Annotated in this window: 56 protein-coding genes and 1 pseudogene (1 of these 57 running past the window's edge); 14 read left to right on the top strand and 43 right to left on the bottom strand. The window is 36.6% G+C overall.

The genetic code is table 11. The annotated features are described in order from the left end of the window. Both katE and HX005_RS05800 read right to left on the bottom strand, forming a co-directional pair. A protein-coding gene (gene katE, locus HX005_RS05805) for a catalase HPII (RefSeq protein WP_502872722.1) crosses the window boundary here: on the bottom strand, positions 1–1,707 show its 5' portion. 423 nt of this gene lie to the left of the window's left edge; only the first 1,707 of its 2,130 coding nucleotides appear in the window; its start codon is at positions 1,705–1,707; its stop codon lies off the left edge, out of view. Positions 1,708–1,759: 52 nt separating this feature from the next. Continuing rightward, positions 1,760–3,166, bottom strand: a complete 1,407-nt coding sequence (locus HX005_RS05800; protein WP_286376630.1) for an iron-containing redox enzyme family protein — start codon at positions 3,164–3,166, stop codon at positions 1,760–1,762. 232 nt (positions 3,167–3,398) lie between these two features. Here HX005_RS05800 and HX005_RS05795 point away from each other — a divergent pair, with 232 nt between their 5' ends. Then, a complete protein-coding gene (locus tag HX005_RS05795) occupies positions 3,399–3,863 on the top strand; it encodes a CinA family protein (RefSeq protein ID WP_286376629.1) in 465 nt (154 codons plus the stop codon). 527 nt (positions 3,864–4,390) lie between these two features. Here the strand turns inward: HX005_RS05795 and HX005_RS05790 are convergent. Both HX005_RS05790 and HX005_RS05785 read right to left on the bottom strand, forming a co-directional pair. After that, a complete protein-coding gene (locus tag HX005_RS05790) occupies positions 4,391–5,251 on the bottom strand; it encodes a KGG domain-containing protein (RefSeq protein WP_286376628.1) in 861 nt (286 codons plus the stop codon). A gap of 281 nt (positions 5,252–5,532) precedes the next feature. Next, the gene (locus tag HX005_RS05785) at positions 5,533–5,937 is read right to left on the bottom strand and encodes a hypothetical protein (protein ID WP_286376627.1); all 405 of its coding nucleotides are present in this window, start codon (positions 5,935–5,937) and stop codon (positions 5,533–5,535) included. A gap of 423 nt (positions 5,938–6,360) precedes the next feature. Between HX005_RS05785 and HX005_RS05780 the strand changes: the two genes are divergently transcribed. Next, positions 6,361–6,657, top strand: coding sequence for a hypothetical protein (locus tag HX005_RS05780; RefSeq protein WP_373431829.1), 297 nt, complete (start codon positions 6,361–6,363; stop codon positions 6,655–6,657). A gap of 500 nt (positions 6,658–7,157) precedes the next feature. Here the strand turns inward: HX005_RS05780 and HX005_RS05775 are convergent, their stop codons facing one another. The 5 genes and pseudogenes from HX005_RS05775 to HX005_RS05755 all read right to left on the bottom strand — a co-directional run bounded on the left by HX005_RS05775 (position 7,158) and on the right by HX005_RS05755 (position 11,799). Beyond that, positions 7,158–7,478, bottom strand: a complete 321-nt coding sequence (locus HX005_RS05775) for a hypothetical protein (protein ID WP_286376626.1) — start codon at positions 7,476–7,478, stop codon at positions 7,158–7,160. A gap of 464 nt (positions 7,479–7,942) precedes the next feature. Beyond that, positions 7,943–8,113: pseudogene (locus tag HX005_RS05770) on the bottom strand (IS5/IS1182 family transposase); the annotation flags it as partial. Between the two features lie 147 nt (positions 8,114–8,260). Next, positions 8,261–9,787 carry a DHA2 family efflux MFS transporter permease subunit gene (locus tag HX005_RS05765; RefSeq protein ID WP_286376625.1) on the bottom strand — a complete coding sequence of 509 codons (1,527 nt, stop codon included), beginning with the start codon at positions 9,785–9,787 and terminating at the stop codon, positions 8,261–8,263. Positions 9,788–9,793: 6 nt separating this feature from the next. Then, positions 9,794–10,948 carry an HlyD family secretion protein gene (locus tag HX005_RS05760; RefSeq protein WP_286376624.1) on the bottom strand — a complete coding sequence of 385 codons (1,155 nt, stop codon included), beginning with the start codon at positions 10,946–10,948 and terminating at the stop codon, positions 9,794–9,796. Between the two features lie 323 nt (positions 10,949–11,271). After that, positions 11,272–11,799: a thioesterase family protein gene (locus HX005_RS05755; protein WP_286376623.1), complete on the bottom strand. Its 528-nt coding sequence runs from the start codon at positions 11,797–11,799 to the stop codon at positions 11,272–11,274. Between the two features lie 104 nt (positions 11,800–11,903). Between HX005_RS05755 and hemB the strand changes: the two genes are divergently transcribed. Together hemB and thiO are read left to right on the top strand one after the other, a co-directional pair. Continuing rightward, complete coding sequence (gene hemB / locus HX005_RS05750; protein ID WP_171405154.1) at positions 11,904–12,917, top strand: porphobilinogen synthase; 1,014 nt, start codon at positions 11,904–11,906, stop codon at positions 12,915–12,917. A gap of 270 nt (positions 12,918–13,187) precedes the next feature. Beyond that, entirely contained in the window at positions 13,188–14,303 is a 1,116-nt protein-coding gene (gene thiO / locus HX005_RS05745; protein WP_286376622.1) for a glycine oxidase ThiO, read from the top strand. 13 nt (positions 14,304–14,316) lie between these two features. Here thiO and HX005_RS05740 read toward each other — a convergent pair whose 3' ends face one another. From HX005_RS05740 to HX005_RS05730, 3 genes are all read right to left on the bottom strand, one after another. Continuing rightward, entirely contained in the window at positions 14,317–15,210 is an 894-nt protein-coding gene (locus tag HX005_RS05740) for a TIGR01777 family oxidoreductase (RefSeq protein WP_286376621.1), read from the bottom strand. 77 nt (positions 15,211–15,287) lie between these two features. Further along, the gene (locus tag HX005_RS05735; protein WP_286376620.1) at positions 15,288–15,734 is read right to left on the bottom strand and encodes an ABZJ_00895 family protein; all 447 of its coding nucleotides are present in this window, start codon (positions 15,732–15,734) and stop codon (positions 15,288–15,290) included. A 370-nt stretch (positions 15,735–16,104) separates the two neighbouring features. Next, the gene (locus HX005_RS05730) at positions 16,105–17,220 is read right to left on the bottom strand and encodes an acyltransferase family protein (RefSeq protein ID WP_286376619.1); all 1,116 of its coding nucleotides are present in this window, start codon (positions 17,218–17,220) and stop codon (positions 16,105–16,107) included. Between the two features lie 168 nt (positions 17,221–17,388). Between HX005_RS05730 and HX005_RS05725 the strand changes: the two genes are divergently transcribed. After that, positions 17,389–18,132, top strand: coding sequence for a sporulation protein (locus tag HX005_RS05725; RefSeq protein WP_286376618.1), 744 nt, complete (start codon positions 17,389–17,391; stop codon positions 18,130–18,132). Positions 18,133–18,162: 30 nt separating this feature from the next. Here HX005_RS05725 and HX005_RS05720 read toward each other — a convergent pair whose 3' ends face one another. Then, entirely contained in the window at positions 18,163–18,810 is a 648-nt protein-coding gene (locus tag HX005_RS05720; RefSeq protein ID WP_286376617.1) for an HAD-IA family hydrolase, read from the bottom strand. Between the two features lie 101 nt (positions 18,811–18,911). Between HX005_RS05720 and HX005_RS05715 the strand changes: the two genes are divergently transcribed. Then, positions 18,912–19,679, top strand: coding sequence for a hydroxymethylpyrimidine/phosphomethylpyrimidine kinase (locus HX005_RS05715; RefSeq protein ID WP_286376616.1), 768 nt, complete (start codon positions 18,912–18,914; stop codon positions 19,677–19,679). Between the two features lie 227 nt (positions 19,680–19,906). Further along, positions 19,907–20,665 (top strand): ankyrin repeat domain-containing protein, encoded by a 759-nt coding sequence (locus HX005_RS05710; RefSeq protein ID WP_286376615.1) that lies wholly within the window; start codon positions 19,907–19,909, stop codon positions 20,663–20,665. Between the two features lie 24 nt (positions 20,666–20,689). Here the strand turns inward: HX005_RS05710 and HX005_RS05705 are convergent, their stop codons facing one another. The 7 genes from HX005_RS05705 to rpe form a co-directional block, all read right to left on the bottom strand. Then, positions 20,690–21,169: a methylated-DNA--[protein]-cysteine S-methyltransferase gene (locus tag HX005_RS05705; protein WP_286376614.1), complete on the bottom strand. Its 480-nt coding sequence runs from the start codon at positions 21,167–21,169 to the stop codon at positions 20,690–20,692. A gap of 25 nt (positions 21,170–21,194) precedes the next feature. Further along, the gene (gene sugE / locus HX005_RS05700) at positions 21,195–21,512 is read right to left on the bottom strand and encodes a quaternary ammonium compound efflux SMR transporter SugE (RefSeq protein ID WP_174492145.1); all 318 of its coding nucleotides are present in this window, start codon (positions 21,510–21,512) and stop codon (positions 21,195–21,197) included. A gap of 85 nt (positions 21,513–21,597) precedes the next feature. Further along, positions 21,598–21,915, bottom strand: coding sequence for a quaternary ammonium compound efflux SMR transporter SugE (gene sugE / locus HX005_RS05695; RefSeq protein ID WP_286376613.1), 318 nt, complete (start codon positions 21,913–21,915; stop codon positions 21,598–21,600). Positions 21,916–22,153: 238 nt separating this feature from the next. Further along, complete coding sequence (locus HX005_RS05690) at positions 22,154–23,086, bottom strand: copper resistance protein B (RefSeq protein WP_286376612.1); 933 nt, start codon at positions 23,084–23,086, stop codon at positions 22,154–22,156. Continuing rightward, positions 23,073–24,863, bottom strand: coding sequence for a copper resistance system multicopper oxidase (locus HX005_RS05685; RefSeq protein WP_286376611.1), 1,791 nt, complete (start codon positions 24,861–24,863; stop codon positions 23,073–23,075). Before HX005_RS05685 ends, HX005_RS05690 begins: the two co-directional genes overlap by 14 nt. A gap of 54 nt (positions 24,864–24,917) precedes the next feature. Continuing rightward, a complete protein-coding gene (locus HX005_RS05680) occupies positions 24,918–25,457 on the bottom strand; it encodes a hypothetical protein (protein ID WP_286376610.1) in 540 nt (179 codons plus the stop codon). 233 nt (positions 25,458–25,690) lie between these two features. Beyond that, entirely contained in the window at positions 25,691–26,377 is a 687-nt protein-coding gene (gene rpe / locus HX005_RS05675; RefSeq protein ID WP_286376609.1) for a ribulose-phosphate 3-epimerase, read from the bottom strand. Between the two features lie 189 nt (positions 26,378–26,566). Here rpe and HX005_RS05670 point away from each other — a divergent pair, with 189 nt between their 5' ends. Continuing rightward, positions 26,567–26,845 carry a DUF2218 domain-containing protein gene (locus HX005_RS05670; RefSeq protein WP_107009407.1) on the top strand — a complete coding sequence of 93 codons (279 nt, stop codon included), beginning with the start codon at positions 26,567–26,569 and terminating at the stop codon, positions 26,843–26,845. Positions 26,846–26,893: 48 nt separating this feature from the next. Here HX005_RS05670 and HX005_RS05665 read toward each other — a convergent pair whose 3' ends face one another. The 9 genes from HX005_RS05665 to HX005_RS05625 all read right to left on the bottom strand — a co-directional run bounded on the left by HX005_RS05665 (position 26,894) and on the right by HX005_RS05625 (position 35,376). After that, the gene (locus tag HX005_RS05665) at positions 26,894–27,982 is read right to left on the bottom strand and encodes a M48 family metallopeptidase (RefSeq protein ID WP_286376608.1); all 1,089 of its coding nucleotides are present in this window, start codon (positions 27,980–27,982) and stop codon (positions 26,894–26,896) included. Between the two features lie 20 nt (positions 27,983–28,002). After that, a complete protein-coding gene (locus tag HX005_RS05660; protein WP_286376607.1) occupies positions 28,003–29,118 on the bottom strand; it encodes a YjgN family protein in 1,116 nt (371 codons plus the stop codon). A gap of 184 nt (positions 29,119–29,302) precedes the next feature. Continuing rightward, positions 29,303–30,139 carry an S-formylglutathione hydrolase gene (fghA, locus tag HX005_RS05655; RefSeq protein WP_286376606.1) on the bottom strand — a complete coding sequence of 279 codons (837 nt, stop codon included), beginning with the start codon at positions 30,137–30,139 and terminating at the stop codon, positions 29,303–29,305. A 13-nt stretch (positions 30,140–30,152) separates the two neighbouring features. Further along, on the bottom strand, positions 30,153–31,595 hold the full coding sequence (locus HX005_RS05650) for a C13 family peptidase (RefSeq protein WP_286376605.1): 1,443 nt from the start codon (positions 31,593–31,595) through the stop codon (positions 30,153–30,155). A gap of 150 nt (positions 31,596–31,745) precedes the next feature. Next, a complete protein-coding gene (locus tag HX005_RS05645; protein WP_107009402.1) occupies positions 31,746–32,552 on the bottom strand; it encodes a class I SAM-dependent methyltransferase in 807 nt (268 codons plus the stop codon). Then, entirely contained in the window at positions 32,546–33,370 is an 825-nt protein-coding gene (locus tag HX005_RS05640) for an undecaprenyl-diphosphate phosphatase (protein ID WP_107009401.1), read from the bottom strand. Before HX005_RS05640 ends, HX005_RS05645 begins: the two co-directional genes overlap by 7 nt. Positions 33,371–33,385: 15 nt before the next feature. Next, on the bottom strand, positions 33,386–34,051 hold the full coding sequence (tsaB, locus tag HX005_RS05635) for a tRNA (adenosine(37)-N6)-threonylcarbamoyltransferase complex dimerization subunit type 1 TsaB (protein WP_107009400.1): 666 nt from the start codon (positions 34,049–34,051) through the stop codon (positions 33,386–33,388). A 150-nt stretch (positions 34,052–34,201) separates the two neighbouring features. Beyond that, on the bottom strand, positions 34,202–34,732 hold the full coding sequence (locus HX005_RS05630; protein ID WP_107009399.1) for a gamma carbonic anhydrase family protein: 531 nt from the start codon (positions 34,730–34,732) through the stop codon (positions 34,202–34,204). A gap of 29 nt (positions 34,733–34,761) precedes the next feature. Next, on the bottom strand, positions 34,762–35,376 hold the full coding sequence (locus tag HX005_RS05625) for a CoA pyrophosphatase (protein WP_107009398.1): 615 nt from the start codon (positions 35,374–35,376) through the stop codon (positions 34,762–34,764). A gap of 125 nt (positions 35,377–35,501) precedes the next feature. On the opposite strand from HX005_RS05625, the gene HX005_RS05620 reads away from it, so the two are divergent. Continuing rightward, positions 35,502–36,050, top strand: a complete 549-nt coding sequence (locus HX005_RS05620) for an NUDIX hydrolase (protein ID WP_107009397.1) — start codon at positions 35,502–35,504, stop codon at positions 36,048–36,050. 70 nt (positions 36,051–36,120) lie between these two features. Here HX005_RS05620 and filF read toward each other — a convergent pair whose 3' ends face one another. The 6 genes from filF to filA all read right to left on the bottom strand — a co-directional run bounded on the left by filF (position 36,121) and on the right by filA (position 44,209). Beyond that, positions 36,121–38,064, bottom strand: a complete 1,944-nt coding sequence (gene filF / locus HX005_RS05615; RefSeq protein WP_286376604.1) for a putative pilus system protein FilF — start codon at positions 38,062–38,064, stop codon at positions 36,121–36,123. A gap of 10 nt (positions 38,065–38,074) precedes the next feature. Next, a complete protein-coding gene (filE, locus tag HX005_RS05610) occupies positions 38,075–39,304 on the bottom strand; it encodes a putative pilus assembly protein FilE (RefSeq protein WP_286376603.1) in 1,230 nt (409 codons plus the stop codon). Next, on the bottom strand, positions 39,304–40,968 hold the full coding sequence (gene filD, locus HX005_RS05605) for a putative pilus system OmpP1/FadL family transporter FilD (RefSeq protein WP_107009394.1): 1,665 nt from the start codon (positions 40,966–40,968) through the stop codon (positions 39,304–39,306). The genes filE and filD overlap by 1 nt, the downstream gene beginning before the upstream one ends. 12 nt (positions 40,969–40,980) lie before the next feature. After that, positions 40,981–42,201, bottom strand: a complete 1,221-nt coding sequence (gene filC / locus HX005_RS05600; RefSeq protein ID WP_286376602.1) for a putative pilus system protein FilC — start codon at positions 42,199–42,201, stop codon at positions 40,981–40,983. A gap of 49 nt (positions 42,202–42,250) precedes the next feature. Next, positions 42,251–43,084: a putative pilus system C39 family peptidase FilB gene (gene filB, locus HX005_RS05595; RefSeq protein WP_286376601.1), complete on the bottom strand. Its 834-nt coding sequence runs from the start codon at positions 43,082–43,084 to the stop codon at positions 42,251–42,253. 198 nt (positions 43,085–43,282) lie between these two features. Next, positions 43,283–44,209, bottom strand: coding sequence for a putative pilus system protein FilA (gene filA / locus HX005_RS05590; protein WP_286376600.1), 927 nt, complete (start codon positions 44,207–44,209; stop codon positions 43,283–43,285). 248 nt (positions 44,210–44,457) lie between these two features. Between filA and HX005_RS05585 the strand changes: the two genes are divergently transcribed. Then, the gene (locus tag HX005_RS05585) at positions 44,458–45,837 is read left to right on the top strand and encodes an anthranilate synthase component I family protein (RefSeq protein ID WP_286376599.1); all 1,380 of its coding nucleotides are present in this window, start codon (positions 44,458–44,460) and stop codon (positions 45,835–45,837) included. Positions 45,838–45,888: 51 nt separating this feature from the next. Here HX005_RS05585 and hisC read toward each other — a convergent pair whose 3' ends face one another. From hisC to HX005_RS05545, 8 genes are all read right to left on the bottom strand, one after another. Next, positions 45,889–46,980: a histidinol-phosphate transaminase gene (hisC, locus tag HX005_RS05580; RefSeq protein WP_286376598.1), complete on the bottom strand. Its 1,092-nt coding sequence runs from the start codon at positions 46,978–46,980 to the stop codon at positions 45,889–45,891. Positions 46,981–47,203: 223 nt separating this feature from the next. Continuing rightward, positions 47,204–48,505, bottom strand: a complete 1,302-nt coding sequence (hisD, locus tag HX005_RS05575) for a histidinol dehydrogenase (protein WP_286376597.1) — start codon at positions 48,503–48,505, stop codon at positions 47,204–47,206. A 127-nt stretch (positions 48,506–48,632) separates the two neighbouring features. After that, positions 48,633–49,295 carry a DUF4272 domain-containing protein gene (locus HX005_RS05570; protein ID WP_286376596.1) on the bottom strand — a complete coding sequence of 221 codons (663 nt, stop codon included), beginning with the start codon at positions 49,293–49,295 and terminating at the stop codon, positions 48,633–48,635. Between the two features lie 167 nt (positions 49,296–49,462). Beyond that, positions 49,463–50,164 carry an ATP phosphoribosyltransferase gene (gene hisG, locus HX005_RS05565; protein ID WP_107009386.1) on the bottom strand — a complete coding sequence of 234 codons (702 nt, stop codon included), beginning with the start codon at positions 50,162–50,164 and terminating at the stop codon, positions 49,463–49,465. Positions 50,165–50,168: 4 nt separating this feature from the next. Beyond that, a complete protein-coding gene (gene murA / locus HX005_RS05560) occupies positions 50,169–51,428 on the bottom strand; it encodes a UDP-N-acetylglucosamine 1-carboxyvinyltransferase (RefSeq protein ID WP_107009385.1) in 1,260 nt (419 codons plus the stop codon). A 6-nt stretch (positions 51,429–51,434) separates the two neighbouring features. After that, positions 51,435–51,686, bottom strand: coding sequence for a BolA family iron metabolism protein IbaG (gene ibaG / locus HX005_RS05555; RefSeq protein WP_107009384.1), 252 nt, complete (start codon positions 51,684–51,686; stop codon positions 51,435–51,437). 141 nt (positions 51,687–51,827) lie between these two features. Next, on the bottom strand, positions 51,828–52,166 hold the full coding sequence (gene hpf, locus HX005_RS05550; RefSeq protein WP_107009383.1) for a ribosome hibernation-promoting factor, HPF/YfiA family: 339 nt from the start codon (positions 52,164–52,166) through the stop codon (positions 51,828–51,830). Between the two features lie 172 nt (positions 52,167–52,338). Then, entirely contained in the window at positions 52,339–53,796 is a 1,458-nt protein-coding gene (locus HX005_RS05545; RefSeq protein ID WP_286376595.1) for an RNA polymerase factor sigma-54, read from the bottom strand. Positions 53,797–54,268: 472 nt separating this feature from the next. Here HX005_RS05545 and HX005_RS05540 point away from each other — a divergent pair, with 472 nt between their 5' ends. From HX005_RS05540 to HX005_RS05525, 4 genes are all read left to right on the top strand, one after another. Next, on the top strand, positions 54,269–55,174 hold the full coding sequence (locus tag HX005_RS05540; protein WP_286376594.1) for an amino acid ABC transporter substrate-binding protein: 906 nt from the start codon (positions 54,269–54,271) through the stop codon (positions 55,172–55,174). Positions 55,175–55,267: 93 nt separating this feature from the next. After that, the gene (locus tag HX005_RS05535) at positions 55,268–56,110 is read left to right on the top strand and encodes an amino acid ABC transporter permease (RefSeq protein ID WP_286376593.1); all 843 of its coding nucleotides are present in this window, start codon (positions 55,268–55,270) and stop codon (positions 56,108–56,110) included. A 2-nt stretch (positions 56,111–56,112) separates the two neighbouring features. Next, entirely contained in the window at positions 56,113–56,790 is a 678-nt protein-coding gene (locus tag HX005_RS05530; protein WP_286376592.1) for an amino acid ABC transporter permease, read from the top strand. A gap of 13 nt (positions 56,791–56,803) precedes the next feature. After that, positions 56,804–57,547: an amino acid ABC transporter ATP-binding protein gene (locus HX005_RS05525; RefSeq protein WP_286376591.1), complete on the top strand. Its 744-nt coding sequence runs from the start codon at positions 56,804–56,806 to the stop codon at positions 57,545–57,547. Positions 57,548–57,671 lie beyond the last annotated feature (124 nt).

Below are 57,671 nucleotides of genomic sequence, written 5' to 3'. Positions count from 1 at the left end.
TACTTGATCATGAACTAATACTGCGATTTTACGACCTTGAATATCTTGAGGTATGAATGCCAACATAGATAAACGTTGAGATTTTTCAATAGATACGTTTTCAACTTTTACATCAGATTTAGAAACCTCTATTCCTAAGTTTTTACCCACTTGCTGTGCTAGATCCAAATCAATATTGACTAATATTTCTTGTACTTCTCGCTCTCGTATATGCATTCTTTTCACTTTACTGAGTTCGAAAGTATAAGCATCTACAACATGTTTTTGCTCGTGTGCAGCTAAACTTAAGTAATATAAACGTGCTTGGCTAAAATGATCTGAAAAGGACAAACTACGTTCGCGAATTTTTTTACCATCTATCCGCTCTTGATAGCTTTCAAAACCACCTTGAGTTGGTGCAGAGGGGACTTCCACAGGCCAATTATTATCAATTGAATTGGGTTGATAAGAAGCTTGTCCTTGATGAATAGTCATCTGGTGCATGGCATCACGCTGCTGATTATGAAATGGGCAAACTGGTTTATTAATAGGAATTTGGTGAAAATTAGGTCCGCCTAAACGACTTAACTGCGTGTCGGTATAAGAGAAAAGTCGCGCTTGCAACAACGGATCATTAGTAAAGTCTATTCCAGATACAATATGCCCAGGGCAAAATGCGATTTGCTCTGTTTCAGCAAAAAAATTATCGACATTTCTATTTAATATAAACTTACCTAAAGGTGTCACAGGAACTAATTCTTCAGGGATCAATTTTGTAGGATCAAGTAGATCAAAGTCAAAACGATGCTCATCTTCTTCCTCAATAATCTGAACTCCCAATTCCCACTCAGGATAAAAACCTTGTTCAATCGCTTCGTATAAATCTCGACGATGGAAGTCTGGATCTTTGCCTGCTAATTTTTGTGCTTCATCCCATAAAAGTGCGTTTAAACCCTGTTTAGGTGTCCAATGAAATTTAATGAACCTCCCTTTTCCATGTGGATCAATAAATCGGAAAGTATGTACCCCAAAGCCTTGAATCGAACGTAAATTCCTAGGAATAGCCCGATCAGACATTGCCCACATCACTGTATGTGCAGACTCAGGAACAAGTGAAACAAAATCCCAAAAAGTATCATGAGCTGTTGCACCCGTTGGTATCTCTGTATGAGGCTCAGGTTTTACAGCATGTACAAAATCAGGAAATTTAATTCCATCTTGGACAAAAAATACGGGAGCATTATTTCCTACTAAATCAAAATTACCCTCTTGGGTATAAAATTTAATTGCAAAGCCTCGAATATCACGAACAGTATCCGCTGAACCACGAGATCCTTGAACAGTAGAAAAACGTACAAAAATAGGAGTCTGAATAGTGGAATCTGTTAGAAATGCTGCCTTTGTAAATTTTTCATTGCCTGCATAAGCTTGAAAATAACCATGAGCCCCCACTCCTCGTGCATGAACAATTCTTTCAGGAATACGCTCATGATCAAAATGAGTAATTTTCTCTCTCAGAATAAAGTCTTCTAAAAGCGTTGAACCACGATGACCCACTTTTAAACTATTTTGATTATCTGCAATTTTAACACCTTGATTAGTTGTTAATGCTTGATTGGTTGCATTACTTCTATATCGATCTAACTGTTTAGTTTTTTCTGAGCTCTGGTTATCTTTTGATGTAATAACATCAATATTACTGTGAGTTTTCTTATTTGATTTAGTCATTTGAACAATCCTATTCAACTATATTGCTAATAAAAATCTTAGTTCACTTATTTCATTTGAAGGTATTATCTAAATAGGGAAATAAAATAGCTGCATATTTCTGTGTACTCCATAACCCTATATTACTGTGATGCACATGAGGAGCTAAAAAAGGAATTAGGGTATTGAGAGTTAATCCTGAATGAGAAGTTTCTGCTATCTGCTGTTTCAAAATATCAAATTCAGCAACATTTAAGTAACTTAAGTCAGCATTATGAAAATTCAAATCAGCACTTTTGAATAAATTGGTTGGCAATGCTTCTGTTGAAACTTCGCCTGCTATCCAATCATGAATAATTCGCCTTTCAGCTGGTGTAAATACACCATACATTTTGCCATCAGGATAATGGATCATTTTCCAAAATGGACTTTCTTCAGGTTCAGCATTTAATTTAATCCATTTTTTATTAATTAATGTTTGAATAAAATCAGCTATTTGTTCAGGTTTTCCCAACCATTGATTAACCGTTTTACATGCAATAACTTTTTGATCATTATGTATAAACTGTCCCATCTGTGCCTTTTTCTTAAATATTTGCAGTACAAAATGTTCGGTGTTTAAATTTTTAATAATTTGTGTGGATGATATACCTAAATTATTTAAAGCATATCCTTGTTTAACACGATTTAAAAAATCATCTTTATTTTTAAAACCTTTGTATACTTGTTCTAAAACTTTTAGAGACTTATGTGCATGTCCATTGGCTAAATTATCGATGGTAATATGTAAATTAAAATATTTGGCGTCTATCCCTAATTCTTTTAACTCATAATTAGAAATTAACAAATGTAATGGAAGTTGTTCATAACCTAGATTAAATCCAATAATTTCAGGAATAAATTCTGGAGGTGCATAAGCAAGTGCGAGTTGAACTACAGCATTGTGATAATAGGCATCATCCAAATAGTATTCAAAATCTTCTAAACCTAAGCTATGCAATAGATTATTATAAATGCATACATGGTTTGATTTCTCGTACCCCCCACCTAATTCTTCTAAATAAATTAAAATTAATTCATGAAATTCAATGTCATGCCAATATTTTATAACACTATACAACCAAGCACCATCCACTTTTTTAGTAGGTGCAACCTTAATTAAAAATTCAAATGCCTGTGCTATATTTACAAAATATTGCCGTTGGGCTCCTTCCTGTCTTTTTTTTAAATAATCCTGATATTCCAAACATACTTTAGTATTTTCATTCAGATACCATCTTTTAAATTCTTCAATTTCATTAGGTAAAGAAGACTCAGACTGCCCAATATGCTCTAATTCATACCTTAATAGTTCAGTTGCTTTATTCTGTTTTAAATGACAAGAAATATTACCATCTAAAAAGAAATTGAATAATTCATAAAAATTTTTATTTTGTTCTTGAAGTAACTCTAATAACCTTTGTTTCACAACAACTGACATTTTCATTCTCCAAAAGGAATATATAAAATACATTACGTTAGGTAATACTTTTTAAAGCTTATTTTTTGTTAAGAAACATTAACAAAATTAATAATAAAAATAGCAATATCATTTAAAATCAAAAATATACAAAAAATAGATTTTACATAATTACATTTTGAATTATTTTAAATTAGTAATTTTATAAAAATTTTATCAATAATAAAGTAACGAGAAATTATTGGAGTAGTTTATGTTTAAGAAATTATGTCATCATCTATCCGATAAAAAATTAAGCTTATTTTTTATAGAAAGTGCTTCAGCAGGATATCTGTCCTATAAATTTTCTCTTAGTCCTTTTTCTGGAGATATATTAAAGGGAGGTTTGGTTTGTTATGATCTTAAAATAAAAGAAAAATTTCTAAAAATACCACCTAATATTATTAAAAAACATACAGCTGAGTCTAAAAAAGTTACACAGAAATTAATAAGTTATAGTAAGAAAAAATTTAATGCTGATATTTACATTTCATGTACTGGACTACTAAAACCAGGAGGTTCAGAAAATAATAAAAAACCAGTTGGTACTTTTTTTTACTGTATTTACTATAATAATAAAATATACAGTTATAAAAAAATTTATAAAGGAAAACCAGAAAAAAAACTAAGAAAACTATTAAACGATATTTGTAATCATTTAATTAAAATCACTCAATAAATATTCGATCTATCTCATCAATAAATTGATTAATTATTCTTAATCAGTAAAAAATATATAATCTCTTATCTATATCTATTAATTATAATATTTTAATGTGATCTTATTTACAACAATCAAAAAAAACAAACGGGCTAAAAGAATTATTATGGAAATACCTAATATAATCATAAGTAAAAAATTTCCATTGTAACAATCTTATTTTCACAACATCTAAATTTTTAAAAACTTTATTTTCTTATATTAATATTCTATTCATGTAATATTTAAATTGTTTTAAGATCTAAAATTAAATAGGTAGAAGATTTGATTAAACCTTCTACCTTCAGGCTTATTACATCATTATTATTTATTAGGTGATGAAGAAGACTTATTTTTCTTCTCTTCAAGTTGACGCTTTTTCATAAATTTGTAACAGCAACATGAAGCTAAACCTAATCCTACTAAAGTAAAAATTTTCATCTCTAATATCCTTTATAAAACTCGATTTGATTCAATTAACAATTAAAAATCAAATTTTTAATATTTTATTCAGCAACGAATCGACCATATTCATCTCGTTTTCGATTTTGAATATTTCTTGATGAGTTCTGTCCAGAATATGAATGATGGTTATCATCGTCATCATAGCGACTACGACGTCCACGGTTATCATCGTCATCATGGCTGCGGCGTCCGTAGTTATTATCATCGTCATCATAGCGACTACGACGCCCGCGGTTATCATCGTCATCACGGCTACGGCGTCCACGGTTATCATCGTCATCATAGCGACTACGACGCCCGCGGTTATCATCGTCATCATAGCGACTACGACGTCCATAGTTATCATCGTCATCACGGCTACGGCGTCCACGGTTATCATCGTCATCATAGCGACTACGACGCCCACGGTTATCATCGTCATCATAGCGACTACGACGTCCATAGTTATCATCGTCATCACGGCTACGGCGTCCACGGTTATCATCGTCATCACGGCTACGACGTCCGTAGTTATCATCGTCATCACGGCTACGGCGTCCACGGTTATTATCGTCATCACGGCTACGACGTCCGTAGTTATCATCGTCATCACGGCTACGGCGTCCACGGTTATTATCGTCATCATAGCGACTACGACGCCCGCGGTTATCATCGTCATCATAGCGACTACGACGTCCGTAGTTATCATCGTCATCACGGCTACGGCGTCCACGATTATCATCATTTATATGACTTTTAGCCCCAGCACGTCGTGCTTCTTCAGAGGTAAACTCATGAGCATTACCACTAGCATGAGCTGCTCTCCCTCCTTTAGCAGCAATTTCCCTTTGTAATTCTGGATCCATACTTGCAAAACCGCGCTTAGAAGTGTTGTCTTCATAATCATCATGTATATTAGCCATGGTGTCTAAACTCCTTTTTAAATAAATTAATCGATTTCGTTTTTAAATAAAATCGACAAACCAACTTTAAACTTTCTATTAAAAATAAAAACCTTCTAAATGTTTCATATATTAAATATGTAAATTCCAAAACAATAAAAGACATTGATATCCAACAAATTAAATTAATAAAAAATGAAAATAAAAAATAATGAGATACAAACAGGAAAATAAAAAAAATAAAAAATTACAACAAACCCACATGAAAATAAAAAATTACAAATTATAAAAATAAAAAAAAATTAATTATTTTTAAAATAATTAATTATATCCTCACTTGTATCATCTACTTTTGGAGGTATATCTTTATCAAAAATATAAAGTTTATGATCTAATGGTGGATATTTCTCTCTCCCACCTATCGTTATTCTTTCAACAAAACCTGCTAACCAGAGTATAAATTCTTGTTTATTTTTAAAATCAGGTAAAATACTAAGATCAATTTTTAATTTATAATATTTAATAGAATTAGTGAATAATTCATTAAAATCAATATAATTCACCACTAGCTTAATATCTGATTCTTTAATTTCTTTACGTAATTCAATCATTATATTATTTAAATCTTCCAATATATTATTAGAAAACCCATTTTTACATTCCACTTTATTATAAATACTCTCCGCAATTTTTAAAAATTTTGGCATATCCTTATTCCTAAGTAAAATTTATGGATAAAACGTATATTTTGACAACAAAATAGTTAAATTATGTATCTTTTCTTTATAGTTTATTTAATATATTATCTATGGAATTACACATTAAAAAATAACAAGTATCATTTTTCAAATTTAACGTGATATCAATATCATTATTTAAAATAAAAACTTAAAAATAACACCTAATAAAAAATTAAACTTAACAATGAAAATAAAAATGTTTCAAATTATATTTTTAATAAAATATTTTATAAATATGTAAAAGCAATTAAAATAAAAACCTTATATTTCAGAACAATAATAAAATTCAAGATTACAAAAAAATAAAATGTAACAGCTCTGTTTTTTATAAAAATTTTAATATGTTAATTCTAATATTTCTAATTTTATAAGTTACATGGAGTATAGAAAATGACTATGAATGATCATCAAAATGAGCATCGCATACCACATGATTGGCGTACTGACTATGCAAATCGCCCCTACTATGGCGATATTCAAAGAGAATTACCTGATGTAGACTATGACAAGGATCTTCGTTCAGCTTATGAGTTAGGACAAAATGCACGTAGCCAATATGGTGAAAATGCAAAATTTGAGGATTCAGAAAGTGATTTACGAACTAAATGGGAAGAACTAAAAGCAGAGTCACGCCTAAAATGGGAACATGCTAAACATGCAGTGAAGGATGCTTGGGATAAACTGTAATTTCTAATAAGATTCAAGCCATACTTATTGTAAGTATGGCTTGATTTAGAAAATTTGAATTAATTCATGTTTTGCCTTATTACAATTATTTTAAGAAATAATGTGCATTGAAAATAGTTCCATATTTAAGCCTAGTCTAGCTCTTACAAATTTACTGTACGTATTCTTTCTATAAAAACACTTTCTTTGTTAATATAATTACTTCCATGTTCAAATCCTAAAATAGGATTTGAACTCGAATTAATTTCAGGCATAAAATGTGTTTAAATCTTTTGGGTAACGATTGGGTAATAAATTAATTTTTAATGTTTAATTGCTTTTAAAATTAATTGGTTAGAGAATGTGTTCATCTGACGCCATCGCAAAATATGCCAAGTTTTAAAGATAAAAGGCTTGATTCTAAAGGGATTAAGCCTTTTTTCTTGCCTGAACATAACCAAACATAAATAGTTATAGTGTACATACACCGTGCACACTGTCTTGTACATTGCACATTTTATTTATTCAACTTCACCTGTCACAGGGTTATAGCTCCCCATCATTCGTCCTGAAGGATCATAAAGTACAATTTCTTCAACACCTTCAAACTCAGCATAACGTTGATTTACCAAACGAAATAATCTGTTTGGATCATAAGCCTCAATCTCATCTTCAATTTGTTCGACCTCATAATCAGAACATGTTTTTGTAAACTCCAGTAAAGCTTGCTCCAAACGTTCTGCATTCACTTCATAATCTGGGTTAATACCACCACGTAAATCCGCACGATAAGGTAACCAGTCTGTCGCATAGGTCTTCAAAATAAATACAACTTTATTCATTTCAAAATAAATATAAACAAAAAAACCATCCTCTGTAAAAATTTTATTGCCATTTTCTAATAAAAGAGTTGAGCCATTAATATCAATTGTATAAGGAAGTTTTTTTTCTGCATGATTAAACTTATAAAATAATTGATACCAATAGTTACTCTGCTTATAATCATCCTGATCTGAAACTGAATATTTTTCAAAATTATAATCAATTGAAGAACTTTCTTTAGTTTCTGCATTATCATATAGTTCTATAAGTTTTGGAAAAAAACCCCATACTTTTCTAATATTATTAGTAAGCTACATAAGTTATTAATTAATTGATCTTTAATAGAATCATCTTCTATCGAGTTTATTTCTTTCGTAAACACCCATGTTCCAAAAGGTTTTCCAAATATTACCATTGTGTTTTCTCAACTAAAATCAAAACCATAAATCTCTTTCACCTGACTAGAAAACCCCCTTGCTGTTCATTTATCTTCTAAAAGTTTGATACAATGTATCTTGATTTCAACCAAACTACGTTGATGATAACTAGACCATTTTTTTCCAAGGTGATCTTCCAAACCTTTGACTATTTTCAATAATTCATTTCGCTTTATAGATCTCGCTTGCTCATCTTTTCAAGGCTTTGCATTTTTTTTGGTGAGCTATTTTGACCAATATTGTTTGCTGATTTCTTTGGATGGTTCGATTGTTCAAGTCACATGAGAATGTATTCAAAATACCTCTATTTTTATTTAGAGACAAAAAAAGCCCGATAAATATCGGGCTTTCTAGACAGCTATTTATTAATGTGAATGCCCTGCCCCCACATTACCTTTTGGTCTTGGGCATAACCAAATGATTAAACCTGCGAAAATAAAAACCATCGCAAAGATTAAAAACACATGATTCACTGAAATGGTTAAAGCTTCTTTATCCACCAAGTTTGAAATTGTACCAAGTGCCATTTCTGGGCTAAAGCCGCTATTGACCAAATTCCGCTGAGTCTCTTCAACATGCATTGTAGAAACAATTTCGCTGCGTGCTATTTTGGTATGATCATCCCAAATCGTTACCGCAATGGATGCCCCTATCGCTCCTGCCATCGTTCGCATAAAGTTCATTAAACCTGCTGCTGAAGCAACTTCATCAGGGTGTACCACACCCAATGCAATATTTGAAAGGGGAATAAAGAAAAATGGTACCGCAAAACCTTGAATAATTTGCGGTAATGCCAATGCCATAAAGTCAGCATCACTGGTCCAGAATGACCGCATCAAGGTCACGCCACCCAAAATCATGAGACCAAAACTCGACAAAGCTCGTGGGTCATATTTGGTGGCTAACTTCGCCACAATAGGTGACATCATCAAACTACCAAAACCCATAGTTGCAGTCAGATAACCTGCCCAAGACGCGGTATATCCTAAGTTAATCTGTAACCATTGTGGAATGAGCACAATACTGCCAAAGAATGCCGCGAAGGCAAAAGCAAGAGATAAGGTCGCAATGGTAAAACCACGATATCTAAAGATTTGAATATTCACAATTGGATGTTTTTCGTAATATTCCCAAATAAAGAAAGCAATAAAACCAACCACTAAAATAACGGCTAAAGCACAAATTAGACCACTACTAAACCAATCTCGTTCATGCCCCAAATCGAGCATTAACTGTAAAGCGCCGATCCAAACTATCAGCAAAGCCAAGCCAATCCCATCAATCGGCAATTTTGCAGTTGGTGTTTCCGCAACTTTGAGCAGACGCATAACACCTACAGCACACAACAATCCTACAGGAATATTGATAAAGAAAATCCAATGCCATGACCAGTTATCACTGATCGTACCGCCTAAAATCGGTCCTAAAATTGGACCTACGACAGTCGTCATTGCCCACATTCCCATGGCTTGCGAATGCTTTTCAGGAGGGAAAATATGCATCAGTAAAGTTTGGCTGAGTGGCATAATCGGTCCACCAAACAAACCTTGACCAATACGACAAATTACCAACATTGCTAAACTATTTGATAAACCACATAAAATTGAAAATGTTGTAAATCCAATCAAACAAATGCTAAAAACGCGAACAGCGCCAAAACGCCCTGCCAACCATCCAGTTAATGGAACACAAATTGCTTCAGCAACCGCATAAGAGGTAATCACCCAAGTTCCTTGCGAACTTGAAACTGCCAAACTACCTGTAATATGAGGAACAGATACATTGGCAATGGTCATATCTAAGACGACCATAAAGTTTGCCAATGCCAAGAAAAAGGCAGCCAGTAATAACTTAGCGCCCTTTAACTCACCTTGAAATGTTGAGCTGTTCATAGGCGATTACTTCGCTGATGAGGTATCAACCTCGGCTGTCATCGATAATCCTACACGTAAAGGGTGCTCTGCTAACTCTTTTGGATCTAACTTGATACGCACAGGTAAACGCTGTACCACTTTAATCCAATTTCCTGTGGCGTTTTGTGCAGGAATCAAAGCAAATGCAGAACCCGTCCCCCCAGAAAAACCAATTACAGTGCCATGATATTCAACTTTTTTACCGTATAAATCTGAAGTTAAAGTCGCTTTCTGTCCGACTTTCACATTTTGTAATTGGCTTTCTTTAAAGTTTGCATCGACGTACAACTCAGACAATGGCACAATTTTCATTAGACTTGCACCAAGAGCAACACGCTGTCCAACTTGAATATTACGACGTGCAATCACCCCATCCAATGGCGCTTTGATCTCTGTACGCTCTAAATCTAAAAGTGCCTGATCAAGTTTGGCTTGAGCCACTAAAACATCTGGTGTTGATGTTTGTGATGTACCTTTAATGAGTGCTTCATTTGCATCTAAATTACTTTGTGCTGCTTTACGTTTTGATTCTGCTTGAGCTAAAAAGGCTTTAGCAACATCGACACTGGCTTTTGCATTATTCAAAGCACTTTGTGACTTGGTAAATTCTTCTTTAGAAATCGCTCCTGAAGCACTTAATTGTTGACGACGGGCAAACTCTTGCTGTGCTTGCTGATAACCCACTTCAGCTTGTGCCACTTGTGCTTTTGCACTGTTAATATCATCAGCACTGACTAAAATTTGTGAAGATAATGAACTGCTATTTGCTGAGCTTTGTGTATATTGACGTTTCGCTTTCGTCAACTCTGCCTCTGCCTGTGCAACTGCGATTTTGGCATCACGATTGTCAATTATCGCTAAGACATCCCCTTTCTTGACTTGCTGTGTATCACTTACCAGCACTTTTTCAACTTGACCACTGACCATTGAGGTAATTTCAGCAGTTTCAGCCCCAACATATGCATTGTCAGTTTCAACCTTATTTCCGAAAAAAAATGTCCAAAGTGCATATAAGATGCCAATAACAAGCACCAATAATGCAAATATTTTCAGCATTTTTTTACGTTTTTGTTTTGCTTCATCATCTGCTGGAGATGGAGTTTCATTTGGGGAGGCATTCGTCATCTGCGCTTCAGTCATCGCATATTCCTAGCTTTTAGGAACCTCATCACCACATTACATCAAACTAGAGATCGAACTGAATCATGGTTTTAATGTTCAAAATCACTTGAAATGATGCCAATGAAAGCGTCAAGGTTGTTTTAAAAATGTGGGGGTCAATTTTACAGGTAAAAATCATAATATGAGAATAAAAATATTTACTCTAGAGTTTATTGGTTGATTTTATAGAAAACTATTGATATTCATCTTATTTTTTTGCAAAACTCAGTGATCAAAATCTAAATTTCGACCACTTATATTGACAGAATAAATACAATGTGTACTGGGCAGTACACTATTTTTTAGTAAGCATATGAAGCAATCGCTGTTGCTATCGCCTTACCCTCATCATTCACCATGGTCATACGCATGGTGCAGCCTTTACGCCCCATTCTCAACGTTTCAGCTTTAGCAATAAAAAACTTTCCACGACCCGGTGATAAATAATCGACACGCATATCTATAGTGGCTAAACGAGAAACCTTTTTCAAGGTATCAGGCAATTGATCAGGTTCAGCTCTTTTATATAACTCACCCATTGCCACAATTCCACCAATACTGTCGAGTAAAGTTGCAGCGACGCCACCATGTAAAATTTGAAATGCAACATTGCCAATCAAAAAAGGTTGCATTTCAATGTAGCCTTCGATTTCATCATTGACCACACGCATTTGCATGGTGTTATGTGCAAAATAAGGTGAACTATTAAATGCTTTGGTTAACTGTTTCAGAACAACATTTAAATCAGCTTTAGCGCCTAGATGTAAATTTCCAGTCCACTTTTTTTGTGACTCGCTCGAGGTCGAATCAATTTTAGGAGAATCACTCATAATAAATACAAAACCAATCTTAAGAAAAAAATGCAGCTTTTCCCCAAAAAATATGTGAAAGGGCTACAATAATGCTTAGTTTAATACTGAATATTGAGATTGTTATGACTTATACGTTCAATCGTCCTGCTTTTCCAGCCACTCGTATGCGCCGTATCCGTAAAAATGACAAGCTCCGTGCCATGGTCAGAGAAACTCAACTCACAGCAGATCATCTCATTTATCCAGTATTTGTACTTCCTGGGCAAAATCAAACCCAAGATGTACCTAGTATGCCAAACGTACAACGTTTATCTGCGGATTTATTGTTGAAAAAAGCAGAAACTTTGTTAGAACTTGGTGTATCTAAACTCGCATTATTTCCAGTAACACCACAAGAAGATAAAAGCTTAACCGCTGAAGCTGCATGGCACGAAGACGGTTTAGTGCAAAATACCTTACGTTTACTAAAAAAAGAACTACCAGAAATGGTTCTAATTACAGATGGTGCATTAGATCCATACACAACGCATGGTCAAGATGGCATCATTGATGATACGGGTTATGTACTAAATGATGAAACCGTACAATGTCTAATTAAACAGTCACTTAGTCATGCTGAAGCAGGTGCAGATGTTATTGCACCAAGTGATATGATGGATGGACGTATTGGTGCAATTCGTCAAGCTTTAGAAAGCAATGGTCATATTTATACGAGCATTATGGCGTATTCAGCAAAATATGCGTCTAGCTTCTATGGCCCTTTCCGTGATGCTGTTGGTTCTTCATCCAACCTTAAAGGTGGTAATAAATATAACTATCAAATGGATGTCGGTAACCGTGCAGAAGCTTTACATGAAATCGCTTTAGATATTCAAGAAGGCGCTGACATGGTGATTGTTAAACCTGGTATGCCTTATCTAGATGTCGTCCGTGAAGTCAAAGACACTTTTGGCGTGCCTACTTTTGTTTATCAAGTCAGTGGTGAATATGCGATGTTGGCTGCTGCCATTCAAAATGGTTGGCTTTCTGAAAGCGTGATTATGGAATCACTCATGTGCTTCCGCCGCGCAGGTGCAGATGGAATTTGGACGTACTATGCAGAACAAGCAGCACGCCAGTTAAAAGAGATGAAGTAAGACTTTCTACTTCTTATTTTTTAATTTAAATTCTACTCAGTATTTAATTCGCGGTAGGTGGCATGGATGCCACCGTTGGACTGGGGGAAAAGGAATTCCCCTCAGTCCAACAAAAGATTTTTGTTACTTTTTATCTCTGAAAAGTAAGGAATTACCTACGCAAAGGTACATGCCCTCAAATCAATATTTGTGGTTGTACTCATTTTTTAGTGTTATGAGTTGAAATCTAATCCAGATCATTTCAACTTAAAAAAAGTGGTATTGATTTTCATGCATATCGCCATCATTGGTGCAGGAGTAAGTGGCTTACTCACCGCCCTCGAACTTGTTGAACAAGGTTGCACAGTCACCATATTTGACCAACAACATGCAGGTCATGCAGCCTCATGGGCAGGTGGAGGAATTCTTTCTCCAATGTATCCTTGGCGTTATCCACGAGAAGTGAATCATCTCGCACAACATGGTAAACAACTCTATCAAGATTGGAATCAAAAACTTTTGCCTGAAACAGGTATTGATTTTGAAATTCATGAAACAGGAATGTTGATCTTTGATGAAGCTGATTTTGAAATTGGTTTGAATTACAAAGACCAATACCAAGAACCGATGCAACATTGTGAGTATTTACAACGTGAATCACTGGAAGCCGTTAACCCACATATTGCCGAACAATTCCAACATGCAATTTATTTCCCACACTTAGCAAATGTGCGTAATCCAAGATTACTCAAATCATTAATTTCATATTTAAAACAGCATCCTAATGCCGAAGTGATTGAAAATACTTGGATTGAAAAATTTAATCTGCAAAATAATCAAATTCAGTCTATTCAAACCTCAAATGGTCAACATTTTGCAGCAGATCAATTTGTGATGACGACAGGTGCTTGGTCAAACACATGGTCAACACAGCTAAAATGCAGCATTCCCGTTGAGCCTGTGCAGGGGCAAATGATGCTTTTTAAAACCCCTGAAAATTGGTTACCCACCATGTGTATGAACAATGTCATGTACCTTATTCCCCGTATGGATGGACATGTTGTATGTGGCTCAAGCATGAATCATCTTGGTTTTGACCAACGTCCAAGCATTCAAACACAGCAAAATATTTATAAAGCCTGCCTTGAAATGGTGCCTGAACTCGCCAATTTCCCAATCGTAAAACAATGGGCGGGCTTAAGACCAAGTTCACCTACAGGCATTCCTTATATTGGGCAAATGCCTGACATAGAAAACCTTTGGGCAAATTTTGGGCATTATCGCAATGGGCTTTGTATGGGTCCTGCATCAGCATGCTTACTGCGTCAGATGATGCTCAAACAAGACACTATAGTTGACCCACATGCCTATTCAACTCAACGTTTAGTTTCACTTGAAACAGTATAATGATGCAAAATCATCAATGGATAATTTGTTTTAAGGCACTGTTCAAGTCTGCATATTTAAATTTAAAGCCTTCATTCAGTAAGGCTTTGGGTTGCACATATTGCCCATTTAACACCAATTGAGATTGTTCACCCATCAAAAGCTTCATCACAAAACTGGGTAATGGCAAAAATGGTTTACGCTTGAACACTTTGCTAGCAACATTCACAAATTTCATTTGGTCAATATGATCAGGTGCAACCACATTATAAATTTTCTGGTCTGATTTGCTTTGAAATAAAAATAAAATCGCTTGAATGACATCATCAATATGCACCCAAGTCATAGGTTGGCGCCCTGATCCAATTCGCCCGACTAAATTTAATTTAATTGGCAATAACATTTGTGGAAGAATGCCGCCATTTTTGCCAAATACGACGCCTAAACGCATGATTTTGGTGTTTTTCAATGGATCAGACAACGCTTCAGCTTCCCATTTTTGGCAAAGTTCAGACATAAAAATCGCTTGAGGAGATGAAGATTCATCACAAACATTTAACCATTGCTCATTCAAATCAATCCCATAATAGCCAATCGCAGAACCTGAAATAATACATTTAGGCTTAATTTGATATTGTGCGAGCGCTTGATACAATTTTTTTGTGGTATCAACTCGGCTTTGCAGTAGTTTTTGTTTTCGTGCTGCTGTCCAACGACCTTGACCAATACTCTCACCTGCCAAATTCACCACATAATCTAGTGAAATATTTTCGAGTGCAGTGAGTGAATCAATCCATTGTAAATTTACATGGTTTGAAATATGCATTTTCCGTGACAATGCAATGACCTGAAAATGATGCTGTAACAAATAGCGCAACAAATGGCTGCCAATAAAACCTGTTGCACCAGTAACTAAAACGGTCTGCATGAATGAAATACTCTTTTGATTATTATAAATTCCATTCAAGCATACTTTTTAAACACTCATAAAGCTGCTTTATTTACCTATGAAAACATTTTCGCTGCCATACGTTGCGCCTGTTTACCATAAAACCAGTAAGTAATCAGAAATAATGGAATCGCTAACATCAATAACATCATTGCCGAAATCATTAAAAATTGTGGGCTTTGCATATAGAGTAAAAAATTATTCCAGACTTCAGCATCATGACGTGCAAAAATCATCACCCCAATGAAGATGCCAATAAAATTATATGTCCAAAAAATCAGACTAAACCCGATAGAGAATTTTTTTTGTTCTGCTTTACTTGGAGCGCGCTTTTGCTGCTTTAGAAATAAGTGTAAAACAATAATCATAGAAATCAGATAAGGTAATGCCGTTAAAACACCTGCAACCTGACTAGGTAATAAAGCGACCAAAACGCCAACCACCATTGTCAACATCAAACAAAGTACAAAAAACCATAAAAAATATTTACTTAGTGATGTCATATGGGAATTTCCACAACTCAAAAATACATTATAGGAAAATTTTTTAATTTTTTTTCACTTTCTTGTCAACCAAAGCAAAAGAGCTGTCGTTATATAAGTATAAGGTTGCAGCAACCGCGAACAATTTGCACTGGCATCCGCAGATTTGACTCGGTAACCTTCTATCCCATGAGACCTATAAACTCATGCTTCTTATAATTTGATTTGGAACAGCAGCCTAAATCAAATTAAGCGAAGTATTTTGACCGACGATTTATTCATCACTCGAATCGTCGGTTTATTTTTGTCTGTAAATTCTGTTTTTTGATGCTCAATCATTTTCTCATCGAATCACTCAAATTCAAAGATTAAACAGCTCAGTTCTCATTTTCTAAGAACTTGACCGTATAAAGCGTTGCCGAATTTTTCGATTTAAAGGTGCTGAATAATATTTTTCGATCATCCAACTTAAAATAAACACCAAGATAAAATAAATCGGTAATAACATTAATTTTTCAGCAGGCAGCGTTTCTTTAGGAAAATAAACCACTTTAAATAACCCTAAAACAATTAAATGAAATAGGTACATTTCATAACTGCGTTGCCCAATCCAGACCATCGTTTTTGAGGTGATAGAAGATGCTTTTGATGCAGCATTTTGCGAGAAACAGAAAATTAATATTGCAGCGAACAAAGCAAAGACCGAAATTCCCCAAGTACTGACTTCTTTGATGGGCGCATAAAAATAAAGCATGACCATCATGCTTGAAACAATGCTCACAATCAGATTTTTATAAGCGAGGATTCCTTTAAAATTTTGCACGACAATCGCAGTTAAACAACCTATTGCTATTCCATCAAAACTGGAAAAATAATGGTAAAGATAAGCACCATTTTCTGCACCAAAATGCAGTGAACGGAAATAAGGTGCATAAGCAATAATAGCAAACAACAGTAAAATAAAGTGTTTTTGACTACGCCCTAAAAGCAAACATAAAAGTGGAAATGCGAGATAAAAAACTTCTTCGACAGACAATGACCACAGCACACCTAAAGCATAATTTACCCAACCATTTTCAATAATCAGAATGTTCATCCAAAAACTAAATGCTGCAAATATAGTTAAGGCATAAGACACTTCTATACCATTCGGTGCTTGGTTGATAAAAGGTTTTAACCCAAAACTTCCCAATACCGTCACCATAGCCACCAATAAAACCAAACATGGAATAATTCGTGCAACACGGCGTATATAAAAGTCTTTAAGTTTGATGTGTACCAATGAACCATGACGTTGCAAACTATGCTGAGTAATTAAAAAACCTGAGATCACAAAGAACATGGTCACGCCATAATTGCCATTACGAGCAATTAAGGTACTTAGGCTCTCACCAAAAATCTGTATCCCTAAAAAGGTATCATGTAATTTATATGGAATATTAAAATGGTGAATTAAGACCAATAAAATTGAAATACCACGTAATACATCTATTTTATAATTTCGCACAGATATCCTTTACCTTACACTTTTATCATTCATAGAATATTTTTCATTTTATTTTAAATTAAAAAATAAAGTTGATCTGAAAATAAACACAATCATAGCATTGACAGGATTTTAAATTCTGATTTCAATAGCCATATTAACAACACTAAATATTGGTTTTCTATAAAAATGTTCAGTAAGCTTATGTCTAACCTTGGTTTACAAGGTGTTGAAGTCAATACTTGCATCTATACATCTACACCACAAGCAGGTCAAATCGTGAATGGTGAGATTATTTTTAAAGGCGCTGCATCTAATAAAAATATTAATGGTATTTATTTGAAACTCATGACCTCTGCTGAGGTTGAAAGCAGTGATCATGAATTTAACCAAGATTTAACCATTCAACAATGGCATGTGAGTGGTGCTTTTGAACTTAAAGCAAATCAATCACATAGTTTTCCATTTTCTATACAATTACCTTTTGAAACGCCAATCACCGAAATACAATGTCGTCATAACAAAACACGTGTATGGTTACATACCCATTTAGACATTGACTGGGCGGTTGACGCTACGGACAAAGATAATCTAAACATCGCTCCTACACCTGCGATGCAAGCATTTTTACAAGCCATGCAACAATGTGGCTTCTTTTTAGCAACTGCTGATGTAGAAAAAGGTCAATTACGTGGTGGTCACTATTTTTCTACCATTGGTTGTTACCAAGAGCTTGAATTTTTACCAACACAGCATTTTAGTGGCATCAATGAAGTTGAAGTCTCATTTGTCGCTCAAGAACATCAAACCCATGTCATGCTTGAAGTTGATCGTAAATTTCGTGGCGATCAACTACGTAGTATCACCATTCCACATCATCAAATTTCGACACCACATTTGGTTCAGCAAATTAAACAACTCTTGAATATTTAACTTTTATCACATGTGATTGCTGAGTCGCGCTTAGGCAATCACATGTAAAAGTGCTGCAAAAGTTTTAATTCGCGCTTTGGGTTTTGCTTCATCCAGTTCCTGAGCCGAACCATAACCATATTCCACTGCAATAGTTTCAATGCCATTTTTACGTGCGCCAAAAATATCATGCTCACGATCACCAACCATTAGGCACTCTTCAGGCTTGAGCTGCTCTTTTTGCAAAATATAAGCGATCAAATCCCCTTTGTTGGTACGCTCACCATTCAGTTCACTACCATACGGATATTCAAAATATTGTAATAAATTAAAATGATCTAAAATCTGACGTGCATAAACTTCAGGTTTGGCTGTGGCTAAAAACAGTCGATAGCCTTGATTCTTTAGTGTTTCAAGCGTTTGTGCCACATCTTCAAAAACATGATTTTCAAATAGACCTGTAACAGCAAATCGCTCGCGATAACCGAGCAATGCTTGTTCAGCCAAAATATCATTGGCATCAACACCAAGTAATTTTGCCAAAGAAGCTTTCAGCGGTGGACCAATGATCCAATCGATATTTTCAGACTCAGGAATCGGATGCCCGACTTTTGCCAAACCATAACGTGCCGAAGTGGTAATACCGACTTTAGGATCAGTCAATGTTCCATCCAAATCAATCAGAATATTTTTAAGCACAGATTTACCTTTTACTAAATTCAAGCGATGCAAAATTACAGTCGAGAGTTTTGCTAAAGTTGCCTATACTAACTCAAATTTATAAATTTAAGGATATCATTGTGCGCCCTACAGTACTATGTTTTTCTGGTTTAGACCCTTCTGGTGGAGCAGGTTTGCAAGCAGATATTGAAGCCATTGGACAAAGTGGCGCACATGCAGCAATTGCCTGTACTGCGCTGACCATTCAAAACTCGCAACAGGTTTTTGGTTTTGAAGCCACTTCAAAGGAATTACTACTTGCACAAGCCAATGCTGTGGTTCAGGACTTACCCATCAAAGCAGTCAAATCTGGCATGCTTGGCACTACCGATAATATTGCAGCTTTGGCTGAATTTTTACGTGAACATCCTGATTATTTATATGTGCTTGACCCTGTGTTAGTCGCAAATAGCGGCGGCTCATTGGGCAATCAGGAAACTTTGGTTAAAGCCTTTGTCGAACTGGTTCCATTGGCGACTGTACTCACACCAAATACCGTTGAATTACGTGCTTTAACAGGTGAACAAGACTTAGAAAAAGCCACAGCCAAGTTGTTTGAAATGGGTGCAAAAGCAGTATTGGTCAAAGGTGGACATGAAGATACGCCTGACCATATTCGCAACGCACTCTATATAAATGGTGAAATGATTTCTGAAACCAAATGTCCACGCTTAGAGGGTGAATATCATGGTTCAGGCTGCTCGCTTGCAAGTTTTATTGCAGGTCGTCTGGCGTTGGGTGATGCTTTAAATGTTGCGGTAAATCATGCTGAAACTTGGTTATTTGGCGTGTTAAAAAATGCTGAAACCCCTGTTGAAGGTGGACAGAAAATACCAAAACGATTCTAATCTTGCTTGATATTCAAGCTTCAGTACATTGAAGCTTGAATGATTTGATTTAAAATTATAAGAGTTAAAACAACAGAAAGAAAACTCTTTGGATAAAGTGAGATATCTAGTTAAATAAATTTTCTTGTAAATTAATTAAAAAATTATATTGAATAGACTCTAGAAAACATCATATATTAAAAAAGTAAATTCACTACCCTACCAAGATTAGGGCTAATATACTGCATATGACAAATGAAAAAACCATAATTATTGAAAAATTAAAACAACTTCTCACCCAAAATTTTATAGAAATTTATCGAGAAGCTTATGATCCAGAGTTAGAAGAAAAAAATATTTCTTCAAATATTATTCATGATTTAAAGTTAATAATTACGACATTTATTAACTTAATCAAAAATAATCGAAGCTCTCAGGAAGATTTATTAGAGCAACTTTCACAAAGCTTATTAATATTAGATCGCTCAAAATATAATGATCAAGAAGCTTTTTTTATCAGTTTTTACCTTGATAAAATTACTTATACAGCTGGACTAGAGGATACTAATTACAAAATTTTATATTGGGAATGTGGCGAAGACAAAGGGTATTGGTACAGATTAAGAAATGCTGTCTATTCAAAAAACTTTGAGGAAGCCACACATTTATTACACATTAAACCATCGCTCATCAATATTAAAAATAGAATAGGTGAAACAGTTTTGCATTTCTTAGCTGTGGAAAATGATCTTGAAGGTGTTGAATGGTTATATCATCAAGGCTTCAGTCTAGATAACAAAACAGAAATTACAAAAGAACCTATTATCTTTGAAATCGCAAGTTTAGGTTATTTAAATTTAATTAAATGGTTCCATGATCAAGGTGCTGATTTTTCTGCTACAGACTATCAAAATCGTAATATTATTGAATACTTAACCTATTATCATGAAAATAATATTGGTGATTACTCTGAAACAATCAAATACATTCAACAACTAAAAAATTAGATAATATTAAGTGGAGTACAGAATTTATGCTGACTCCAACTTTAATAACACATTCTTATTCTCCAAGCCACCCGCAAAGCCGACCAACTTACCATTTGCACCCACCACACGATGACACGGCGCAATAATCGAAATCGGATTTTTACCATTTGCCGCACCCACCGCACGAACAGCTTTGACATTGCCGATCTGTTCAGCAATATCTTTATAACTGCGGGTTTCCCCAAAAGGAATGGTGAGCAATGCCTGCCAGACTTTTTGTTGAAACTCTGTCCCCTCAAAGTCTAAAGGCACGTCAAACTTTTGACGCTGCCCTGCAAAATATTCATTGAGCTGCTTTTGTGTTTCGAGCAAAATCAGATGCTGTGTATTTTCAATCAGTTCAGCCAACCGAACACGTTTAGGGTCTTCATTTTCCCAAAGGACTGCCACCAAAGCGGTGTCCGTTGCGACCAATTTTAAAATGCCCACAGGAGAAGGCATTTCCATAAATGATAATTTCATTGACTTCTCCTTGAACGAATACACTTTAAGATGATGAGAGCTTCATCAATACTAACCCAGAAATGATTAAAACAGCAGCCAACATTCGCATGGCAGTAGCAGGTTCACCCAAAAAGAAAATGCCGACGGCAAATGAACCGACCGCACCGATTCCAGTCCAAACGGTATAAGCTGTACCCAATGGCAAAGATTTCATGGCATAGGACAATAGCGCAAAACTTGCGATCATAAATACAATGGTCAAAATACTAGGTGTGAGTTTGCTAAAGCCATCAGACACTTTCATAAAGTATGCCCAGACCACTTCCAATAAACCCGCCACTACGAGTAACACCCAAGCCATACCAATACTCCTAAAAATCAATGTACTAAAATCAAAAAAATCCAAGTCAACCACATTAGTCAACTTGGATCAGAAAATAGGTTTTTTAAGAAGAAGACAGTTTCATCAGAATTAAACCCGATACAATCAGTACCGCCGCCAACATACGCATTGCCGTGGCAGGTTCACCTAAAATAAAAATACCCACAAGGAATGAACCAATTGCCCCGATTCCTGTCCAAATCGTATAAGCCGTTCCCAATGGCAATGATTTCATGGCATAAGCCAATAAACCAAAACTCAGGATCATAAAGAAAATCGTAATGACGCTCGGGGTGAGCTTTGTGAAACCTTCGGACATTTTCATGGTATATGCCCAAACGATTTCAAAGAGACCTGCAAAAATAAGAATGACCCAAGCCATGACCAGCTCCAAATTTAAATTAGAGTCAGGTCGTCCTGACGAGTTTTCTTGGTGCAGATTTTGATGATATCGCACAAAGGGAGGTCGTTCCTCCTTTGAATAAACACATATTAACGTATTTCGCCCCAGAAATGAGCGTGTTTTACAAATCTTGACCCAAAATACACCTATATAAAGTAGGGTTTTAAAAATTTAAAACCCTAAAACAACTCAAGCTTTAAAACATCAAACTGAAAGTTTAAAACTTAAACCGCACCCCTGCACCATAACGCCACCCCTTTTCAGCATCACTTTCAACTTGCCATGCAGTTTCATCATTGCTTTTATTGTATTCATAGGCAATATCCAGATACGGCATGACTTTTTTACTGATCTCATAACGGGTTTCAAAGCCTGTAATCAGACTGCTTAAACCCGATTTTTTGGCATATTTAGAATCATCACTGAAAACCACATCGAGATCCAAATAGGGTTTAAAAATCAGTTTTTGCGTCAACAGCAAATCTCGTTCGGTCTCCAGACTCACTCCTGAATAATTCTCTTCGCCTGCATAAAAATAAGCATCGGTTTCAAAGAAATACGGCGCCATTCCATGCAAGCCGATCACCGCATCGAGTTGTTCTTCACTATCTTTAACATGATGATCCAACTCGACCTTTTGAGATCGGTAACGTACACCTGTCTGAACATCCCAAAAATCTGCAATCATACGGCTGTACAAAACTTTGGCATCAAGGTGCGCATCATGAGATTCCGCTTTATCCGTATGAATCTTAATAAAGAGCTTATTTTCATCCGTCCCAATTCGGGTTTCGATTTCTGACTTTAACGCACCTTCACCATCTTCATTGACCAGCCATTTTGTATCTACCGTACTGATGGCATAAATCTGTGCGCCATGTTCCTTACGATGATCATGTCCTTGATGTGCTGTACGATTTTCAGTAGATACCGCAGGATTTTGATGTTGCTGATGCTGTGAATGATCTATTTTTGAATGATCCATTCCTGCATGATTCATTTGCGAGTGATCCACCATTTCACTATTCACATTAGTTGCAGTTGGCGATGCTGACATCATGTCATGTCCTTCATGCGCCATTGCCCAACTACTCATCATCAATAATGAACTTGCCAAAACAGTATGCGGAAATAACTTAGTGGTGTGCATGTTGATCTCCTTGCTGTTCAGCTTGATTCGAAGTGTTTGTCATAGCTTTTTGAATCGGTGTGGTGGTGGTTTCTCCCTCGGAAACATTGGCAACAATCAGTTTATTCATCATTCCTGCGCTCATGTGATAAAGCAAATGACAATGAATCGCCCATTCTCCCAGTTCATCCGCTGTTAATAATGCAGTCACGGTTTTTGCAGGAGGTACAACAATCGTGTGCTTATTCGGCATATCGACCGCAGGCTGACCATTTTCCAGTTGCATAAACATGCCATGTAAATGCATCGGGTGCGCCATCATACTGTCATTGATAAATTTGATGCGAATACGCTCGCCATACTTCACTTTTAAAGGTTCAGCATCGCTAAATTTTTTACCATTAATCGTCCAGATATAACGCTCCATCGTTCCGCCCAAACGAATCACCAATTCACTTGTCGCTTCACGGGTATCAGGTTGTGGGGTTAAGGATTTCAGGTCGCTATATTGCAACGCTTTATCACCTTGCGGGGTCGATGCATTTGCCCAACCTTCGACCACAGCATCAGATTTTGCTGTCGTTACTTTATGTTCTGAGTGATCCATACCTTGCATATCTTCATGATTCATCTTCGAATGATCCATGTCTTGCATATCAGCATGATTCACTGCTTTTTGATGAATAGTTGAATGATCCATGCCTTGCATATCAGTACTGCCATGCCCCATATCTGCCATATTTAAAATGGCACGAGGACGTGCTTGTGGCAGATGAATGCCATGCGTATTTGCTGTCAATTCATTGTGCAACGTCCCAATAGCAAAACCTGAACGGTCAATCGACTCGGCTTCAATCTGATAATGCCCAGTCTTCGGTTCAACCACCACATCATAAGTTTCGGCTGTACCTATACGGAATTCATCCACAGGCACAGGCTGTACAGGCTGACCATCTGCACCGACTACCGTCATTTTTAAGTTCGGAATACGTACATCAAAAAAGGACATTGCTGAAGCATTGATAAAGCGTAAACGGACTTTTTCATTCGGCTTAAACATACCTGTCCAGTTTTGTTCAGGGGTTTTGCCATTGATCAAAAAAGTATAGTCCGTGACATCAGACAGATCGGTTTTCAGCATACGCATCTGATTCCACATTTTGCGGTCAGACCATGTGGCTTTTACCCCATCACGTTGCACTTGCTTCCATACATCGCCCAAAGTTTCACGCCGATCTTGATAATATTCAGCTGAAATTTTCAGATCTTTTTGAATTTGATCACTGGTTTTGTCATGAAAATCTGACAGCATCACCACATAGTCACGCTCAGTTTGTTCATGTGCAGCAAGTGGTTTTTTGTCCTTGGGATAAATCACCAAAGCGCCATATAAACCGTCCTGTTCCTGACCTTTGGAATGCGCGTGATACCAATACGTTCCACTTTGGCGAACCTTGAATTTATAGACAAAATCACCTTGCGGTCGAATCCCGTTAAAACCATTAAAGCCCGGAACGCCATCCATAATGCCGGGCAATAACAGCCCATGCCAATGAATCGAAGAATCCTGATTTTTTAAATTATTATGCACATGGATCACCGCATCATCGCCTTCCTCAAACTCAAGTAAAGGGGCGGGAAACTTGCCATTGACCGTAATACGTTTGACCGCTTTGCCTGTGACATTGACCATTCCTTCATCAATGTTCAGGTGATATTCCTTAACAGCTGCAAAACTCCATGTTGAAGACAACACAGCTACAGCAACAATAACGCTTTTTGAAAATTGAATAGACATAACTCAACCTAAATTTCTGAAATTATTTTGAAAATAATGCTTCGGAAAAACGGGTTAAGCTTTAGGAGGACGCAGAATTTCCTGCCAATGCCCTGCAAGGTGCTGAGCTTGGTAAGCAATGGAAATCACATTGCGGTTTTGTAGATGTTCAGGCGGACTCAATTGAGGAATGTCCGCATTAAACCACACGATAGAAGACTGACACGAAAACAGCGTACATTCCTGACAGTCATGCTGTAACTGTTTGCTCTGAACCAACTGTGCATGACAAGCTTTCAGATTTTGCATCTGCTGATCATGGCTCTGATCATGATTCTGCTCGGAATCAGCAACCGCTTGCTGTTGCAAATCCATACAATGATTTTTCATCTCCTGTACAGACATGCCTTGCATCATCTGTGCATGAGACAGCGCTTCATTTGGATGATTGTTTGACTGATTTTGTGAATTTTGTTGTGAATCCTGCTGATGTTGCATCTGCATACCCATTTGCATGGTTTTTACAGAAGCCATAGACACACCACTCCAGCCAATGGCAAAAACCATCAGCAAAACAAACCAAGCCTGTTTGCAGAGTTGCGTCAACATGTTCATCAAAGGAAAACCAAATTCGATTTAAGCATATACAACAATCATGCAATGCGCAAACCTACTTCACACATCCATAAAATATTTCTTTGTGTATAGATGAAAGGTTTAAAATCTATGTTGAAATTTTAAAATCAATAGCTTGAATAAAATGCTCATAATAAAAAAGAACTCAGATGAGTTCTTTCTTAAAATTTATAAAAAATAATATCGCTTTTTAAAGCTCAAGCATCTATTGATTACGCTTTTTGAGCGCCAACTAAAGCCAGTTCAGCGCGCATTTCATTAATAACTGCTTGATAATCTGGTTTACCAAAAATTGCTGAGCCTGCCACAAACATATCCGCACCTGCTTCAGCAATTTCACGGATATTTGCAGGCGTTACACCACCATCTACTTCTAAGCGAATATCACGTCCTGAAGCATCAATAATTTTACGTGCTTGACGTAATTTATCCAAAGTCATTGGAATAAATTTCTGTCCACCAAAACCAGGGTTTACACTCATCAATAACACTTGATCAACTTTATCTAAAACATAATCTAGATAATGCAAAGGAGTTGCTGGATTAAAAACTAAACCTGCTTTTGCTCCACCATCTTTAATCAATTGTAATGAACGGTCAATATGATGTGTTGCTTCAGGATGGAAAGTAATAATATCTGCACCCGCTTCCAGAAAATCACCAATCATACGATCTACAGGTGACACCATCAAATGCACATCAATTGGAGCTTTAATTCCATATTTTTTCAATGCCTTACATACACCTGCACCAAAAGTTAAATTGGGTACATAATGATTATCCATCACATCAAAATGAACAACATCAGCACCTGCTGCAAGTACATTTTCAACTTCCTCACCTAAGCGAGCAAAATCAGCAGATAAAATTGAAGGTGCAATCAAAAATGGCTTGGACATGGATCAACCTAGCGATAAATATGGAATCATGAAATTATAGCAAACTTCCACAGACACATTGCTAAAAGACATGAAAAATGGACAATTTCAATGAGATCATCGCAAATCTGTAACGAAGCGTTCCATTTATGCAACACATTTTACACGTTGTTTTTGTTAGTTTATCAACTCAACATGGAGCAAATGAGAATGAAAAGCAATACTATTATTTCAACAGATGACGCTAAACGCATTGCAAAACGTCTACTCAACCACTGGAAACATAAATTTGAAGTTGCCGAAACTGAAGAAAATTTGAGTATTTTCATGCCTGATGCAACTGTTGTACTGACACCTGAAGCACAACAGTTATTCGTAGAATTACGTACAGATCGTGAAGATTATAGCCGTTTAGAGCAAGTGATCTTAGATCATCTCAATCGCATGGCACAACAAGAGTTTAGTGTACAGTGGCAACATCAAGCTTAATGGCAAGCTTGATGTTTATTTCGATATAAAAATAAAGATCCCATGAGGTTAAGGAGACTTTTTCTGTTGTTTTTCAAAGTCTCTGACCATTTGAATACGTTTTGCAGTTGCAGGATGTGACTCAAAGATTTCAGATACTTGAGAAAATTGATCATCTTTTTCAGATTGTTCATTTTTCTTTTGTTTTTGATCTTTTTGTTGCGTGGCTGTTCCTTCTTCTTTTTCATATTCATCGCTTAATCTTTGTAAAAAATTAGCAAAATGCGCAACTTCAATATGTTGACGATCCATTAATTTCAATGCATATAAATCAGCTTCTTGCTCAAATTTACGTGAATATTTTGCGCCTAACATTGCTGTAGGTAAGGATGAAAATAAATCTGAACTGTCCCCTGTAATCGCAATATATAATATGCTGATCCCTAGACTAGATAAACCTTGTTGCAAACTATGGCGTTCGATTAAATGCCCTTGCTCATGAGCTAAAACCCCTAAAATTTCTTGGTCACTATGTGCCAACTCAACCAATTCATCTGTCACTAAAATTGTATTATTTGGCAATGCAATCGCATTCGCACCTAATTGTGTTCCCTTTCTAAATACAAGTTTAGCAGGCTGACCTTCTGCAATTTGTTTGAGGTATTGCTGCCGAATTTGTTCTTGTTGCTCTTTACTCAACTTTGTCGGTTCAGTCCAATATTCATTGACATATTTTTCAGCTTCATCACCTAAACGCTGCATACTATTTTTAGGCAATTGAAAAGCAATATAATGTGAAGCGCTTGGAATGCCCCATTTTACTAAAGCAAAGCCAAAAAACACCACAAAAATGACACTAAACAAAATAAGCGAAGGAGAACGTTCCAATTTCCAAATCGAGCCATAAATTTTTTTAGGTGCAATCTGAAACCAATCAGGTAAATGGTCTTGAAACTCAATGCGAGCATCATCCTTTAACTCAACTACAGGTTTTAGCTGCCCTAAAGCACCTATCAACTGCATATCAGCATAAGAATAGTTTCGTGTTTGCTCAGCATAACGAACTTGAATATGTTCATCATCTATCGCAAATACCTCAGCTTGGTGTGGCTTTGACACAACACCATCATAAAAAATTACCTGTACAGATTGCATCATCTGATTATTAGCTCATTCAATTAAAGTGAAACATCAATGTCAAAAATGTCACTGATTTCTTCTGCTAAAGCACTATGATCTGCTTGTGCTAAATTCATCATTTGGTCTGGATCATCAAGTAATACTAAACTTAAAGAATCAATTTGATATCGATAAAGACGAATAGCAGCCCAAGCTGACATCAAACCTAAAGAGAAAATTTTAGCAATCCAATTTGTGCCAACAATCCAAGCATAACGCCATTGGTTGCAATCCGTTTCAAATTTACTATTACCAATAATCGTGTTATTCCATGTCGTCATAAAAATACGGGCTCTCATTAAAGGAAATATAAACAAGCCTGCAATGACATACACAACCCCAAAAACAGCAAGAAAAGCTTGTGGATTTGATAAAGCACCAAACACACTGGAAATAATTCCGACGACCATTAATAAACCCATAAACATAAATACAGGAATATAAACAGCGCCCATATAGGCTGACCAATCTGCTTGTAATTTAAATTTTAACTGTCCTGCATATAGATTATTAATACAATAACTTTTATATAACCAAATCAAAACAGGAAAAAATAAACCTAAAGTGAAAATATAAATCGCAACACATTTCAAAAAAACACCGTAGGCTTGTTTGGTTGTACCTGCAAAATAAAATCGACTATTGGCATATTTACTATTTCGCGCAGTAAAACGAATGGTTGCACGAATCAACCATGGCACAGCCAAATAAAGCACGATAAAACCAATCAAAGTTGCGGTCATCGAATATTGAGATATAGCCGAAATTGCGCCATAAATCCCAAGTGCAATCAAACGTCCGATCAGAATTTTTTTCGGTACACCTGTAAAGTCAAAGCGTCGTCTAAAAAATTCAGTATTACCATAAAAATAACGTAGACGGCGTACTTTCGCCCACGGTGCATATAAACTCAAAGTCACAATTGTTAATAAAATATTAACAATCCAGATACCAAAATACTCCATCGCATCGCCATGAAACTTGAAGCGATAAACTCGCCCCTGCGCTGAAGGATTTGAGGTTGTATGACTTGAATGATCAGAGAAAGGGTCGGAGGTTTTCGTTAAATCTAAACCACCTTGGCTTGGAAATGGTGGAGGTATTTGTTCTTGCATAATTATCTCTTATTTTTAATATGTGACTGTCACAAGACACCAAAAGAAGGATTCAATAAAATAAATCAAAATCAGTTTAGCTACTTTTGAACTTAAAATAAACTATACGCATAATGTCATTTAAAATACGATACAGTGAATAAAATAATACAAACTATCTTATTCACTGTATTGGATCTATTCGTTATTTTTGTAATTGCAAAGCATGAAACTGTAAATGTTCATCGATAAAACTTTGAATGAAAAAATAGCCATGATCATAGCCATCATGCATACGTAATGTTAGTTTTTGCCCAACTTTATGACAAGCAGCTTGATAGTTTTCAGGATGTAATTGACTATAAAATTGATCATTTAAGCCTTGATCAATCAGAACCTCACTAAACAAAGCACCTTTATTCAACACCAACTGAGTTGCATCGTGCTTTGCCCATTCAGTTTGATCTGCTCCTAAATAATTTGAAAAAGCCTTTTCTCCCCAAGGACAAGCACTAGGCTCGCAAATTGGAGCAAATGCAGAAACTGAGCTAAATTTCTCAGGATATTTCCATGCTAAAGTCAGCGCGCCATGTCCTCCCATAGAATGCCCCAAAATGCCAATCTTTTGTTCAGCAATCGGGAATTCTTTCATTAACAAAGGATATAATTCTTTGATTAAATAAGACTCCATTTGAAAATGTTCAGCCCAAGGTTGTTGTATTGCATCTAAATAAAAACCAGCACCTTGACCAATATCCCAAGAATCGCCCTGTTCTACGTCATCACCACGTGGCGAAGTATCTGGACTAATTAAAATCAGCCCCAACTGCGCAGCCAAACGCTGTGCATGTGCTTTAATCACAAATGTTTCTTCGGTACAGGTTAAACCTGCTAAATAAATCACAGCAGGACATTTTTGTATTTTTAATGCTTGTGGCGGTAAAAAGACCCCAAACTTACTGACTTGCTTTAAAGATTTGGAAGTTGTTTGATAAATTCGTTGTTCGCCATCAAAACACTTATTTTTTTGTAAAAGTTCCATATCATTTCCTATCCTATTGTGTGGTTACAGGAATTACCTGAGCTGTTTTTTTCTCATGGCTATTCATATGTTCTACATCAACAACGGCTTGTGAATTAGTTTGAGGAAATAAATGTTGCTCAAGCTGTGGTAAAACTAATTCAATATTTTTCCCCATCACCCATTGTGGTTCAGAAGGCTCAAAACCTTGAGCACTTTCCCATTTTCCAACAGTTTCGGCTGCTTGTTGAAACGCGGCTTTGAGGGTTGTTTGCTCACGCATTGCCTGATCGAAAAACGCTCGACCAAAATATGTATAATCTGCTTCATTTGAACAGCCAAATGAAGCACGATCTGCTGCCGATGCAGTAATAATTAAAGTATCAGGTGCTTGTAAAGCAGGAATAAAACTCCCTGAATAACATGCAGAAATAACGATAACTTTCCAACGAATCCCCGATTTATCTAGGGTATCTCTTAACCATTTTGGATCAACATCATTTAAATCTAATGGATCATTTTCCATTTCAAATTGATTTTGCAAGCCATGCGATGTCATATATAAAAATAACACATCACTTTCACGATTCATTTGCTGTCCAATACGACGTAAAGCCAGCTCCATACTGGTTTTAGATGCTAAAGGAATCGTGGTACGTGTAGAAGGGTTATTAATCAGTTCAATCGAACGTCCAAAGGTACCAAAACGTGTATCGAACTGCTCTTTAATCCGTTCGATTTCATATTTAAATACATCTTGATAACCCACACCTGCTACACCAAGAAAATACCAATGTGTTTGTGCAAACTCGCCATATTGAATTTGATCTAAAGCTTTATTTAAAACACGACTTTGCGCATAAAAAGCATTTTCTGCAAAAGTTGCAGGGCTTTCTTCAACCTTCCAAATCGGTTGATCTTTGACTGACATTTGCCAAACAACTAAAGTAAATAAAGTTGCCAACATAATGAGCGCACGTTCCCACCATGGCCATTGTAATTCACGTGCAAAAACCCAAACAACAGCTAAACTTTGCCAAACAAAAAGCACCATAAAAATAATGGGCAAATAATCATAAGTAAAATCAGGTAAATATTCTAAAGAGCCTAAAAACTGAATAAAACTTTGCAAAAATGCAATATGTGTATCTAAAACCAACCATAACAAGGCGGGTACTAACATTAAACGTGGGTTTTCAGTACGTTGTGATAGAAAAATCCCGACAATTAAAGCAATAAAAGGCCATAAAGCGTAGCTAATTAAACCTTGTCGATTAAAAACACCGCCATCTCCAGCAACTAACCAACTAAATAAACTGTTTGCACAACCACCCAAAACTCCCCAAAAAATCAACTGTAATATTGAAGGACGTACAATTTGTAAAGACTTACGTGACCCTAAAAATAACCAAAGTCCCGCACGCTGATTACTTTTGAAATCATGCCAAAAATTAATTGAGGGTTTGAGGTCTATCATAAAGATTCTATAATTGCAGGTGACTTAAATCAGCATAGCTAGTTTATGCTTGCTTAAAATATTATCAATGTGTATTTCAACTATATACCAATTTTCTGATGTTTTTTGAGGCAGTTACCAAACTCCCCCAGAAGTGACCAAGTGACTGAGCTAGACATTGAAATAAGCGTCAAAACGACAAGCATCGCCTTGCCATTGATGGTTAGGTTGTTGATCGTTTAAAAATACAGCAAGCCTTGGTCTTTTTACCACAACTCGCTTCGCAATATCTTGTGCTAAGACTAAAAGATGATCTCCTAAATCCATCTCTCCATCTTCAGGCAATAATAAATGCAACAATTGCATTTGTTTTTTGACTTGTGCTTGCTTTTTTACAGCTTGTTGATTTTGATCACGCTGTGGAAACATTGGATCTAGATAGATAACATCGACATGATTATTTTGATCAATTTGCTGTTGTAAATAATCGCCAGAGTCAGAAAAAACCAAATGAATCCGAGCAACAACTTTTGCTAAAAATGGATCATTTTCAGCTTGTGCTTTGCTGTCTTCCAGTAAGGTAAATAAAATAGGGTGACGCTCAACTAAAGTCACCTCAGCCCCTAAACTCGCCAATAATAAACTATCATGACCTAAACCTGCTGTTGCATCCAAAAGCTGAGGCTTTTCAGATAAATTACAAGCACGTGCAATCATTTCCGACTTTAAACTCGCACGTTTTAAACGTGGAATTTCGGCTTTCCAATCAGGCTGCATTTTCATGCCATTCGCACATAAACTCAGTCCTGACTCATCTACACATAAAGCAATTTCTGGATTTAAACGAAGAAAGCGAGCATTTAACTTTTCAATCACTTCAATATTTACCAACACTCCACGTAAAGAAAGCACAGACTGGTAAGACTGTGCTTTCTCAAAAAATGCGGTTTCGGTAAATAAGCGAATTTCGCTTACCATAATTTCCAACCTGTTAATGCAAATAACAAAATAATCAAACCTGATGCAATACGATACCAAGCAAAAACCATGAAATCACGCTTCGCCACATAAGCAACGAGAACTCGAATCAAGATCAAAGCTGAAACAAAAGAAACCAATGTACCAAAAGCCAATACAACCCAATCTTGAGTACCTTGGAATACATGATAACTTTGATATAAATCAAGCAGCCCTGCACCCACAATGACAGGAATACCTAAGAAAAATGAAAACTCAGTCGCTGCTTTACGTGATACACCCAACATCATCGCGCCAATAATCGTTGCACCTGAACGTGATGTACCCGGCACTAAAGCTAACACTTGGATTAAACCAATATAAATGGCTTCTTTAATAGAAATATTTTCAACTTCTTGTGCATTTACTTTCGGTGGATTTTTCTCTACCCACCAAATGATTAAACCACCAATAATCAAGCCAAGCGCAATTGAAATATCATTAAATAAATATGCTTTTACTGTCTGACCAAATGTGAGCCCAACCAGCATAATCGGGATCGAAGCAAGAATTAAACTAATTCCTAAATGGCGACCTTTAGGTTCACCAGAAACTAGCCCTGTTGCCGCTCCCCAAAGTTTTGCCCAATATTCATAAATAACGGCTGCAATCGCCCCCATTTGAATTGCGATGACAAAAACATCACTTTTTTCTTTGGTCCAAAAATTCATTAATTCTGATGCAAGAATTAAATGCCCTGTACTTGAGATTGGAAGGAATTCTGTGATCCCTTCAACAATTCCCATAATCGCTGCTTTTAAGAGCAGTAAAAGATCCATATTCAATCCTAAAAATTAAGGTTTACCTTGTTCTGGAATTTTTTTCCACGCATCATCACGCAAATAAACAGGCAATGCTAATTCAGCACTCAGCCAATCTTGTTGTAAAGCTTGCTGACGTGCGATCGTTGCAATATCTTCAGCATTCGCAACTAAACCTTGAAATTCTATTGCATCAGGCTTAACTAAAGCTGAACCAGAACCCACCAAGGTAAATTTTTGATAGTCAGAAGCTTGCTGATAATCTAGTAATTTTTCTTCATCTACAAGTTGCATAATGTTATTTTCATTTAAACGAAAACTTGCCATATAGACTTCTTTCATACGTGCATCAAGCACAGCAGAAACCTCAGCTAAACCCAATAAACGATAAGCTGCTTGTGCTAAAGCTTGTAAAGTAGATACAGGAATCACAGGAATATCATTTGCCCAAGCCAAAGCCTGCGTGACTGCGGCATTAATACGTACACCACTAAATGAGCCAGGACCACGACTAAAAGCAATAACAGTTAAATCAGAATTTTGCGTTTGTGTTTGCTCAAAACCTTGCTCTATCATTGGCAAAATGGTTTGAGTTTGTGCCTTTGCCCGCGTATCAAGTTGAAAAAAAAGTGTTTTAGTTTCATCAACTATCGAAACGGAACACTGCTCATTGGCAGTTTCCAATGCCAGCAATTTCATGCACAATTAACCTATCTTAAAAATGCTGACTATAATACTCCACTCATTTACTTCGTGCGACCATTTCTGTCCAGATTCATTGATCTGACATAAAAAACCAAGTCAAAACTTGGTCTAATCTGCATCCATCTATTGCGTGATTGCATACAGTTAAAAATGTACTTCTTCTAAATTTACAAAATCTTGAAAATGTTCAGCATAATGCATCGCACTCATTTTCAAACGAATCTCAGCCTGATCATCTAAAGTTTTAATCACACGAGCAGGAGAACCAACCACCAAAGAATTATCAGGGATCACTTTACCTTCGGGCACCAAAGCATTTGCACCAATAATACAATTTTTCCCAATCACAGCATGATTTAAAACAACCGCATTAATTCCAATCAAGCTATTATTTCCAATGGTACAACCATGCAGCATCGCCTGATGACCAATTGTAACGTATTCCCCTATATTTAATTCAATACCCGCATCTGTATGTAATACTGCATTTTCTTGTACATTACTAAAATCTCCAATACGAATACAACTGTTATCTCCTCGCACCACTGCACCAAACCATATACTGACTTTTTGCCCTAGTTCAACTTGCCCAATAACCGTTGCATTCGGTGCAACCCAACCATCAAAAGGTACATGTAGCGCTTTTGGAGCATATCCCTTAAATTTATACATCATTTTATGTAATTCCTTTATTTAAAATGTTGCTATTTTTTATTCATTACTCTTGAACGAAAAGTTGGTGAATTTAATAAAAATGGCCAATTTTTTTGATAATTCAAACCATACTGAAATAATGAAATTAAAATACGTGCCGTAAGCCCCCACACAATTTCATTTTCAACTCTTAAACTTGGAAAATAAACGGACTGGTGAGCTAATCGTACCTCATAAGGAATCGGCTGAGACTCCATTAACTTTCTTAAAGGTGCATAAAAAATACGATCAATTTCAGTTGGTTGTGCAATTAATTTCAAATCTGGTGGAATCAAACCAACCACAGGCTTAACAGACATACCACTTTTTGCGCGCTCCATAGGTAAATCACCCAATAAAGTCACTTCAAAAGGATCCAATGCGGTTTCTTCCCAAGCCTCACGTAAAGCAACCACAATATTACTGGTATCATTTGGGTCTCTTTTTCCTCCCGGAAATGACACTTCTCCTGCATGATTTTTTAAATAAGCAGAACGACGAGTTAATAATATTTTTGGATCTTCTTCTTGAGTGATGGCGATTAACACAGCAGCCTGTGCAGGGTAAGTTCGCTTAGCGAAACGTAACCGTTGCTGTAAAACTTGTGTTAATAATTGCTCCTGCATAAAACCTCACTCGCTTTTTTGTTATTTTTACATCATATATGAAATTTCATACAAGGGGCTATAAATGATGCGAAATTCAGAAAATTCAGTTATGCTGAGTCATCATTCATTTTTCAATGAAGCTTATGAGTTTTTGTACAGCCTGTGGACATACAACGATAGAAAAAATTCCTTTGGGTGATCATCAAGTTAGAAAAGTGTGTACCCATTGCGGCACCATTCACTATGTAAATCCTAAAGTGATTTGTGGCGCCCTTGCACTTTGGGAAGGTAAAGTTTTACTTTGTCGTCGTGCCATTGAGCCACGCTATGGACTTTGGACATTACCTGCGGGTTACATGGAGTTATTTGAAACCATGGAACAAGGTGCAGCACGTGAAACTCGCGAAGAATCTGAAGCTGAAATTGAGATTGAACAACTTTACTGTATGTATAATATTCCACGTATTGGACAAATTTATGTTCTATTTAAGGGAAATATTAAAGATGGGCAGTTTGGTGCAGGCGAAGAAACGATAGAAAGCCGTTTATTTGCAGAAGAAGATATCCCATGGAATGAACTTGCCTTTCCGAGTGTAGAAAGAACGCTTCGTCATTACTTTGCTGACCGAAAAAACAATCAATTCCAACTACATCTAGAAACATTAGGCTCACGTTTAGATCATACTGGCTAAACACCTTATACAATATTTGCAAATAAAAAACCATCTCGAAAGATGGTTTTTATTTCAAACGATAAGCTAATTATTGCTTAGTCAAAATTTTATAACAGCTTGGTAACTCAACGCCCAAAGTACCACTCGCACGTGCAGCTAAAGCTTTTTGTGCATCGCTTAGTTTATCTTTATGTGCTGCGTTATAAACTGTTTGATAAACTGAATGCATATTTGCCCATTGTGCTGTAATCGCTTTATCGCCTTCCCAACCTGTAATATTAATCCCACGATCTGTTGTTTCATCGGCCAATAAACGTTGTAAATTCAAACGGACACCGCCTGGAATAAGAGTCCCATCACCACCAACGGAAGTACTTGGTAAATATACGATCGCATCATTTAGTCCTAATAAAGCACCGTCTAGATTACCAAAAATAGGGTTCGCTAAAATCATACGAATCGTGATTGATTTGTCTGGATCTGTAGTCGTATAGTTTGCGGCACCCGTTGTACCAATTCGATACTGTTGAACGCCTGTTGTTTCATCTTTATAGGTAGAAGCATTCACATTTGTACATTGATCTGAGGCTAAATTATTTGCTGTAGCATTTGGACCAATATTGGTACGAATATCACCATGTTCATCAATAACAATACCCAACTTCACAGGCGCAATCGTTTTGTCTGTAAAGTTAAATACAATATTGGCATATAGCGGGAAAATATATTTTTCACCTGTTTTTACAGTATTCACTGTACGGAATACTCGTTTATCTAAATATGTTGCAGGGTTTGACTTATAGACATCAATCGTTCCAGCAAAACTCTCATTATTTAAAGTTTGACGCCATTTTCCATATACTGTTTCATCTGCAGGTTTTGTTGAAGTTCCTGTCACACGCTCATACATGTCCGCCGTACCAGCGATATTTGTGCCATTTGCCAAAGCACCCTGCGTTAACTCTAAAGTGTCTGTATTACTATTGGCTGTTTTAAAAATAAATGGTTTTGTGATTTTATTACTAAACTGATTGAGTAAAGCGCCTTGGGCATCTGCATTTAGCTTTTTAGGCTCAGCTTGAGTTAACAAAAAGTATTTTAATATTGAAGAACTAATTTGATTTTCAGTATTCGTATTCACTGGAATACCTGTCCATTGGACAGTATATCCTGTGGTATAACCTTGACGTGTTGTTAATAAATATAAGTTTGCAATTGACTCTTTTTTACTATTGGTCAGGCTTGCTCCACTAAAACCACGAATATCAACATTACTACCCGTAAATGTTAAGAAGTTAGTGGTATAAACGCCAACCTGATTTTGTTTAACTAAACGCTCTGTCACATCTTGGGCACTTGCTGCATTTACTTTTTCAACATCCATCCATGGCTTAATAATTTCAGCATAAGTGCCATTTGATAAATTTAGTGCAACAACATCTGATTTAATATTTCTTAACTTTTCTTTTATGTCTTTAGACAAAGTAATCGGTTGTATATCACCCACAATATTTGCATCTTGTGTTACACCAACAGTCTGTAAAATACGCACCAGCGCGGTCATCACTCGATATGTTTCATCGTTAGCATTACTTGTTACAGCCGCTTTCCCTGTCATTGCACTCGCTAAATCTAATAGACTAATTTGTGCAGGTTGACCATTTATTTTTAATGGACGTATTTTTGCTAGGTCTACAGTACCTAAAGATATTTTATTAGCAGACTCAACACCTTGAATATAAAAGCTCACTTTATCTGTAGAAGGACAAGCTCCCATTGCCACACTACTGACCAACTCAGTCACAAAATGGTTATTGGTGTCACTGCTACAATCAAAGTTTAAACCAGCAACAGGATAATCAATAACAAAAGATTGACATTTATTTGTACTGGTCTCTTCACATCCATTTGTTGATGTCGCCACACCTTTATTTGGATCTTCATGAATCGTGGCACTTTCACCACCGCCACAAGCTGTCAATGCTGCAACTAAACCAGTTAATGCAAAAGGGAGTATAAAATTTTTTTTCATTGTTTAATCCTTACTGAATAACACTCAGCTTAATTTGTCCTTGATTTGTTAATTCACGATCTTGAATATCAATAGCTTCTGATAAAGGCGTCATAAATAAGTAATATGCTGAATTTGGCTTTTTCAGAATACCTTCTAAAGAAGAATACTGTGTTGCACTTTCATTTTGCTCATCATTCTTAAACCCACTTACGCCTTCAACAACACAACCTTTTTCATCTAAAAAAACCACCAAAGGCCAATAGTAACTTGGCTTTTTCTTTGAAGATGCATATGAGGAAAATAAAATATTCTCAATATTCGTATCTAACTTTACAACTTCATATGCAAAATTTTCTTTGATCGGAGCAACTGGAAAAAAGCTGACTTCCTGATTTTTCAAAGAAATTGTTTTTGCTTTATCTATCTTTTTACCTGAAAAACAAGACTGTTCTAAAGTCTGGATCACTTCATCTTTAGGTAATCGATAATAAGTTGTAGCTAATGCAATGGCTTTATGTTCTTTGTGTTTTGGTTGACGAATTTTATCAAGTAAAGATTGGCTTAACCCTTTTTGTCTTTCAACAGTTTCGAAACGTCCTCCTGCCATTGCTCCCGTTTCAGGCATGACATAAAAACGTTTTTTTCTTTCTAAATTAAACTCATGATCTTCTAAATATTCATTATTGACATACTTAACACCATCAATTTCTGTAATATTGGCATTATCTTTAGAAGCTGACACCGTTTTATTGTTTGGTGCAGTTTCTACTTGCTGCTGAGTTACAGGCTGATTTTGAACTGTAACTGAAGTGGATACATTAGACGGAATGACATGATCTGATTGTTTAGGTTTAACGGTTTTTTCAACTTCCTGTATAGCCACAGTTTGTTTTTGTTCCGCTTTAATCTCTCTTTTCACTTCTACATTTTTAGCTGTAGTTACAGTCTCATTATTCAGCTTAGCCACTGGAACTGATTCAATCTGCTGTGGTTTTTCAGGCTTTACGACAATTATTTTTTCAGATGGAGAAACCGCTTGCTCTTTTTGAGTTGAGGCTATGGGCTTATGTTCAACCTGAGGTTGAAGCTGCACTTTTTCTTTTTTATCGGATTCACTTGGTTTTTGGACGACCATCGGTCGTCCATCTGGACCAATAATAGTATAAAAGTTAGCAGCATAAGTTACAGATATACAGCTCATCGCTAGAAATACAAAACTTAATCTCATCATGCTAACTCTCTTCTTGTGCAACAACATTACCATCTCGTTCTATAATTAAGACCTAAAATGGTGACTTTGGTATTGGTTTTAATATCTAAACCTGCATAAGGATTTAATAATAAATTATCGACCCCAGTTTGGTTTGCCATACTACTGGTATTCGCAGGAATATTATCTCGGCTACGTAAAAAACCTACAGATAAATCAATATCTGTATCTTCATCAAAACGATAGCCCAATCCTAAACCGAATAATTGTGCATTATTAATAGGAACTAAAGTATTACGTTTATCATCAGGAATTGCACTTGCACGTGGCTCATAACCTGCACGAAGTTTCAGACGATCTGTTGCTGAATACTCAACACCAATCCCCCAACTCCAAGGTGATTTAAATCCTAAAGGAAGTGATAAAGAACTATCTGTTACCTGATTTGATAGTAATTTTGCAATTTTAAGTGCTGAAATTTGACGATCGAATTCAAATTGGAATTTCTCCCATGCTTTGAAATCTGTCCATCCCAAGTCAAAATTCACTTGTAAATCAGGTAAGACCTTATATTTTATCCCTGCTTGAAAATGCGCAGGATATTCTAAATCCATTGCAATTAAGCCAGATTCTGTTGGAGGAATATAACCAGGAAAGCCTAAAATAGCAGCTAAAATTTGCCCTGTTGCAGAAGAGTTCAAACCTTTAATTAATTCACGAGGTGCATTGGCATTATCAATAAAATATTTACCCTTCATGCGCATTTTTGCTGCACTTTGATAAACCATACCAAAACCAAACTCTTCATTCGGCTCCCACATTAAACCAAGATTATAACTTGGACTTAAACTCTGCTCTAAAGAAACCTCCATCGCAGCAAATTTATTAAATGGGCTAACCGCTTCATTACCATTACAAATACCAAATAAAAGTAAATCTGTAATAACGTTTGAATTTTCTCTAAATGGTGCACAAACAGCTTCATCAACCATTCGTAACACACCAATCATTTCATTTGGGAAACGGAGGTCTGTTTTTAAGGCAATAGCATTATAAGACATCCCAATAGATGCACCGATTGATAACTCATCACTCACTTCATAAGCAATAGATGGTGATAAATATGTAATACGCTCAATCGCAACTTGTTGCCCCATGAAATTACCAGCATTACCATTTTCCGAACCAAAGCCAGCAACCATCGGTGCATAAACAGCCGTTGCATACGTCAACTTTGAACCAGGTGGGTTATAAGAAACACCACCTGTAGGTGCAAGTACAGGCCAACCCGCACCTAAATCAACAACTTTTTTCAAAATTGGAATATATAAACTGGCATATTCCACATCACCTTTTACAGAGCTCTTATAATCCGTACATAAATTTGACTGATTATCTGGCGTATCATTACAAATTAAAGGATCATCAGAATAACCAAAAACGTTATACCCCTGAGGTGCAGAAAACTCTCGTTGCACATCAAAGTTAGCAACAATGCCTTGTACATCTGTTTGCAAACCCTTGAGCTTAGTTAACGCAGCAGGGTTAAAGTGAATTGCACTAATACCAGGAGGGTCAGCAGTAACAGCGTTCCCCATGGATAATGAACGAATATCTACAGATAAGTTCAAACCTAAATGTGCAAAAACTTGAGTTGAACAACCCGTTAAGAAAATAGCTGTAACTAACGGGCGTAAGCGTGGGTATTTCATACCACCTCTCCATTAGCTCGCTTTTTTCTTACCGAAACCTAAAATATCTAGTGGGAATGATAGACCTAGAGAAATATCAGGTGAATCTTCAGTTAAACCAATTCCTAAAGTACCATTTACAATCGTTTCTGGTGATACACGTACACCTAAAGCAATCGAGAACATACCACTCGATTGATCTGCTGCTTTATAAGATTCGCCATTGGTATAAGTAAACGATGTATTTGTATTGAAGGTTTGTTGATATGACATCGTCATAGAAACATCGTAGTTAAATGAATAAGCAAATCCGAAGGAGAAACCACCCGTAATCCCTGGTTCAAATTCATCTAAAATACGTGCACCACCATCACCACCACCACGCACTTGATTTAACCCCGTTTCTTTAAAACCATAGTTACCTGAAACGGAGGCAAATAATACGACTGGATCTATATATTTACGGGTACTCGCACCAACACCAACCGAGTAATATCCCTTACCTGTTGACAATTCTTTGTTTGGATTAATTTCGTATGGGCTATCGCCTGTTTTAGTTGATAGATTTCCAAATAAAATCAGTGGTAAACGACCCGCTTTTAATGGAAAAGGTTCCCAACGTGCGCCAAAGTTAATATCACCTAAACCCGCAGCAGTGGTATCTTTAATATTATTTGACTTAGCAACAAAAGGTAACGATGCACTAAAAGTTAAATTATCAAGTACGCCATATTGTGCTGTAAATGTATTGGTAATGGTATGGCTTGCATCTTCATCTATACGGAGTTGATATAAATCACCATCATTCATTGCAGCATTAATCTGCTGATCACGATAATATGAATAATCTAAATCATAAAAAGCTGAAATTTCACCTTTTTTAATTAATGAATATTGTCTTTCATTTGATGTAAATACTTCTTGCAAGTTTGTTTCTTGAGTTGCATCACCCTCTTTCTGCTGTAAAGCATTAGCCGCTTGAGTGCCAGCAGATGGTACCAGTGATGGTGTAGCATCTTTATCAATTTCGACTTTATCAGAAACTGGGGCAGCTTGTGTTGTTGCAACTTCTGCCACTTTATCTTGAGGTAAAGTCGCATCTGTGCTTGCAGTAGCAACTTGATCATTTACCTCACTGCTTTGAACAGTCTCTGCTGTTTCTGAAGCATTGTCGGCTTCTGCTGCATATACTCCACCTATCGCAAGTTGAATACTAACGGCTAGTAAAGTTCTTCTCATCCAGTGATTATTCATTTTATTCCTACCTAAAAGTGTGATTATTTAAATTTTTTCTAATCTGCTTTTACTTACGTTTATAATATAGTCGCATGAATGATGTAATTGGCTGACCTTGTGTCTCTGAATTATCACCACGGTCAATGACTCTACGCATTGTAGATGCCTTATCTGCTATTTTATTAATATAATCATATGAATATTGCATATCAACAAGTGCATATCGATTAATTGTAGCATCTTCAACATGTCGTAAATCAGCATCCTGCAAGGCTAAAAAATCTTTCTGCTGATCTTTAGGCACATTAATTAAGAATAATGTATTATTTTCCCAAATGTCTTTAAAACGATTTTCATCGAAGCTAATATTCCCTAAAGCAGGGTCGGCGACATAAACTCGACCATTTTTATACGCCTTAAAGACAACAAAATGTTTAAAACCTGCATATGAAATTGGCACGATTGCTGGCTGTTGTTGTTTGACTAAGTCTGAGAACTCACCCTTATAGCCACCACTTTCAATGCCAAGCGCAGAAACAAAACGCTTCATATCTAATAGTGAAAAACTACGACGTTCTACGATTCGATTATATTCGCCGTATCGTAATAAACCTTCCATTGTCTGCTGTTCAGTAAGATTCGTACCAACATATCCATTTAATAATGTTGTTAATGCTGCTGATCCACAACTATAGTCATATGCCTGACGGACAATGCCACGAAATTGATTTTCTAAGGCAGGTTTTATTTGAACCATCTCACGATGATTTCGAGAAAAAGAGGCATTACGAGGATCGGCAAGCTCTGTATAGTACACAGCATCGGTTGGTTTTTCTTTGATATCTAATGCATGGCTGGCAAAATAGTATATTAATGCCGAACCTAAAGTAATCTCTAACATATTCTTAAACTATTCAAGTATCGGCAAATAATTGCCTGAAGTGTTAATTTTATTTTTAGAGTGAACACTCTACTTCCATGTGCTTTTAAGATACCTGTTTTTTCAAAAAAAAACAGCTTTTTTTTACTTTTGTTTGATTTGATCATTTTGTTAAAAAAAAACGCGTGAAATTCACGCGTCTTTTTAAATCAGATCAGATTAGTGACCAGAAATTGTGATTACAGCACCTGCATTTGCAGCACCTGCACCATTAAATACTTTCAAACCAGAGATTGCAACATCACCGATTGAGCCAGAACCAGTACCAGTACCTGGAACAGCTGCTGTAGCGCCCGATTTAGGTACAAAACCTGTACCACCACCTAACACAACTTGTTTGATATAAATATCTGTACCTGCTGCATTTTTAAGAGCAGTAATTGCTAAACCTTCTGGTTTTACAGCAACATCTGCATCTAAAGCAAGATCAGTACTACCCGTATCATTTAACTTAATGCCACCTAGAACAATATAACCACCATTTGCAGCATCTTTAATTGCTAGGTCGTTAATCTCTAAACCACCAGTCATTGCACCGTCTAATTTGATCATTGCGCCTTGTGGCGTATTACCTAACTGGATATTTGCAGCCAATTTACCAGTTTTAAGTGATAAACCACTTAAAATTTCAGCGCTACCTGTACCCGCTACATATGCACCCGCAGCACCAGTTGCATCATTAACTTCGATTTTACCTAGATCAATTGTTAAACCAGAAACTTCTGCAGCAACGTTTAGGAAAGGACTACCTGCACCACCATCTGTGTCAATTGTGATATCTGCTAAGTTATGAGAAGCCAACAAAGATGCAGCATTAGCACCAACAACAACATTATTTAGTGTAATTGCACCTGTTGTACCTGTACCACCAAAACCAGGATCACCAGCAGCACCTTTAGCAGCTAAACCATCGCCATCAAAAACATGTAATTTATCAATTTCAATTTTTGAAATACCAATACCAATTGAAATACCATCTTGACCAGTTGTTGCGCTTAATGCTGCATCATCCATAGCTTGCATAGCCATTGCATTCGAACTGATTGCTACCGCAGAAACTAAAGCAACTTTAGTAAATAATTTCATCTGTACTCTCCCAAGAGCATTTTTTTTCATTTTTAACCACTCGCCGTCGCTTCACGTTGTTTTTGTTTTTTTACAACAGAAACTTTCTTCCTTGAGTAGTCCGATTTGCACTATTAAATTAACCTTATGTTATTTTTTGTTCAATAGTTGTTTATCAAAAAACAGTAATTCCCGATAAACGGCGTTTTTGTGACTCAGTGTACAAAAAATATCGTATAATCATAGCACCTGTTCTATTAGTTTTAAAGATGCTAACTCAATCAATTTTCAGTATAAATTTGGATATTCAGGAACTTACACCTGCTGATATTTTACAACGGCTAAATGAACTATTTGGTTGTGTTTATCTTGAAGATGATCATCATCCTGTTATTGCTTTTTTGCCTCAACAATATTTACTGCATCAATCTGGACATTATACTTATTTTGAGCGTACAGAAAGCTTTAAATATATAGAAAAACAAAAAAAATCAAATATTTATGAATGTATAAAAATTACACCAACCGTGTCAACTAAACAAACAAAAATAGGCTTTTCAGGTGGCTATATTGGCTTTATTGACTATAATTTTTCAGCACAACAAAATATAAACAATCAATATAAATCTCAACCTAATTTATTTTTAGGTCAATATTTAAGTTATTTAAAATACCATCAAGGACAATGGACTTTTTATAGTCAAGAAGATAATCCTCAAAGGATATTAGATATATTAAAATCTAAACTCAATATTTACTCTCATCCACCTACAGGATTTAAATTAAATACATTATGTATGGCAAAATGGACTAAAAATGAATATATTCAAGCTTTTGAAAAAATACAAAACTATATTAAAGCAGGTGATTGTTATCAAATAAATTTAACCCAAGCGTTTACTGCAAAAGCTCAAGGTACATTAATTGATACTGCTAAAAAATTTTGGCAATTAACGAATGCGCCTTACTCTGGTTATTTAAAAATAGATGATTTTGAATTATTGAGTTGTTCACCTGAATTATTTATTGAGTTTGAGGATAATCATAAAATTTTGACTAAACCCATCAAAGGGACGATGCCACGTTATGATGATCCAATTTTAGATGAGCAGTCTAAGAACACGCTCATTCACTCTAAAAAAGATCAAGCAGAAAATGTCATGATCGTGGATTTATTACGTAATGATTTGAGTGTTTATGCAGAAACAGGCTCAGTGAAAACACCGAAATTATTTAATATTGAATCATTTAACCAAGTTCATCATATGGTGAGTGAAATTACTGCAACCTTAAAGCCTGAAGTCAACCCTTTTGATGTTTTGATGTCTGCGCTTCCCGGTGGCTCTATCACAGGTGCCCCAAAAATTCGTGCAATGCAAATTATTGAAGAGTTAGAAAGTAGTCCACGTGGTGCATATTGTGGTTCATTGGGTTATTTTAATTTTGATGGAACAGGTTCATGGAATATTTTAATTCGTTCTATTCAGAAATATCAGGATCAGGTCTCTATCTGGGCAGGTGGAGGGATTACCATCGCATCGGATTGTGATGCGGAATATCAGGAATGTTTTGACAAAGTTTCTGCATTACTGGATTTACTCAACACATGGTACTCACCTGAAAATTCAAAAGAAAAAAGCGAATCCTAAGATGCACTTTAAGCCCCTCTTTTGAAAAGAGGGGTTTGGGGAGATTCCTAATCAACCTAAAATATCATTTTTCAAGGTATCAACAAGACGTTGGTTTTGTTCGTCTGTACCAATGGTAATGCGTAAGAATTGATTAATACGTGGCTTATTGAAATAGCGCACAATAATGCCTTGCTCACGTAATTTACTCGCCAACTCACCCGCATCATCGCTTGGCGATGTCGCAAAAATAAAATTCGCTTTAGAAGGCAAAACCTTAAAACCCAGATCAGTCAGTTGTGCAGTCAACTTGTCACGACTTGCAATCACTTTTTGGTTTTGTGCTTCAAAATAGGCTTGATCTTCAAATGAAGCCACTGCAGCAGCAATGGCAAAACGGTCAATTGGATAAGAGTTAAAGCTATTTTTTACCGCTTCAAGTGCCGCAATCAAATGCGGCTGTGCGATTGCAAAACCAACCCGTAAACCTGCCAATGAACGTGACTTAGATGTAGTTTGACACACCACCAAGTTATCGTATTTTTCAACTAATGTTACCGCAGATTCTGCACCAAAATCGACATAGGCCTCATCAATCACCACCACCCGATCAGGGTTGGCAACAAGCAATTCTTCAATTTTAGTTAAAGGCAATGCAATACTGGTCGGCGCATTTGGATTGGCAATAATCACGCCACCATTTGCTTGTTTATAGTCAGCAATATCTATTTCAAAATTGTCATTCAATGCAATCTGTTTGCTGTTGACAGCAAAAAACTGACTATAAACTGGATAGAAACTATAGCTGATATCTGGGCTTAAAATCGGTTCATCACGGACAAAAAATGCTTTGTAAATATGAGCCAGCACTTCATCTGAACCATTGCCCACAAAGACATTTTCCACAGCAACGTTTTGCTGTTTGGCAATGGCTTGTTTTAATACACTAGCATCTGGGTCAGGATATAGACGTAAAGCATCCGCAGAGTTTTCCAAAACCGCCTGTACTGCTGCAACCACTTTTGGCGATGGTGGGTACGGATTTTCATTGGTATTCAGTTTCAATAAGTTCTGAATTTTAGGTTGTTCACCCGGTACATAAGGTTCTAACTTACGTACTGATGGGCTCCAAAAACGCATTTGTTCAGGTGTGATATTTGACATTTTATTTTCTCAATATTCCCTCTCCTTCCAGGAGAGGGTTAGGGTGAGGTCTTTTAACACCCTCTCCTGAGTGTGTTTTAAAGTATAACTTTAAAATTCAGCGCAAGTGAGGGTTAGGGAGAGGTCAATTGATGCCAATCCTATTTTAACTTTAGTAAAAGAATTAGTTTCCCCTCATCCCCGAGAGAGGGACATTCATTTCTAAATGGATAAGGGATTTAACTTATTTATAACGATAACGCGCAGATCTCGCATGTGCATCCAGATTTTCCTGTTGTGCAAGAATATCCGCTGTTTTGGCAAGTGATTTCACCCCTTGCTCAGAACACATGATCAAGCTTGAGCGTTTTTGGAAATCATAGACGCCAAGTGGTGAAGAGAATCGTGCTGTGCCCGATGTTGGCAATACATGATTTGGACCTGCACAATAGTCACCAATCGCTTCAGGGGTATAGCGCCCCATGAAAATCGCACCGGCATGACGGATCTGTTCCGACATTTGCTCGGCTTCATCCAGACATAACATCAAATGTTCTGGAGCAACCTGATTAATCAATGCCTCACCTTCCGCACGGTCTTTGACCAATATCAAAGCACCTCGATTTTCAATTGAAGTTCGTGCAATTTCAGCTTTTGGCAATGCTTCAAGATGTTCTTCGATGGCTTGCGCAACATCATTCAGCAACTGTTCATCAGGCGTAATAAATACTGCTTGTGCAACGGTGTCGTGCTCCGCTTGGGACAATAAATCCATAGCAAGCCATTTGGCGTTATTTTCACCTTCTGCATACACTAAAATTTCAGAAGGTCCTGCAATCATGTCAATACCGACCTGACCAAACACCGCACGTTTAGCAGCAGCGACGAAACGATTTCCCGGACCTGTAATTTTATCGACCTGAGGAATGGTTTCAGTGCCATAAGCCAAAGCAGCAACAGCTTGCGCACCGCCAATCGTAAAGACACGATGCACGCCAGCCAAATGTGCTGCAGCAAGCACCAATGGATTTAATTCACCATTGGGCGCAGGTACCACCATAATAATTTCTTTTACACCTGCCACATGTGCAGGTACAGCATTCATGAGTACTGAAGATGGATAAGAAGCCAAACCACCCGGTACATAAATTCCAACCCGATCAAGTGGAGTGACTTTTTGACCCAATGTGTTGCCTAAAGCATCGACATAAGTCCAGCCATCCTGCTTTTGTGCTTCATGGAATGAGCGAATACGATCGGCTGCCATTTCCAATGCTTCACGTACTTCTGTGCTTAAACCTTCAAATGCAGCTTTCAGTTGCACTTGTGACAGTTCTAAATCTGAAAATTGATGCGCTGGATGTCGATCGAACTGTTGAGTGAGTTTCAGTACATGTGCATCACCATGATGGCGTACATCTGCAATAATTTGGTCTACTGTTTTTAAAAGCTCAGGATCACTCACTGTTTCAAAAGCCAACAAATCAGCAAAGTCTTGCTTGAAGTTCGGCTCTTGAGTCGATAAACGTCGCATCAATTTACCCACAAGGTTATTTAAGAAAGATTTAGTTTACCTTGTTTTCATACGCTTGTGGGCGAGATAACATCATCAATTCTATTTAGCTTAATCAAAAAGTTTGATGAACAATCATACACATGATGCGATTGCCGATTTAGGTACTGACATCTGGATGGTCCCAATCACTTTCCGCTTGGATTAACCAATTCAATGCCCCATGTCGTTCAACAACAACTGAGGCGTTTAAATTTGCAGGGGCTTTTTCTTGCTTTAGACGAGCATTCACACATGCCCAATCATAACGATAAATCAAATCCGCCTGATCTAGAATTTCTTCAATGTCACGTAACTGAACTTTTGCCATAAATTCATCAAAGCTTTTGACAGAAACCACGGCTTGAACGGCAAAATCACAATCCACTATATTTTCAGGATAATTCAATTCATCGACAATACCCAAAGCCCACAATAAAACCCAATAGGCTTCGTATTTCCAGACCATATTGACAATATCTTGTTCTGAAACATGACGGTTTAAAATAGCCTGTTCTTTTTCAGTTAAGACTTCGAATACTTGCATCTTTTTTAAAATATCCAATACAAATGTCTGTGTTTCATCATCATATTGATTATTATTGAGATCACAAGCGACTTGAATCACCCATAAACATGCAATGGCTCTTTTGGCAATACTTTCTACACTTCGTATCTGAACATCAGCGGCAGATTCAATCACAGGCAACCCATCAATATAAGGAATGTCATGCTGCTTAAGTATTTCAATGGAATGTTCTTTTCGTTGTTGTGGTGTTTTCATTGTGATCCTTTATTTGAATGAGTTGTTTTCATATAGATTGTTTTTTAATATACGTTGCTTTTGATGTAAATTGCAGCCCTTAAAATGAACGATTTATTTCATTTTCGCCAATATTTTAAACTATAAAAAAACCGCCCTTTTGGGCGGTCATTTACACTTAAATCTATTTAAGCTTTTTTCGCATTTTCACGTTCTTCAACGGCTTTTTCAAGCTGAGCAAGAATTGGGTTCAATAACGTTTGTTTGCGCTTAAAGCTGGCTTTATTAACAATCAAACGTGAAGATACTTTACAAATCTCTTCCAAAGGCTCTAAACCATTGGCACGTAAAGTATTTCCAGTATCGACCACATCGACAATGTAATCACCTAAACCCACCAATGGCGCAAGCTCCATTGAACCGTAAAGTTTAATTACATCGACTTGCTCACCAAGGCTCGCATAGTATTGACGAGTTAAATTGACATATTTAGTGGCAATTTTTAAACGACCTTTAGGACGTTCCATACCAACTTTACCTGCGGTCATCAATTTACAGTTAGCAATTTTAAGATCTAATGGTTCATAGACATTTTGTGCGCCATGTTCCATCAATACATCTTTACCTGCAACACCAATATCTGCCGCACCATTTTCTACATAAGTCGGTACATCTGAAGCACGTAAAATCAAAATACGTACATGCTTATGTGTCGTTGGAAAAATTAACTTACGAGATTTATCTGGATCTTCTAATAAGTTGATTCCAGCGGTTTCTAGTAAAGGTAAAGTTTCTTTTAAAATACGACCTTTACTTAGTGCTAAAGTTAAACCATGATCAAAATTGCCCATTACGTCAAAGTTTGGATCATCGTTTCTCATATCGCTCATTAACTTACTCGCTCACTCGCTTAATTTGGGCACCTAGACCTTGTAATTTTGCTTCGATATCTTCATAACCGCGGTCAATATGATAAATACGGTCAATCAAAGTTTCCCCTTCAGCGGCCAAGGCAGCTAAAACCAAAGAGAAAGAAGCTCGTAAATCTGTTGCCATAACAGGTGCAGCAGATAATTTTTCCACGCCTGTCACGACAGCATCATTACCTTCAACCTGAATATTTGCACCCATACGTGCCAATTCAGGTACATGCATAAAACGGTTTTCAAAAATCGTTTCTGAAATGGTGGCAAAACCGCGACCAATGGCATTGACTGCCATGATTTGTGCTTGCATATCAGTTGGAAAATCAGGGTGTGGTAAAGTCTGAAAGCTGACTGCTTTTGGACGTTTACCCATCATATCAAGTTCGATCCAGTCATCACCACGAGTAACTTCTGCACCCATTTCTTCAAATTTATCGAGTACTGATTCAAGCAAGTTTGGATCGGTATGTGTGGTTTTTATTTTACCGCCTGTGATCGCAGCAGCCGCAAGATATGAACCTGTTTCAATACGATCTGCAACCACTGAATATTCACAACCATGTAAGCTTTCAACACCTGTAACCACTAAGGTATCTGTGTCTAAACCTTCAATTTTTGCACCCATTTTAATGAGCATTTGTGCAAGATCAGTGATTTCAGGTTCACGTGCAGCATTGCGAATCGTGGTCACACCGTCTGCAAGTACAGCAGCAGTCAAGATATTTTCAGTACCGCCGACCGTCACCATATCAAAGACGACTTCACCACCTTTTAAACGACCATCAACTTTGGCGTGCACATAACCTGCTTCAACTTCAATTTGAGCACCTAAAGCTTCTAAGGCTTTTAAATGCTGATCGACAGGGCGTGAACCAATAGCACAACCACCAGGAAGTGAAACTTTTGCACTGCCATAGCGCGCTACTAAAGGACCAAGCACTAAAATTGATGCACGCATGGTTTTAACAAGTTCGTAAGGTGCAAACTGATTGTCGAGTGTAGACGTATCCGCAATAACGGTATCGCCTTCATACTTCATGGTGACACCTAAGCCACCGATTAGTTTTACTAAAGTATTAACATCCTTAAGATTAGGCACATTTCTTAAGGTAATGGGCGTATCAGCCAAAATCATTGCTGCTAATAAAGGCAATGCTGCATTTTTCGCGCCCGAAATACGGACTTCGCCTTCAAGTGTTGTGCCACCTGTAATTAAAAACTTATCCATTTATTATTAAGCTCCAAAAAGACTAGCTTTGCGCCATTCTTCTTTAGTCATTGCACGAATTGTTACAGCATGCACTTCACCACTGGCAATGTAAGAGTTAAGTGGTTGATAAACTGCTTGTTGGCGTGCAACAGTACGTTTGCCTTCAAATTGATCATCAACAATACGGAGGTCAAACTTACCTGCTTGTCCACTGACAGCAACTTCAGCATCAGGAAAAGCTGCTTTAAGGATTTCAGTGAGCTGTTCACTATTCATTGCATGACCTCTTTATAGGACTGACAGTGTAAAAACCGAGTATTTTACTATAAACTCATCACAATATTGCATTATCTTGTACAAAAATTATTGATAAAAAAAAGAGGTATATTTCAACCTCTTTTCAAATAAATAAAATGATTAGCTCGGTGCAAATATCGCTTGATAATTTAATTGCATTTTACGATGTCGCTCCAATTGTCTTTTTAATTTATCTGTAAGTTTTGTAATTGCATTATACATATCATCTGCACAGGCTTGTGCAAAGAGTTCCACCCCCGGCAATCGTACAATCGCTTCTGCAATATGATTGGCACTGCCTTTTTTTGATCTTTTATCTAACTGATGATCCTTACTCAGTTTGACCTGCATGCTGTTAACCTGATCGATATGTTTGGTCATTTCAGCAAATTTATTACGAATATTCTCTTCAATTGCAGGCGTAATACTTAAATGATGTCCACGAATTGTAATTTGCATAATTCTATCCCTCTCCTTCTCTCAGGATATGAAATGTCATCACCAAAATGATTGAACTATAACAAAGTAATATTCGTAATGTATTAATTCATCATTTTGGTAACCTATATAAACAAAAAAGAGATTCATTATTTCGTCATAATGAATCTCTAGAATACTCACATTTTAAATTTTAGATCAAGACTTTTCTGTCTGAAGACGATGGAATATGTAACGATTCACGATACTTTGCAACGGTTCGCCTTGCTACATCCACCCCATCCTCTTTAAGCAAATCTGCAATTTTATTATCTGACAATGGCTTACGAGGATTTTCATCGGCGACTAATTTTTTAATTTTTGCACGAATTGCCGTTGAAGAAGCTTCTCCACCCGATGTTGTTCCGACATGACTTGAAAAAAAGTATTTTAATTCAAATAAACCACGTGGAGTGAGTAGAAACTTATTGGTCGTGACACGGGAAACTGTAGACTCATGTAATTCCACTTCATCTGCAACATCACGTAGCACCAAAGGTTTCATTCCTTCTGCACCGAGCTCTAAAAAATCACGTTGATGTTGCACAATACAAGTCGTCACCTTGAGTAAGGTTTTATGCCGCTCATCAACACTTTTAATAAAATTCTTCGCTTCTAGCATTTGATTACGCAAATATTGATTATCATCACTTTGATCAGCACGTTTGATCATGCCTGAGTAAAATGGATTAATACGTAATTTAGGCAAAATATCAGGATTAAGCTGCACATGCCAATGATCATTTTTCTTAGATACAACAACATCTGGAATCTGATAATCAGATTCTTTTTGATCAAACTCTGCTCCAGGATAAGGCTTCAAGGTTTTTAATAAATCCACCGCAGACTTTAATTGCTCAGCATCTAAACCTGTTTGTTTAATCAGTTTATTTAAATCATTACTTAGCAACAGTTCATAATGCGTTAACAAAAGAGAGGCTTCTTTTTTAAACAAAGTTGTATTTGGCAATGCATCTACTTGTACAAAAAGACATTCTGCTAAATTTCTTGCTCCTATCCCCATAGGTTCAAGACGTTGAATATGTTTAAGCACAACAATAACTTCGTCTTCCTCAACCTCTATTTCATAATCCATTTGCTGTAATAAATGCTGTACTGAACTGACAATTTCATCAAGACCCGCATCTAAAAAACCCTTTTCATCTAATGCGTCAATAATGCAATAGGCAATGAGTTTATCAACAGGCGAGAAATGCAATAAATTAATTTGTGCAAGCATATGCTCTTTCAATGAAGCATTGGCATAACGGTTATCTTCCCGATCATCAAATTCAGGACGTTCCATTGCTGTAGATTGGTGTGTATAAATATCATCCCAATTTGTATCTACAGCCAACTCATCAGGTAAATGATCTGCATTTAAACTTTCAGATAACTCATATTCTGGTTGTTCTTGTTTAAGATTTTCTAAACTTTCAAGGTTTTCGTTATTTTCATCTTCAACTTTTTCAAGCAAAGGATTACTATCTAATTGAATTTGGATTTCTTGTTCAAGCTCTAAACTAGAAAGTTGTAATAATCGAATGGCTTGTTGCAATTGAGGTGTTAATGATAATGAGTTTGCAACTTTCAACCCAACCGATAATTTCATCTTGCGACATCCTTAAAATCACATTTCTAATAAGCAAAAATCATGCCTTTTTATTGTTATAGCACAGCAATTCACCTGTTCATAGTAAAAATAGCAGCTCAATCTTCAAAAATTTCAGAAAAATAGTGCATATTAAAATGAATAAGTTTTTATTATCCTTAGTTTTGATAAGAAATTATGCACAGTTTCATCTTTGTTTTATTTAAATCAAGAATAATACTCGATGCAATACATCCGTACCAATTTTACTATATAAAATGAGCATCCACCCCAATCGCTCAGTATCTATTCGTTTTTTGCACAAAATTTATATTGTTTATTACTTTACTTATCATAAATGAACGTATAAAAGTAATGATATAAGAAATATGAAGGATCCTTATTTCTAAATAAAAAGTTTGGCATAAGACGTGCTTTGTTTTTACTGAGCATGATGAATTGACATAAATAAATTGTGATTGGAGTGATCAAAATGAATAAAAACTCAACCAAAGTTTTAACAACGGTTTTAGGTGTCTTAATTGCAGGTGGTGCATTTACTCAGGTTCAAGCAGCCGACACACTTGCAAAAATTAAGCAATCTGGAAAAGTCATCATCGGTTATCGTGAGTCTTCTGATCCAATTTCCTATGTGGTGGGTGGCAAACCTATGGGTTATGCCGTTGACATCTGTAATAATTTTGCAAATGAGTTGAAAAAAACTTTAAACCTACCAAATCTTAAAGTGGAATATAAAGCGGTGACATCGTCAACCCGTATTCCTGAGATGCTTGCAGGCAATATTGATATGGAATGTGGAACAACCACAAACTCTATCCAGCGCCAGCAACAAGTAAGTTTCTCAACCAACTACTATGCAACAGAAGTTCGTATGGCTGTCAAAGCCAATTCTCCAATTAAATCAATCGCTGATCTGAACGGTAAAGCGGTGGTTACGACACAGGGAACAACTTCTGACAAATACATCAAAATGGGTGAAAAAGGCGAAAAAGTCAACGTAAACAACGTTTATGGTAAAGATCACTCAGACTCATTTGCAATGGTTGCGTCAGGTCGTGCTGCTGCTTTTGTCATGGATGATAATATTTTGGCAGGCTTAATCGCTAAATCATCTAACCCTAAAGATTTCAAAGTTGTTGGACCTGTACTTTCATCTGAGCCTTACGGCATCATGATTCCAAAAGGCGATGCTGCCTACAAAGCGATTGCAGATCGTGTGGTTACAGGTATGTGGAAAAATGGGCAAATGGCTGCACTGTACAAAAAATGGTTCTTATCTCCAATTCCACCTAAAAATATTAATATTAATATGAATATGCCAATGAGTTCGTCCTATAAAAACTTGATGGCTAAACCAACAGATGCAGGGATTAAATAGATCATCTCAATTTAAAAAGAACATATGGATCAAAACATTTTAACGGCTTTGATCCATTAACTTCATGAAAAATTAAAATGACAAGGAGCACACATGGCAGTAGGCTCACTTAACTGGACATCATATTGTCTACCTTCAAATGAATATAGTTTAGAGAAAGCCGCGTGGGCAGAATCTATTTGTAAAGCTATTGGGGGCGAAAGCTATTCAGCAGTCGCAGATGCACCAACATGGCTACAACTTCTTGGTTCTGGTGTTTGGACAATGGTCTGGACAGCCGTTGCTGCATTCTTTATTGCTTTTTTATTGGGGTCACTTATTGGTATTCTAAGAACATTACCAAATCAAAAATTAGCATTTATTGGTACTTGTTATGTGGAATTATTTCGAAATATCCCATTAATTGTACAGCTTTTTTTCTGGGCTTTTGTATTTCCAGAGTTACTACCAAAAAGCTTAAGTACAGGCAGCGGTGAAATGGTCAATGGAGGCTGGTGGCAAAACATTCTCAATGATAATCCTGCTGTAATTGGGGTATTTGCACTTGGACTTTATACGGCGGCACGTATTGCAGAACAAATACGTTCAGGGATAAATACTGTTTCTCGTGGGCAAAAAAATGCTGCCTTGGCGATTGGTTTAAATCAAAATCAAAGCTATCGCTATGTCATACTCCCTGTTGCATACCGTATCGTTTGGCCAACCCTGACTTCAGAAGCAATGAATATTTTCAAAAACTCAGCAGTACTCTATGCTTTAAGTATTTTGAATTTCTTTGCTTATACCAAAACCATGCGTGAAGAAACCTCACAAGATATTGTCATTCTCATTCTTTCCACACCTGTATATTTGATCATCACTTATACCATTAAGTTAATCATGGCTTGGATTGAAAAACGTATGACCGTTCCTGGTTTAGGCTCGGGAGGTAAATAGCTATGGATTTTAGTATTTTACAAAACCAAGATGTTCTTCAAACACTTCTTGCTGGGTTTAAATTTACGGTTACAGTCACTATTTTATCGATCATTGGTGGGATACTCATTGGTACGCCCTTAGCTATGATGCGTCTATCAAATAACAAAGTGGCGAGTAACTTTGCAAAAGTATATGTTGATTTCTTCCGTGGCGTGCCACTGATTCAAGTCATTTTTATATTTTACTTTTTGCTTCCCAAGTTTTTTGAGTTTCAGTCAGATACATATTATGGACCTCTCTTTTCTAGTGTAGTGACTTTTGCAATTTTTGAAGCAGCTTTTTTCTCAGAAATTGTTCGTTCAGGGATTCAATCCGTCTCTAAGGGACAGGTCAATGCAGGATATGCACTTGGTTTTACTTATGGGCAAACGATGTCCAATGTGGTACTTCCACAGGCTTTTAGAAATATGTTGCCTGTATTACTGACACAGTCCATTGTGTTATTTCAAGATGTTTCCTTGGTTTATGTGATCAGCGCACCCGACTTCTTAGGCAATGCAAATACACTAGCGAACACATATGGTGCCGAAACTAAAGCAACATTCTACTTGGTCGTTGCAATCGTTTATTTCTGTATCTCCTTTGCGCTTTCAAGACTCGTAAAGCGTTTACATCAAAAAATAGCAATAATTCGATAATTGGAGAATCAATATGCCAATGATAGAAATACAACAGATCTCAAAATGGTATGGAGATTTTCAGGTTTTAACTGACTGTACAACATCAATTGAAAAAGGTGAAGTTGTTGTGGTCTGTGGACCTTCTGGTTCAGGGAAATCTACACTGATCAAAACTGTAAATGCATTAGAACCTTTTCAACAAGGAAATATTATTGTCGATGGAACAGCGCTTAAAGACCCAAAAACAGATCTTGCAAAATTTCGCTCACGTGTTGGAATGGTTTTCCAGCACTTTGAACTATTCCCACATATGACTGTTTTGGACAATTTAACCATTGGACAGATCAAAGTACTCAAACGCTCTAAAGCTGAAGCTGAAAAAAAAGCCTTACAATATTTAGATCGTGTTGGTTTAGCTGCACACAAAAATAAATTTCCTGGTCAACTTTCAGGTGGTCAACAACAACGTGTTGCGATCGCACGTGGTCTCTGTATGGACCCTGTTTGTATGCTCTTTGATGAACCAACCTCTGCGCTAGACCCAGAAATGGTAGGTGAAGTACTTGAAGTGATGAGCAGCCTAGCCAAAGAAGGCATGACCATGATGTGCGTGACACATGAGATGGGCTTTGCACGTAAAGTATCTAGTCGTGTGATTTTTATGGATCAGGGTAAAATTTTAGAAGATTGTGCAACAAATGACTTTTTCAACAAACCTGAAGAACGCCATGAACGCACTAAGTTTTTCTTAGATAAAATTGCGATGGTAGTTTAAATTATTTAATTTTCTTTCCTTGGCTCATAAAAAAAGCCCCCTCGCTTTGAGGGGGCTTTTAGATTTAAAAGCTGGCGATGACTTACTCTCACATGGGTAACCCCACACTACCATCAGCGCAAAG

Source organism: Acinetobacter sp. R933-2 (assembly GCF_030325485.1).
In the GTDB taxonomy this organism is placed as follows: Bacteria; Pseudomonadota; Gammaproteobacteria; order Pseudomonadales; family Moraxellaceae; genus Acinetobacter; species Acinetobacter sichuanensis.
The sequence above is the reverse complement of the archived record's forward strand: the minus strand, read 5'-3'. Positions and strand labels throughout refer to the sequence as shown.

What these genes read in the sequence shown, in the direction of transcription:
- filF (WP_286376604.1), bottom strand. Translation starts at nt 38,064, where the DNA reads ATGAAAAAAAATTTTATACTCCCTTTTGCATTAACTGGTTTAGTTGCA.
- HX005_RS05585 (WP_286376599.1), top strand. Translation starts at nt 44,458, where the DNA reads ATGCTAACTCAATCAATTTTCAGTATAAATTTGGATATTCAGGAACTT.
- HX005_RS05630 (WP_107009399.1), bottom strand. Translation starts at nt 34,732, where the DNA reads ATGATGTATAAATTTAAGGGATATGCTCCAAAAGCGCTACATGTACCT.
- rpe (WP_286376609.1), bottom strand. Translation starts at nt 26,377, where the DNA reads ATGTCCAAGCCATTTTTGATTGCACCTTCAATTTTATCTGCTGATTTT.
- HX005_RS05755 (WP_286376623.1), bottom strand. Translation starts at nt 11,799, where the DNA reads ATGAGTGATTCTCCTAAAATTGATTCGACCTCGAGCGAGTCACAAAAA.
- HX005_RS05795 (WP_286376629.1), top strand. Translation starts at nt 3,399, where the DNA reads ATGTTTAAGAAATTATGTCATCATCTATCCGATAAAAAATTAAGCTTA.
- HX005_RS05685 (WP_286376611.1), bottom strand. Translation starts at nt 24,863, where the DNA reads ATGTCTATTCAATTTTCAAAAAGCGTTATTGTTGCTGTAGCTGTGTTG.
- HX005_RS05540 (WP_286376594.1), top strand. Translation starts at nt 54,269, where the DNA reads ATGAATAAAAACTCAACCAAAGTTTTAACAACGGTTTTAGGTGTCTTA.
- HX005_RS05640 (WP_107009401.1), bottom strand. Translation starts at nt 33,370, where the DNA reads ATGGATCTTTTACTGCTCTTAAAAGCAGCGATTATGGGAATTGTTGAA.
- filB (WP_286376601.1), bottom strand. Translation starts at nt 43,084, where the DNA reads ATGTTAGAGATTACTTTAGGTTCGGCATTAATATACTATTTTGCCAGC.
- HX005_RS05670 (WP_107009407.1), top strand. Translation starts at nt 26,567, where the DNA reads ATGAAAAGCAATACTATTATTTCAACAGATGACGCTAAACGCATTGCA.
- tsaB (WP_107009400.1), bottom strand. Translation starts at nt 34,051, where the DNA reads ATGAAATTGCTGGCATTGGAAACTGCCAATGAGCAGTGTTCCGTTTCG.
- fghA (WP_286376606.1), bottom strand. Translation starts at nt 30,139, where the DNA reads ATGGAACTTTTACAAAAAAATAAGTGTTTTGATGGCGAACAACGAATT.
- murA (WP_107009385.1), bottom strand. Translation starts at nt 51,428, where the DNA reads ATGGATAAGTTTTTAATTACAGGTGGCACAACACTTGAAGGCGAAGTC.
- HX005_RS05760 (WP_286376624.1), bottom strand. Translation starts at nt 10,948, where the DNA reads ATGACTGAAGCGCAGATGACGAATGCCTCCCCAAATGAAACTCCATCT.
- HX005_RS05530 (WP_286376592.1), top strand. Translation starts at nt 56,113, where the DNA reads ATGGATTTTAGTATTTTACAAAACCAAGATGTTCTTCAAACACTTCTT.
- filC (WP_286376602.1), bottom strand. Translation starts at nt 42,201, where the DNA reads ATGAATAATCACTGGATGAGAAGAACTTTACTAGCCGTTAGTATTCAA.
- HX005_RS05705 (WP_286376614.1), bottom strand. Translation starts at nt 21,169, where the DNA reads ATGAAATTATCATTTATGGAAATGCCTTCTCCTGTGGGCATTTTAAAA.
- HX005_RS05680 (WP_286376610.1), bottom strand. Translation starts at nt 25,457, where the DNA reads ATGAACATGTTGACGCAACTCTGCAAACAGGCTTGGTTTGTTTTGCTG.
- HX005_RS05625 (WP_107009398.1), bottom strand. Translation starts at nt 35,376, where the DNA reads ATGCAGGAGCAATTATTAACACAAGTTTTACAGCAACGGTTACGTTTC.
- HX005_RS05800 (WP_286376630.1), bottom strand. Translation starts at nt 3,166, where the DNA reads ATGTCAGTTGTTGTGAAACAAAGGTTATTAGAGTTACTTCAAGAACAA.
- HX005_RS05775 (WP_286376626.1), bottom strand. Translation starts at nt 7,478, where the DNA reads ATGAATAAAGTTGTATTTATTTTGAAGACCTATGCGACAGACTGGTTA.
- ibaG (WP_107009384.1), bottom strand. Translation starts at nt 51,686, where the DNA reads ATGAATAGTGAACAGCTCACTGAAATCCTTAAAGCAGCTTTTCCTGAT.
- HX005_RS05545 (WP_286376595.1), bottom strand. Translation starts at nt 53,796, where the DNA reads ATGAAATTATCGGTTGGGTTGAAAGTTGCAAACTCATTATCATTAACA.
- sugE (WP_286376613.1), bottom strand. Translation starts at nt 21,915, where the DNA reads ATGGCTTGGGTCATTCTTATTTTTGCAGGTCTCTTTGAAATCGTTTGG.
- HX005_RS05790 (WP_286376628.1), bottom strand. Translation starts at nt 5,251, where the DNA reads ATGGCTAATATACATGATGATTATGAAGACAACACTTCTAAGCGCGGT.
- HX005_RS05620 (WP_107009397.1), top strand. Translation starts at nt 35,502, where the DNA reads ATGAGTTTTTGTACAGCCTGTGGACATACAACGATAGAAAAAATTCCT.
- HX005_RS05725 (WP_286376618.1), top strand. Translation starts at nt 17,389, where the DNA reads ATGTTCAGTAAGCTTATGTCTAACCTTGGTTTACAAGGTGTTGAAGTC.
- hemB (WP_171405154.1), top strand. Translation starts at nt 11,904, where the DNA reads ATGACTTATACGTTCAATCGTCCTGCTTTTCCAGCCACTCGTATGCGC.
- HX005_RS05570 (WP_286376596.1), bottom strand. Translation starts at nt 49,295, where the DNA reads ATGAAAACACCACAACAACGAAAAGAACATTCCATTGAAATACTTAAG.
- filE (WP_286376603.1), bottom strand. Translation starts at nt 39,304, where the DNA reads ATGTTGTTGCACAAGAAGAGAGTTAGCATGATGAGATTAAGTTTTGTA.
- HX005_RS05710 (WP_286376615.1), top strand. Translation starts at nt 19,907, where the DNA reads ATGACAAATGAAAAAACCATAATTATTGAAAAATTAAAACAACTTCTC.
- HX005_RS05780 (WP_373431829.1), top strand. Translation starts at nt 6,361, where the DNA reads ATGACTATGAATGATCATCAAAATGAGCATCGCATACCACATGATTGG.
- filD (WP_107009394.1), bottom strand. Translation starts at nt 40,968, where the DNA reads ATGAAATACCCACGCTTACGCCCGTTAGTTACAGCTATTTTCTTAACG.
- thiO (WP_286376622.1), top strand. Translation starts at nt 13,188, where the DNA reads ATGCATATCGCCATCATTGGTGCAGGAGTAAGTGGCTTACTCACCGCC.
- HX005_RS05525 (WP_286376591.1), top strand. Translation starts at nt 56,804, where the DNA reads ATGCCAATGATAGAAATACAACAGATCTCAAAATGGTATGGAGATTTT.
- HX005_RS05785 (WP_286376627.1), bottom strand. Translation starts at nt 5,937, where the DNA reads ATGCCAAAATTTTTAAAAATTGCGGAGAGTATTTATAATAAAGTGGAA.
- HX005_RS05645 (WP_107009402.1), bottom strand. Translation starts at nt 32,552, where the DNA reads ATGGTAAGCGAAATTCGCTTATTTACCGAAACCGCATTTTTTGAGAAA.
- sugE (WP_174492145.1), bottom strand. Translation starts at nt 21,512, where the DNA reads ATGGCTTGGGTGTTACTCGTAGTGGCGGGTTTATTGGAAGTGGTCTGG.
- HX005_RS05765 (WP_286376625.1), bottom strand. Translation starts at nt 9,787, where the DNA reads ATGAACAGCTCAACATTTCAAGGTGAGTTAAAGGGCGCTAAGTTATTA.
- hisC (WP_286376598.1), bottom strand. Translation starts at nt 46,980, where the DNA reads ATGTCAAATATCACACCTGAACAAATGCGTTTTTGGAGCCCATCAGTA.
- HX005_RS05665 (WP_286376608.1), bottom strand. Translation starts at nt 27,982, where the DNA reads ATGATGCAATCTGTACAGGTAATTTTTTATGATGGTGTTGTGTCAAAG.
- HX005_RS05690 (WP_286376612.1), bottom strand. Translation starts at nt 23,086, where the DNA reads ATGCACACCACTAAGTTATTTCCGCATACTGTTTTGGCAAGTTCATTA.
- hpf (WP_107009383.1), bottom strand. Translation starts at nt 52,166, where the DNA reads ATGCAAATTACAATTCGTGGACATCATTTAAGTATTACGCCTGCAATT.
- HX005_RS05535 (WP_286376593.1), top strand. Translation starts at nt 55,268, where the DNA reads ATGGCAGTAGGCTCACTTAACTGGACATCATATTGTCTACCTTCAAAT.
- hisG (WP_107009386.1), bottom strand. Translation starts at nt 50,164, where the DNA reads ATGAGCGATATGAGAAACGATGATCCAAACTTTGACGTAATGGGCAAT.
- HX005_RS05735 (WP_286376620.1), bottom strand. Translation starts at nt 15,734, where the DNA reads ATGACATCACTAAGTAAATATTTTTTATGGTTTTTTGTACTTTGTTTG.
- HX005_RS05650 (WP_286376605.1), bottom strand. Translation starts at nt 31,595, where the DNA reads ATGATAGACCTCAAACCCTCAATTAATTTTTGGCATGATTTCAAAAGT.
- HX005_RS05660 (WP_286376607.1), bottom strand. Translation starts at nt 29,118, where the DNA reads ATGCAAGAACAAATACCTCCACCATTTCCAAGCCAAGGTGGTTTAGAT.
- filA (WP_286376600.1), bottom strand. Translation starts at nt 44,209, where the DNA reads ATGAAATTATTTACTAAAGTTGCTTTAGTTTCTGCGGTAGCAATCAGT.
- HX005_RS05740 (WP_286376621.1), bottom strand. Translation starts at nt 15,210, where the DNA reads ATGCAGACCGTTTTAGTTACTGGTGCAACAGGTTTTATTGGCAGCCAT.